The 57,671-nt window shown below is 34.4% G+C and carries 58 protein-coding genes (2 of these 58 cut by a window edge); 26 read left to right on the top strand and 32 right to left on the bottom strand.

Annotated elements, in window-relative coordinates; translation table 11 throughout:
• From ACFQ1K_RS05500 to ACFQ1K_RS05440, 13 genes are all read right to left on the bottom strand, one after another.
• Positions 1 to 2,079, bottom strand: partial view of an HsdM family class I SAM-dependent methyltransferase gene (locus tag ACFQ1K_RS05500; RefSeq protein ID WP_320556828.1) — the 5' portion only. 675 nt of this gene lie to the left of the window's left edge; 2,079 of the gene's 2,754 nt are visible here — the first part of the coding sequence; it begins with the start codon at positions 2,077 to 2,079; its stop codon lies beyond the left edge, outside the window.
• A complete protein-coding gene (locus tag ACFQ1K_RS05495) occupies positions 2,060 to 2,974 on the bottom strand; it encodes a DNA-methyltransferase (RefSeq protein ID WP_320556829.1) in 915 nt (304 codons plus the stop codon). Before ACFQ1K_RS05495 ends, ACFQ1K_RS05500 begins: the two co-directional genes overlap by 20 nt.
• A gap of 3 nt (positions 2,975 to 2,977) precedes the next feature.
• Entirely contained in the window at positions 2,978 to 3,304 is a 327-nt protein-coding gene (locus tag ACFQ1K_RS05490) for a helix-turn-helix domain-containing protein (protein WP_320556830.1), read from the bottom strand.
• A 300-nt stretch (positions 3,305 to 3,604) separates the two neighbouring features.
• Positions 3,605 to 5,563, bottom strand: a complete 1,959-nt coding sequence (locus tag ACFQ1K_RS05485; protein ID WP_320556831.1) for an ATP-binding protein — start codon at positions 5,561 to 5,563, stop codon at positions 3,605 to 3,607.
• Between the two features lie 135 nt (positions 5,564 to 5,698).
• Entirely contained in the window at positions 5,699 to 6,106 is a 408-nt protein-coding gene (locus tag ACFQ1K_RS05480; protein WP_320556832.1) for a hypothetical protein, read from the bottom strand.
• Positions 6,107 to 6,340: 234 nt separating this feature from the next.
• Positions 6,341 to 6,823, bottom strand: a complete 483-nt coding sequence (locus ACFQ1K_RS05475) for a DUF7674 family protein (RefSeq protein ID WP_320556833.1) — start codon at positions 6,821 to 6,823, stop codon at positions 6,341 to 6,343.
• A gap of 153 nt (positions 6,824 to 6,976) precedes the next feature.
• Positions 6,977 to 7,744: an abortive infection system antitoxin AbiGi family protein gene (locus ACFQ1K_RS05470; protein WP_320556834.1), complete on the bottom strand. Its 768-nt coding sequence runs from the start codon at positions 7,742 to 7,744 to the stop codon at positions 6,977 to 6,979.
• A 371-nt stretch (positions 7,745 to 8,115) separates the two neighbouring features.
• Entirely contained in the window at positions 8,116 to 8,298 is a 183-nt protein-coding gene (locus tag ACFQ1K_RS05465; protein WP_320556835.1) for a hypothetical protein, read from the bottom strand.
• A gap of 289 nt (positions 8,299 to 8,587) precedes the next feature.
• Positions 8,588 to 9,787 (bottom strand): hypothetical protein, encoded by a 1,200-nt coding sequence (locus tag ACFQ1K_RS05460; RefSeq protein WP_320556836.1) that lies wholly within the window; start codon positions 9,785 to 9,787, stop codon positions 8,588 to 8,590.
• 3 nt (positions 9,788 to 9,790) lie between these two features.
• Positions 9,791 to 10,474 carry an ABC transporter ATP-binding protein gene (locus tag ACFQ1K_RS05455; RefSeq protein WP_062055918.1) on the bottom strand — a complete coding sequence of 228 codons (684 nt, stop codon included), beginning with the start codon at positions 10,472 to 10,474 and terminating at the stop codon, positions 9,791 to 9,793.
• A gap of 16 nt (positions 10,475 to 10,490) precedes the next feature.
• Complete coding sequence (locus tag ACFQ1K_RS05450; protein ID WP_320556837.1) at positions 10,491 to 11,693, bottom strand: ABC transporter permease; 1,203 nt, start codon at positions 11,691 to 11,693, stop codon at positions 10,491 to 10,493.
• Positions 11,694 to 11,697: 4 nt separating this feature from the next.
• Positions 11,698 to 12,915, bottom strand: a complete 1,218-nt coding sequence (locus ACFQ1K_RS05445) for an ABC transporter permease (RefSeq protein ID WP_320556838.1) — start codon at positions 12,913 to 12,915, stop codon at positions 11,698 to 11,700.
• A gap of 1 nt (position 12,916) precedes the next feature.
• Positions 12,917 to 13,672 (bottom strand): outer membrane lipoprotein-sorting protein, encoded by a 756-nt coding sequence (locus tag ACFQ1K_RS05440; RefSeq protein WP_320556839.1) that lies wholly within the window; start codon positions 13,670 to 13,672, stop codon positions 12,917 to 12,919.
• A 150-nt stretch (positions 13,673 to 13,822) separates the two neighbouring features.
• Between ACFQ1K_RS05440 and ACFQ1K_RS05435 the strand changes: the two genes are divergently transcribed.
• Positions 13,823 to 14,359, top strand: coding sequence for a TetR/AcrR family transcriptional regulator (locus ACFQ1K_RS05435; RefSeq protein WP_062055926.1), 537 nt, complete (start codon positions 13,823 to 13,825; stop codon positions 14,357 to 14,359).
• 337 nt (positions 14,360 to 14,696) lie between these two features.
• Here the strand turns inward: ACFQ1K_RS05435 and ACFQ1K_RS05430 are convergent, their stop codons facing one another.
• The 3 genes from ACFQ1K_RS05430 to xerA all read right to left on the bottom strand — a co-directional run bounded on the left by ACFQ1K_RS05430 (position 14,697) and on the right by xerA (position 17,343).
• Entirely contained in the window at positions 14,697 to 15,326 is a 630-nt protein-coding gene (locus ACFQ1K_RS05430; RefSeq protein ID WP_320556840.1) for a hypothetical protein, read from the bottom strand.
• Positions 15,327 to 15,509: 183 nt separating this feature from the next.
• Positions 15,510 to 16,145 carry a hypothetical protein gene (locus ACFQ1K_RS05425; RefSeq protein WP_320556697.1) on the bottom strand — a complete coding sequence of 212 codons (636 nt, stop codon included), beginning with the start codon at positions 16,143 to 16,145 and terminating at the stop codon, positions 15,510 to 15,512.
• 67 nt (positions 16,146 to 16,212) lie between these two features.
• The gene (gene xerA / locus ACFQ1K_RS05420; protein ID WP_320556698.1) at positions 16,213 to 17,343 is read right to left on the bottom strand and encodes a site-specific tyrosine recombinase/integron integrase; all 1,131 of its coding nucleotides are present in this window, start codon (positions 17,341 to 17,343) and stop codon (positions 16,213 to 16,215) included.
• Between the two features lie 132 nt (positions 17,344 to 17,475).
• Between xerA and ACFQ1K_RS05415 the strand changes: the two genes are divergently transcribed.
• The 3 genes from ACFQ1K_RS05415 (at position 17,476) to ACFQ1K_RS05405 (ending at position 18,727) form a co-directional block, all read left to right on the top strand.
• Entirely contained in the window at positions 17,476 to 17,817 is a 342-nt protein-coding gene (locus ACFQ1K_RS05415; RefSeq protein ID WP_320556699.1) for a hypothetical protein, read from the top strand.
• A 332-nt stretch (positions 17,818 to 18,149) separates the two neighbouring features.
• On the top strand, positions 18,150 to 18,365 hold the full coding sequence (locus ACFQ1K_RS05410; protein WP_320556700.1) for a helix-turn-helix domain-containing protein: 216 nt from the start codon (positions 18,150 to 18,152) through the stop codon (positions 18,363 to 18,365).
• A gap of 5 nt (positions 18,366 to 18,370) precedes the next feature.
• Positions 18,371 to 18,727, top strand: coding sequence for a hypothetical protein (locus ACFQ1K_RS05405; protein WP_320556701.1), 357 nt, complete (start codon positions 18,371 to 18,373; stop codon positions 18,725 to 18,727).
• A 174-nt stretch (positions 18,728 to 18,901) separates the two neighbouring features.
• Here ACFQ1K_RS05405 and ACFQ1K_RS05400 read toward each other — a convergent pair whose 3' ends face one another.
• From ACFQ1K_RS05400 to ACFQ1K_RS05390, 3 genes are all read right to left on the bottom strand, one after another.
• On the bottom strand, positions 18,902 to 20,188 hold the full coding sequence (locus tag ACFQ1K_RS05400) for a tyrosine-type recombinase/integrase (protein ID WP_320556702.1): 1,287 nt from the start codon (positions 20,186 to 20,188) through the stop codon (positions 18,902 to 18,904).
• A gap of 404 nt (positions 20,189 to 20,592) precedes the next feature.
• Positions 20,593 to 21,048 (bottom strand): DUF2846 domain-containing protein, encoded by a 456-nt coding sequence (locus tag ACFQ1K_RS05395; protein ID WP_320556703.1) that lies wholly within the window; start codon positions 21,046 to 21,048, stop codon positions 20,593 to 20,595.
• A gap of 321 nt (positions 21,049 to 21,369) precedes the next feature.
• Complete coding sequence (locus tag ACFQ1K_RS05390; RefSeq protein WP_320556704.1) at positions 21,370 to 21,822, bottom strand: pyridoxamine 5'-phosphate oxidase family protein; 453 nt, start codon at positions 21,820 to 21,822, stop codon at positions 21,370 to 21,372.
• 156 nt (positions 21,823 to 21,978) lie between these two features.
• On the opposite strand from ACFQ1K_RS05390, the gene ACFQ1K_RS05385 reads away from it, so the two are divergent.
• The gene (locus ACFQ1K_RS05385; RefSeq protein ID WP_320556705.1) at positions 21,979 to 22,845 is read left to right on the top strand and encodes an anti-sigma factor; all 867 of its coding nucleotides are present in this window, start codon (positions 21,979 to 21,981) and stop codon (positions 22,843 to 22,845) included.
• A 75-nt stretch (positions 22,846 to 22,920) separates the two neighbouring features.
• On the opposite strand, the gene ACFQ1K_RS05380 is transcribed toward ACFQ1K_RS05385, so the two are convergent.
• Positions 22,921 to 23,073, bottom strand: coding sequence for an SsrA-binding protein (locus ACFQ1K_RS05380; RefSeq protein ID WP_320556706.1), 153 nt, complete (start codon positions 23,071 to 23,073; stop codon positions 22,921 to 22,923).
• Between the two features lie 594 nt (positions 23,074 to 23,667).
• Between ACFQ1K_RS05380 and ACFQ1K_RS05375 the strand changes: the two genes are divergently transcribed.
• Both ACFQ1K_RS05375 and ACFQ1K_RS05370 read left to right on the top strand, forming a co-directional pair.
• Entirely contained in the window at positions 23,668 to 25,623 is a 1,956-nt protein-coding gene (locus ACFQ1K_RS05375) for an endonuclease (RefSeq protein WP_320556707.1), read from the top strand.
• Positions 25,624 to 25,763: 140 nt separating this feature from the next.
• Positions 25,764 to 26,714 carry a calcium/sodium antiporter gene (locus tag ACFQ1K_RS05370; RefSeq protein ID WP_320556708.1) on the top strand — a complete coding sequence of 317 codons (951 nt, stop codon included), beginning with the start codon at positions 25,764 to 25,766 and terminating at the stop codon, positions 26,712 to 26,714.
• Positions 26,715 to 26,773: 59 nt separating this feature from the next.
• Here ACFQ1K_RS05370 and ACFQ1K_RS05365 read toward each other — a convergent pair whose 3' ends face one another.
• Positions 26,774 to 27,790: a glutamine synthetase beta-grasp domain-containing protein gene (locus ACFQ1K_RS05365; protein ID WP_320556709.1), complete on the bottom strand. Its 1,017-nt coding sequence runs from the start codon at positions 27,788 to 27,790 to the stop codon at positions 26,774 to 26,776.
• A 174-nt stretch (positions 27,791 to 27,964) separates the two neighbouring features.
• On the opposite strand from ACFQ1K_RS05365, the gene ACFQ1K_RS05360 reads away from it, so the two are divergent.
• From ACFQ1K_RS05360 to ACFQ1K_RS05340, 5 genes are all read left to right on the top strand, one after another.
• Entirely contained in the window at positions 27,965 to 30,151 is a 2,187-nt protein-coding gene (locus ACFQ1K_RS05360) for a glutamine synthetase III family protein (protein ID WP_320556710.1), read from the top strand.
• Positions 30,152 to 30,364: 213 nt separating this feature from the next.
• Positions 30,365 to 30,502: a hypothetical protein gene (locus ACFQ1K_RS05355; protein WP_320556711.1), complete on the top strand. Its 138-nt coding sequence runs from the start codon at positions 30,365 to 30,367 to the stop codon at positions 30,500 to 30,502.
• Between the two features lie 172 nt (positions 30,503 to 30,674).
• A complete protein-coding gene (locus ACFQ1K_RS05350) occupies positions 30,675 to 31,358 on the top strand; it encodes an outer membrane beta-barrel protein (RefSeq protein WP_320556712.1) in 684 nt (227 codons plus the stop codon).
• Between the two features lie 53 nt (positions 31,359 to 31,411).
• Positions 31,412 to 32,590 carry an AIR synthase related protein gene (locus ACFQ1K_RS05345; protein WP_320556713.1) on the top strand — a complete coding sequence of 393 codons (1,179 nt, stop codon included), beginning with the start codon at positions 31,412 to 31,414 and terminating at the stop codon, positions 32,588 to 32,590.
• 12 nt (positions 32,591 to 32,602) lie between these two features.
• Positions 32,603 to 33,610, top strand: a complete 1,008-nt coding sequence (locus ACFQ1K_RS05340; RefSeq protein WP_320556714.1) for a DUF3078 domain-containing protein — start codon at positions 32,603 to 32,605, stop codon at positions 33,608 to 33,610.
• Here the strand turns inward: ACFQ1K_RS05340 and ACFQ1K_RS05335 are convergent.
• Positions 33,607 to 34,269, bottom strand: a complete 663-nt coding sequence (locus tag ACFQ1K_RS05335; protein ID WP_320556715.1) for an ABC transporter ATP-binding protein — start codon at positions 34,267 to 34,269, stop codon at positions 33,607 to 33,609. The genes ACFQ1K_RS05340 and ACFQ1K_RS05335 overlap by 4 nt on opposite strands.
• A 718-nt stretch (positions 34,270 to 34,987) precedes the next feature.
• On the opposite strand from ACFQ1K_RS05335, the gene prfA reads away from it, so the two are divergent.
• From prfA to ACFQ1K_RS05315, 4 genes are all read left to right on the top strand, one after another.
• The gene (gene prfA / locus ACFQ1K_RS05330; RefSeq protein ID WP_320556716.1) at positions 34,988 to 36,064 is read left to right on the top strand and encodes a peptide chain release factor 1; all 1,077 of its coding nucleotides are present in this window, start codon (positions 34,988 to 34,990) and stop codon (positions 36,062 to 36,064) included.
• Positions 36,065 to 36,098: 34 nt separating this feature from the next.
• The gene (gene pyrF, locus ACFQ1K_RS05325) at positions 36,099 to 36,920 is read left to right on the top strand and encodes an orotidine-5'-phosphate decarboxylase (RefSeq protein WP_320556717.1); all 822 of its coding nucleotides are present in this window, start codon (positions 36,099 to 36,101) and stop codon (positions 36,918 to 36,920) included.
• Between the two features lies 1 nt (position 36,921).
• Positions 36,922 to 37,707, top strand: a complete 786-nt coding sequence (locus ACFQ1K_RS05320; RefSeq protein WP_320556718.1) for an ABC transporter substrate-binding protein — start codon at positions 36,922 to 36,924, stop codon at positions 37,705 to 37,707.
• A gap of 177 nt (positions 37,708 to 37,884) precedes the next feature.
• Positions 37,885 to 38,391, top strand: coding sequence for a hypothetical protein (locus ACFQ1K_RS05315; RefSeq protein WP_320556719.1), 507 nt, complete (start codon positions 37,885 to 37,887; stop codon positions 38,389 to 38,391).
• On the opposite strand, the gene ACFQ1K_RS05310 is transcribed toward ACFQ1K_RS05315, so the two are convergent.
• Together ACFQ1K_RS05310 and ACFQ1K_RS05305 are read right to left on the bottom strand one after the other, a co-directional pair.
• The gene (locus ACFQ1K_RS05310; RefSeq protein WP_320556720.1) at positions 38,388 to 38,585 is read right to left on the bottom strand and encodes a Lacal_2735 family protein; all 198 of its coding nucleotides are present in this window, start codon (positions 38,583 to 38,585) and stop codon (positions 38,388 to 38,390) included. The genes ACFQ1K_RS05315 and ACFQ1K_RS05310 overlap by 4 nt on opposite strands.
• A gap of 91 nt (positions 38,586 to 38,676) precedes the next feature.
• Positions 38,677 to 39,378 carry a DUF4197 domain-containing protein gene (locus ACFQ1K_RS05305; RefSeq protein WP_320556721.1) on the bottom strand — a complete coding sequence of 234 codons (702 nt, stop codon included), beginning with the start codon at positions 39,376 to 39,378 and terminating at the stop codon, positions 38,677 to 38,679.
• A gap of 149 nt (positions 39,379 to 39,527) precedes the next feature.
• Between ACFQ1K_RS05305 and ACFQ1K_RS05300 the strand changes: the two genes are divergently transcribed.
• Complete coding sequence (locus ACFQ1K_RS05300; RefSeq protein ID WP_320556722.1) at positions 39,528 to 42,965, top strand: methylmalonyl-CoA mutase family protein; 3,438 nt, start codon at positions 39,528 to 39,530, stop codon at positions 42,963 to 42,965.
• A 13-nt stretch (positions 42,966 to 42,978) separates the two neighbouring features.
• Here the strand turns inward: ACFQ1K_RS05300 and ACFQ1K_RS05295 are convergent, their stop codons facing one another.
• Complete coding sequence (locus ACFQ1K_RS05295; protein WP_320556723.1) at positions 42,979 to 43,374, bottom strand: hypothetical protein; 396 nt, start codon at positions 43,372 to 43,374, stop codon at positions 42,979 to 42,981.
• 114 nt (positions 43,375 to 43,488) lie between these two features.
• On the opposite strand from ACFQ1K_RS05295, the gene ACFQ1K_RS05290 reads away from it, so the two are divergent.
• Positions 43,489 to 43,932 (top strand): Lrp/AsnC family transcriptional regulator, encoded by a 444-nt coding sequence (locus ACFQ1K_RS05290; protein ID WP_320556724.1) that lies wholly within the window; start codon positions 43,489 to 43,491, stop codon positions 43,930 to 43,932.
• On the opposite strand, the gene ACFQ1K_RS05285 is transcribed toward ACFQ1K_RS05290, so the two are convergent.
• Positions 43,933 to 44,907 (bottom strand): YpdA family putative bacillithiol disulfide reductase, encoded by a 975-nt coding sequence (locus ACFQ1K_RS05285; protein ID WP_320556725.1) that lies wholly within the window; start codon positions 44,905 to 44,907, stop codon positions 43,933 to 43,935.
• 23 nt (positions 44,908 to 44,930) lie between these two features.
• Positions 44,931 to 46,151: an MDR family MFS transporter gene (locus ACFQ1K_RS05280; RefSeq protein ID WP_320556726.1), complete on the bottom strand. Its 1,221-nt coding sequence runs from the start codon at positions 46,149 to 46,151 to the stop codon at positions 44,931 to 44,933.
• Positions 46,152 to 46,384: 233 nt separating this feature from the next.
• Here ACFQ1K_RS05280 and ACFQ1K_RS05275 point away from each other — a divergent pair, with 233 nt between their 5' ends.
• Positions 46,385 to 46,987 carry a DUF1684 domain-containing protein gene (locus tag ACFQ1K_RS05275; protein WP_320556727.1) on the top strand — a complete coding sequence of 201 codons (603 nt, stop codon included), beginning with the start codon at positions 46,385 to 46,387 and terminating at the stop codon, positions 46,985 to 46,987.
• A 9-nt stretch (positions 46,988 to 46,996) separates the two neighbouring features.
• The gene (locus tag ACFQ1K_RS05270) at positions 46,997 to 47,482 is read left to right on the top strand and encodes a hypothetical protein (RefSeq protein WP_320556728.1); all 486 of its coding nucleotides are present in this window, start codon (positions 46,997 to 46,999) and stop codon (positions 47,480 to 47,482) included.
• On the opposite strand, the gene crcB is transcribed toward ACFQ1K_RS05270, so the two are convergent.
• Positions 47,462 to 47,830: a fluoride efflux transporter CrcB gene (gene crcB / locus ACFQ1K_RS05265; protein ID WP_320556729.1), complete on the bottom strand. Its 369-nt coding sequence runs from the start codon at positions 47,828 to 47,830 to the stop codon at positions 47,462 to 47,464. The two genes, ACFQ1K_RS05270 and crcB, sit on opposite strands and share 21 nt — an antisense overlap.
• A 3-nt stretch (positions 47,831 to 47,833) precedes the next feature.
• Positions 47,834 to 48,847: an SRPBCC family protein gene (locus ACFQ1K_RS05260; RefSeq protein ID WP_320556730.1), complete on the bottom strand. Its 1,014-nt coding sequence runs from the start codon at positions 48,845 to 48,847 to the stop codon at positions 47,834 to 47,836.
• An 84-nt stretch (positions 48,848 to 48,931) separates the two neighbouring features.
• On the opposite strand from ACFQ1K_RS05260, the gene ACFQ1K_RS05255 reads away from it, so the two are divergent.
• Positions 48,932 to 50,971, top strand: coding sequence for a dipeptidyl-peptidase 3 family protein (locus tag ACFQ1K_RS05255; RefSeq protein WP_320556731.1), 2,040 nt, complete (start codon positions 48,932 to 48,934; stop codon positions 50,969 to 50,971).
• Between the two features lie 90 nt (positions 50,972 to 51,061).
• Here the strand turns inward: ACFQ1K_RS05255 and ACFQ1K_RS05250 are convergent, their stop codons facing one another.
• The gene (locus ACFQ1K_RS05250; protein ID WP_320556732.1) at positions 51,062 to 52,375 is read right to left on the bottom strand and encodes a DUF5723 family protein; all 1,314 of its coding nucleotides are present in this window, start codon (positions 52,373 to 52,375) and stop codon (positions 51,062 to 51,064) included.
• 574 nt (positions 52,376 to 52,949) lie between these two features.
• Between ACFQ1K_RS05250 and ACFQ1K_RS05245 the strand changes: the two genes are divergently transcribed.
• Positions 52,950 to 53,336 (top strand): nucleoside triphosphate pyrophosphohydrolase family protein, encoded by a 387-nt coding sequence (locus ACFQ1K_RS05245; protein WP_320556733.1) that lies wholly within the window; start codon positions 52,950 to 52,952, stop codon positions 53,334 to 53,336.
• A 27-nt stretch (positions 53,337 to 53,363) separates the two neighbouring features.
• On the opposite strand, the gene ACFQ1K_RS05240 is transcribed toward ACFQ1K_RS05245, so the two are convergent.
• Positions 53,364 to 54,434, bottom strand: coding sequence for a branched-chain amino acid aminotransferase (locus tag ACFQ1K_RS05240; protein ID WP_320556734.1), 1,071 nt, complete (start codon positions 54,432 to 54,434; stop codon positions 53,364 to 53,366).
• A gap of 119 nt (positions 54,435 to 54,553) precedes the next feature.
• On the opposite strand from ACFQ1K_RS05240, the gene ACFQ1K_RS05235 reads away from it, so the two are divergent.
• The 4 genes from ACFQ1K_RS05235 to ACFQ1K_RS05220 all read left to right on the top strand — a co-directional run bounded on the left by ACFQ1K_RS05235 (position 54,554) and on the right by ACFQ1K_RS05220 (position 57,435).
• Positions 54,554 to 55,057: a DUF4920 domain-containing protein gene (locus ACFQ1K_RS05235; RefSeq protein ID WP_320556735.1), complete on the top strand. Its 504-nt coding sequence runs from the start codon at positions 54,554 to 54,556 to the stop codon at positions 55,055 to 55,057.
• 97 nt (positions 55,058 to 55,154) lie between these two features.
• The gene (locus tag ACFQ1K_RS05230) at positions 55,155 to 55,490 is read left to right on the top strand and encodes a hypothetical protein (RefSeq protein ID WP_320556736.1); all 336 of its coding nucleotides are present in this window, start codon (positions 55,155 to 55,157) and stop codon (positions 55,488 to 55,490) included.
• Entirely contained in the window at positions 55,491 to 56,231 is a 741-nt protein-coding gene (gene mnmD, locus ACFQ1K_RS05225; protein WP_320556737.1) for a tRNA (5-methylaminomethyl-2-thiouridine)(34)-methyltransferase MnmD, read from the top strand.
• A gap of 265 nt (positions 56,232 to 56,496) precedes the next feature.
• Positions 56,497 to 57,435 carry a TIGR01777 family oxidoreductase gene (locus tag ACFQ1K_RS05220; RefSeq protein ID WP_320556738.1) on the top strand — a complete coding sequence of 313 codons (939 nt, stop codon included), beginning with the start codon at positions 56,497 to 56,499 and terminating at the stop codon, positions 57,433 to 57,435.
• Positions 57,436 to 57,452: 17 nt separating this feature from the next.
• Here ACFQ1K_RS05220 and ACFQ1K_RS05215 read toward each other — a convergent pair whose 3' ends face one another.
• A protein-coding gene (locus ACFQ1K_RS05215) for an anti-sigma factor (RefSeq protein WP_320556739.1) crosses the window boundary here: on the bottom strand, positions 57,453 to 57,671 show its 3' portion. The gene runs 558 nt beyond the window's last position; only the last 219 of its 777 coding nucleotides appear in the window; its start codon lies beyond the right edge, outside the window — the gene reads right to left on this strand; the stop codon is at positions 57,453 to 57,455.

The raw sequence follows: 57,671 nt of genomic DNA, 5'->3' as shown, positions 1-57,671 counted from the left end.
ATCTCTCAAATGTTTAAGGACTGGCTTAATATATTCTTGCTCTATATTGTGACCTGATGCAGGATAAAACATAGGATTCCAACCACGCCTTTCACCTCGTGTAAAATGGAAAAAATCACTAGTATTGATAAATCTGTCTCTAACATTTGCTACCCAACTTAGATTAGAAAAATAACCTGACCAAGGAATCCCAAAATCTTCAAAAGAATTTATTTGTGCAATTGAATATCTATTAATGGTTAGATTTTCAGATTGAACATTGACAATTATATTATCACTTAAAGTCCTGATGTCATCAATTTCTTCTAGCTTTTCATTTAAAGTACAAAATGAGATTTCACTATCATTTGATGTAGGTGTTTGTGGGTCTTTTTTTGACGCAACTAATATTGTTGTTACAACATCTGCATTATCAAACCATTTCCCTTTACCAGAGATTACTACTAATTCAATTTTGAAGAATTTCTGAAAAAGCTCTAAGAATATTTCGCCATAATCAGTTCCTAGCCAAGCATTAGATAAAATAAGTCCAATTTTACCATTCTCGGATAAGAATTGATGAAGATAGAAAGGAATATATGCGAAAATATCGCTTTTACCACTTAATGTCTCTGTTGTATCAGCTTCTTCCTTTATCCGATCGTTAATGTCCACTATATGTGGATTCAAAACTTTCATTTCCTTGCTCTTAATGAATGGTAAATTAGAAACAACATAATCTACGGTTGGGAATTCTTTTTCAACTATTTCTCCATTATTTGGATTTCTAAATTCTATCGTGTCTCCCTGATTTAGTTCAATTACATCAGAGTTAAAAACATTTATTATTCTACCAATATTTGAGGGTTTAGCCATTGATAAGGTAGAAAGTTGAATAGGAAAAGAATGTTTATCGGATGCCCAAATGGTATTAAGAATTTCATTCGAATTTATTTCGTATTCTTCTTTTAATTCATAGGCTTGTTTTATAATTGTACCTGTTCCGCAACAAGGGTCGATTACTATTTTTGTTTTGTCATCAATGGTTAGGCGAGTTAATAAATCTGCTAATTTTTTAGGTGTCGAAAATTGACCCGCTACCTTTCTTTTAGCAGTTGCAATAGTATTTTGAAGTAATTGATGAAGAATTTCAATTTCTATAGCTTCAATATTTACGGTTGAAAGGAATTGATTTAATTCTGTCAATTCGCTCCAAGCTGTTTCCGAAATATATTGCTGACCAAGGTTTGGACTGAAAATATTCCAGAAATTACATTTTTGAGAAATAGATGTTAGGATTTCCATTGCATCAACAATAGAAGTTGACCTTTCAATATTCTCAATTTCTTTTGCTTCGTTAAAATGCCTTTTTAGTATATGAGCAAAAATTATTTTGAAAACCCAATCTGTCAAAACTACCATTGACAAAGTCGCTAGTTTATGCTCAGTTTGAGTTGAAGTAAAACCGTATTCATTTGAAGATGAATTCCACCATAGATTGATTTCTGCATCTAATTGCCGAGTAGTTCTAGCTTTTGCTTTTAGTGTTTCAGCAGTATTGTTGGTGTTTTCTAAGACAACATCTATTACTTCGTCAATAGACAAAATTTCTTGAGAAGTAACTTCTGGGATTTCTCCTGATTCAAAAAAGTTATTAAGGTCGGCAAGAATCTCATACAACAACTCTTTCCAGAGTTGTTCGTTAGGTTTTACTTCTGAACGAGAATTTATATTTATATCATTCCAGCTTTTATGAATTTCAAAGTTGTCCCCATTTCTTATGTAAAGCACTGCACTTTTTACATTCCATAAAAGGAAGCTATCTCTTTTTAGTATTTTTGCCTTCTTTATTGCATTTCTTATTAATTCCGCATCGTTAATTTGAGTGTCAGGCATTTTTAATTCCCAACCCTGTACAATTATATCTTTAGTAAGGTCTTTAAATAATAATACATCAGGAAATAGACTTTTCTTGTTATTACTTATTGTACTTTCTCCTCCAGCTCCTTTAAAATGCCAACTCTTATTTGCTAAGAAAACTTCGATTGAACTAATAACATCAATAGCCCAACTTCTTTCGTTATACGTAACTTTCGCCATTGAGAACTTTAGTGTTATAGTTTAACGTATGGTATTTTGCTATTGGTTCATTAAATAGACGTAAAGTAGATTTTTCTACCTCTTTTCTCTTTAATGTTTCTTGAATTCTATCCGTACAAATTTTAATATAATCGACCTCTTTAACTTTATGTAGAAGCACATCTTCATTTTTCTCTATTCCAATGAAATTTCTGTTTTCAAGAATAGCAGAAAGTAAGAAACTACCACTACCACAAGCATTATCAAGTACGACATCTCCTGGTTTCGTAAAAGTTCTAATTAGATATCGACCTAATTCTATTGGTTTTTGAGTTGGATGATAGACTGTTCCTTCAGATTCAGCTGTTTTAACATAGACAAAATCTTCAATAGATTGTTCTTCATAAGCAATCACATCTGTTGGATACCTGTTCCCATTACTTTTTACGTGATTCGATTTGAAGTCTCCATAACTACCTGTTAGTTGGTTTTTTCTGAATCCTTTATCATATGCTTCGCCCTCTGTCATTTGAGGATTATAATTGGGCTGTTTCTTATAAAAAACACAAATATCTTCGTGTTTTCTTAATGGTTGTTTTTTTGCATTTAAGAAATTTGTTGCTTTTGATTTAATCCAAACAATTTTGTATTTGAAATGCTTTTCATTACTCAATATTAGTTTTGCGGTAAAAACACCCTGAGATGTAAGTACAATTGCTCCGTTGTCTTTAATTATTCTATAATATTCAGTCCAAAGCTTATCAAGGTCTATTACTGAATCCCATTTATTTTGAGTTGTTCCATAAGGTAAATCGCATAAAATCATATCTATACTTTTACTAGGAATATTCTTCATTTCTTCTAGGCAATCTCCTTGAATTACTTTGTTTAGGTATTTGTTTAAACTGTTTGGCATATTTTAAAGTTTAAGACTTTCTTGTTTAGCATTAATCTGACGTAGGTATTTAACTTTTTTTTCCGCAACAATAAGTGCATCTGTCGAAGAACTACTTTCGTAAAGTTTTTTAGCGAATAGGTCGCCAAAAAATTCTGTTTTTAGCTCTTCTAAATCCAAATCAAAAACTTGGGCAAGCAGAGTCAAACGTTTTTCGTCAAAGTCTCTTTTTCCGTTTTCAATTTTACTCAAATTTGCAGAATCCAAATCAAGTTTTGCTCCGAGTTGGGTTAAAGTGAGTTCGTTTTTTGTCCGTAAATGTCTGATGTATTCTCCGAAAGATTGTTTCATTTGACTTGAATATTTAGACTTGTCAGTATTTGACAAATATAATGAATATTTAATGATTTCCAATTCGTGTGAGGGTGGAAAAAGGCAAGCTCTTTTTATTTTTTGAGGCACGAAAAAAATGAAATGTGCTTGACTGTGCGGTTGGCTTTTCAGAGCTTGTGTACAACGGTCTAGGCTATGAGTAGTTGCGTGGGTTAACACTTGACTTTGCAAGTACACACCAAACTGAAAATCCGCGAGGATTTTCAGAAGTAGGCGAGAATAAGCAATTACTTATAGCCATTGTTGTGCGTAGGCTTTTTATTTAAATTCTTCTGGTAAATACTCTTTGTACTTATTTTTTAAATAATCAAGCCCTTGTTCGTTGTCTTTTAAGTTTAAATTTAGTTTGTCTCTAATAAATTCGTGTCGTGTTCTTGCCTCTGAAAGTATATGTCCCCAAGGCAATACGTAAACATCAAAATTGTCACCTTCCGAAACGTGACCATATCTTCTATTTTTTTGATTCAGTAATGGTTCTATTTCGGGTTTTATATCTTTTGTAACTAACAAAAATTTCCATCTCGTTTTGTCTTTCGGAAATCTTGGGTCGTTAGAAACTTTAGTGGCATATGATTCAATCTGACTTTTTTCAGTGAAGCCAGCATCTTTATTCGGTTTTTTAAGTTCGATGATAAGATTTTCTTTTCCAGCACTTCCCATACTAAATTGTTGCCATAGGCAAACATCTGGAATAGTTCTCAATTCATCATTGTCTTCCGACTCAACAACCTCTTGAAAATCATCACGTCCAATGGCATCTTTTAAATAAGCTTTTAAAACATTTTTTAGAGTTACATCGTCAGCACCATAAGTATATTTATCTCCAAAAATCCAAGTCTCATTGACTACGATTTTATGAAGATGTTTTCTCTCCTTTACTTGCTTGTTTAAATCTGTATCATAAATTAACTGTTCAATTCCATTAAGCAAATTCAATCTATTTTTGATTTCTGTCATTGCATCGATGATATTCGATAAAGAAGTTTCATCTAAAATTTCGAATAGGTCATTTCTTTTTTCTTCTGGTAATTCGATGACTTCTGTCAAGATTCTTTGTAATGATGTTGTATCATTTTCTAAAGATTCTTTAATAAGTGATAAGGTTAACTTTTTACTTTTATCATCTTGTGTTTCAAAGTCAGGAAGATATTCGTTGACTTGAAGTGCAACTATATCAAAAACCTGCCTTTTACTTTCTTCAACTATTGTGTCTGGTTTGTCCTTGTAAGGATATAAGCCTTTTGCTTTTAGTTCATTTATGAATTTTCCAGAGTATTGATGAAGTCTTCTACGAACATAATCTCGTGCAATTTTTTTAGAATCCTTAATTACACTATTTAAGATTTCATCCAAACTGTCTAGAGCAAGTCTATTTTCTCTATGTAATTTCTCTATGTAATTCGATTGGATAAAAATTGAGATAGGTAGAGTTGACCTAATTCCTAAATTGGTTTCTTGAAAAGGAATTCCCTTTGTGTTGCACAAGTATGTTTGCTTTTTAATATCAAAACTCCATTCTATAATCTTGATTTTAAATCGATAATCAAATTCTCCATCATTTACTAGTATCTCTTGTTCTTCGCTGTGTTTTATTAAAGAAGAGAATTCTAGTTTCTGACCATTGATAATAATTGAAAAGTCTGGATAATTAATCCAATAAGAAGCAAACTTTTGTTCAAGTTCTTTTCTAGAGCTTATATCAATAGCTTGAGAAGCATTTTCTTGATTGACATTGTCAATTCTGACTTGGAAACCAGTTGAATAATCACCTTTTGGTAATGTTTTTAAATCGCTAAAATCAGAATACGATAGGTGATTTCTGTCAAGCGTTATTGTGTATTCTTTGTAAGATTCACCGTTTTTGTATCTACTCGTAAATTCTACTAAATCTCCCAGTGCTAATGATTTATACCTTCCTTTTCCCTCTTTTCCGTGATAATGTCGTCCATTTGGACTTATTCGGTTTAATTTTTTCTCTGAACCTCCAAGTTTACTGAACACATCTTGTGCTTTTTGATAATTCAATCCGTGTCCATTGTCCTTTATGAGCAAGTAATTAATGCTTCCTAGTTTGGTTTTTTCAAATTCGATATTGATTTCAGAAGCGTCAGCATCTAATGAGTTCCAAATCAGTTCTGAAATAGCTGTTTTTCCATTGGCTCTTGTCAAAGAATCAATGTGGTCAATTTCAACTCCAATATCTATTTGTTTTGGCATATGTTCTTTTTTTTCAGCTTACGCACAACGTGTTTGTGTATGGTTAGTTGCGTGTTTCAGCAACTAATTTAGTAAACAAATACGAGCCCGAGAAAATTCCGAAGGAATTTTCCAAATAAGCACTTGCCAAAGCAATTAATTATACACAGTGTTGTGTACAGTGCTTTTGTTCATTTTTATAGTTTTCCATAAAATCATAATTCCGATTAATGCTATTATCAAACCACCAATTAAAAAAGCCATTCCATAACCTTCAGCAAATATTCCGCAAAAGTAATTCAGATATCTGTTTATTATTCCGTCTGAGTAAATTCCAGTAGCAGATATTCCAAATGTCAAAATGAGAACTACTATTGAATTTATGATTCCGAATTTGTTTTTCCAGTTTATAAGTCCAACAATTAAAATTCCGATTAGTAGACTTGCAATAGTCCAGTAAGCTTGGTTAGCAAAAAATTCTCCAACTCTAACATCAGTCAGAGATTCAAATTTTTCCCAATCCTCGCTCATTAAAGCATCGAATTGATTTCCGTTATATGCCACGTACAATCGGTCAATTCCGCTTATGATAAAAATCAGTGCGAAACATTCTAATAAAATCAGTTTTAAGTTAAATTTCTGTATCATTTTCGGCATTGTACACAACGGTTTCGGCTATGAGTAGTTGCGTGGGTTAGCACTTAACTTAGCAAGTACGCACCAAACTGAAAATCCGCGAGGATTTTCAGAAGTAGGCGAGAACAAGCAATTACTTATAGCCATTGTTGTGTGTAGTTTTTATTTCTTTTTGTTTAATATTTTCTGTATTTCTTTTTCTCTTTTTTTACGCTCATCTTTTGGAATTCGCCATTCAGTTCCTTCCCAATAGTCAATTATTCCATTCCACGCTTCTTGAGTTTCTGGTTTCAACCATTGATTGAAAGATTTATAATATTCGATTTCTTCGCCACCGATATTTTGAATTCCCTCGAACAGTCCAACAACGATAAAATTCTGAACGTCCTTATCTCCATTTTTATAAATTTCCTCAACGTTTTCAAAAAATAATCCGAAATCAGATGTTTCATTCTCGATTTTCTTTTCTACAATAAATCTTGAAATCGAACCTATGTCAACATAAGGAATATTATCCTCTTGATTATAATCAGAAAGGTCAACTTCTTTCGCAAAATGTTCAGTCAGTTCTGCGTTTCCTGAAATCAGTTTTTCAAAAACCTTTTCAATTTCTTTATACTTATATTTTGGTTCAATTACGTTCATTTCTCAAATTACACACAACGGTCTCGTATAACCGTCAGTTACGGGATTAAAGTTACTAATTTTCGGTAAAGAACTGACGTTAGCAATTCCGAGTGGATTCGGACGTAGTCGAATCCGCCGTAATTGCGGTTATACATTGTTGTGCATAGTTTTTTAAAAGTCTTGTTTTATCTGTTCAGTTGTAATAATTTTTGATGTCAATATATCTATTTCTGTTGGACTAAATCTTGATTTGATACTTCTTAAATTTTCCATCATTGGATGTATTTCATTCTCGCTCTTTACAAAAATGTATTTTATATCATTTGGCGTAAATCCTAACTTATATTCTGCCAGTTTTTTGTTTTCTTTAGATAGTAATGAGGTATTCGAAAATTCTTCTCTACTTAAATTACTTTTGACATTTGAGTTAAATTCAATTTTTGGTACATAGCGCCATTCACGTTCATTATAAAATCTAACATTTTTATGTTTGTCATCACCTCTTTTAAAATCTCCATCATAAGGCTTTAGAAAATTAGTTAAATTCATAAACTCATCAGATATTTCCTTAGTTATTTGACTACAATGTTTATCTAAAGCTTGATAAACGTTTTCCGCCATTTGACTTATAGATTCTGAAATATTAGAATTCGAATTGACATAAATTATTGGATTAAGTTTATTTTTAATTCCCCATTCCTTTGTCATTCCTAAACCATAACTTCCATACATTTCGATGTGTTTGTTTATTTGGCTAAGCGATAAATCGCAAAAACATACCATTGGAATTGCAGAAGCAAATCCAGGTCTTCTTAGTTTATCGCTCAATTTTATTTCTTCAAAGCAATATCTAGGTACAAATGTTTGTTTTAGAATACTAAGTAAATATTCCTTTTTCGGTGTGAAATGAAATAGACTATTTGAGCTAATATTACTCATTTATAATGGTGGTTTAAATTATGCACAACGTTTATGTGTATGGAAAGTTGCGTGCTTGTGTGCGAGGATTTTCCGAAGGAAAATCAGATGCAGGCAAGCAAAGCAACTCACATTGGTTTAGTGTAAAACTAGCAATTTTTTATACACGGTGTTGCCATTTCGTTGTTTTATCAGAGTTCGGATTATTCGGTTCAGTACAATTTCCGTTGTCCTTTTTTCAGAGTACGAGTGAGCAATTCATTCCACGTTCTGTTATTCAATTCCGATTGAGTAAGCAATTCCGCAAGAGTGATTTTCAACGTTCAGTTCGGTTTTGAGTTTTCTATTCAGTTTCAGATTCCGCAAACGAGCTAAAAATTCCGCTGTAGTTTTTATTTATTTTTAAAAATAGATTTTATGTCATCTATAAATTTTAAAATAGACAATTCATAGGCTTCTTTCTCTTTTTCTAAATCTCCTGAAAAATCGTGTTTCGGATTTGAACTTTGTTTTAGTCCAATAACTAATATTCCAATAATAAACGCAATAATTAAAAGTCCGAAAACAGTACTCATTTTATGTTAAATATTTCAATTTGTATTGATTTTCCTCAATGAATGGCAACGGTTAGTATAAGAGCAGTAGCGGATTAAAATGCAACTACTTTTCGGCAAGCAATATACTTAATTAAACGCAAAAACGGTTCGAGTTTGCACCCGAACCGCTATTGCTTTTATACAATGTTATGTGCTGCCTTTCCTTTTCAGGTGCGTTGGCTTGGTGGCTCTTTTGGATTTTTTAGCGTTGGATTGAGGGTTCGGAAAAATACAAATGTGCCACCAAATGTGTTGGCTGTACTTGTCGTTAAAAACTCCATTTCAGCCTTGTGAAAACATAGCTTCCTACTCCATTGTAAAGACTGTTTTTGTCGCCTGTGAATATTTGTGCTGCAATCAGTAAATTAGTATTTTCTGTCAGAGAGAAGTCAATTGTTGGGTTCAAGAAAATAGAGTTGTCGTCAATGTTCCAAATGGAATTTAAGTTGGCTTTTATTAATGGTGTAATGTCATAACCGACAGAAATGAAGGTTGAAACATAGTTGTTGATTAGTCCTTTTGCAGAAACGGGTTGAGTCAAAAATTGGATATTTGTGGTCTTAATAGGATTTGTATTTCCAATGAATTCAAGTCGGAAATTTAATGTGTTTGGCAGTGTGTAATCAAATGAAATGTCGCCTATAAAAGTCGGGTTTACGCCAACATTTTTGTAAGGTTGAAAATAGGTCAATTCTCCTTTAAAACCTGCATTCTTAATTTGGCCTGCCCAACCTGCACCAAGGGCAATATCTGTTTTGTATTTACCAACCAAAAATTGAAAGTCATATTCTTTAATATTTGTTTTGTAATTAGTTGCAAATATCATTTTGTCAAAAGTGCTATCAATGTTGGATGCGAATTCAATAGATGATAATGAACTTATATTGTACTTTACCAATGCAGCATCAGTTCCTCTGCGTTCTTCATAGTCAAAATCGAAAAATGAGTAAGCATTAAACAAATCGTTCGGGTTCCAAGCATACGTTTTCCCCCAATTAATTCGCTGTTTACCAATTATCGCTTGCCATTTATCTTTATCAAGTTTTAAGTTTGCACGGTCTATTGTTGAATGAATGAGGTAAGATTGCCCTTGCGAGACAATACCTCCTAAACGTATATAATCTAACGATTGATTAACTTGCTCGTCAAAATTTGGAATTTGTTGAACGCTATTCCCAAAGTAAATTCTATTTCTTGCTCCAGCATTAAGTGTAAGCCAAGAATTAGCGTAGTATTTAAAATTAACACGGTTATGTATTTGATTATCGAAAGACCATAATCCATTGAAAGAAGGAATAGCTACTGAAACCAAATCTTTCAGATACCCATTTATTTCAAACTTACTTGGATTGTTATTTTCAATTTGTTCTACATCAATTGTGTCTGTTGGATTAATGTTTTCATTTTGGGCAAATAAACCAAGGCTTGGAAAAAGAAGAAGAATTATTATAAGATTTGAATTTCGCATTTTTCATTTTGAAGTATCGCTTATCACTTTCCCATCTTCAAATACAATTACTCGTTTTGCCCTGTCAACTACTCTTTGGTCGTGAGTGGAAAAAATGAAGGTTGTACCTTCTTTTTGATTAAGTTCTTCCATAATGTTTAGCAAATCCGCAGTTGACTTACTATCCAGATTTGCGGTTGGCTCGTCAGCAATTACAAAAGTTGGTTTGTGAGCTAAAGCTCTTGCAACTGCAACTCTTTGTTGTTGACCACCTGAAAGTTTTGCAGGTCTTTCATTTATTTTATCTGCTAAACCAATTTCGGTAAGTAGTACGGTCACTCTTTTTTCTCTCTCTTCTTTTGGTTTCTTTTGCAGTTCCATTATAAACTCAACATTTTCTTTTGCAGTTAAAACTGGTAAAAGATTATACTGCTGAAACACAAACCCAATATTGTCTCTGCGAAATTGTGTCATTTTGTTTTCGGATAATTCGCTTACATTTTTTCCATTGATAAATACATTGCCACTTGTGGGTGTGTCAATGCCACCTATCAAATTAAGTAAAGTTGTTTTTCCTGAACCCGAAGCACCTACAATAGCGGTAAATTCTTTTGCCTTAAATGAAAGGGAAACATCATTTACTGCATTTACTGGAACTGTTTTTTCGTTGTAAATCTTGCGAAGGTTTTTTATTTCTATTACGTTCATTTTATTTTTTTTGTTGTTAATCTCTTAATACTGCATTAGGCTTAATTCTCATTGCTCGGTATGCTGGTATTGAAGCAATTGCAACCGTTAAAATTTTAGCAATTACAATTACCATTATTATAATTTCAGGATTCAATTTAGGATACATCACTGGTCTAATGCCTAACATATCAAGTCCTGAACTTATAGGCACACCTACCTTGCTGGCAATGAGAGTTAAAACATAGCCAAATAATATTCCTGAAACTGCACCTATCATCATAAGCACTCCTGCTTCATTTAGTAGCATTGAAAACACCTTGAATTTACTTTGTCCAATGGCTCGTAACATTCCTATTTCGTGCGTTCTTTCTTGAACTATCATATTCATAATATTCATCAAGCTAAACCCTAAACCTAAAATGACAATGATTGTAAAAAGAACTCCAACCATATTTATAAAAGCATCAAAAGCATTGAGTTCTGGCAATAATTCTTTCCAATTATTCACTTCATATTCGGCAGATAGCGTTTCCTGAATACCACTCTGTGTTTCTATTAATTTTGTTGGGTCTTTAATTTTAATAGCGATTTCTTGCGGTTCAGAAATTGAACCCAATTCTTGTAAATCGGTGTAATTTACAATTACCGTATTTTCATCAAAAGGTGTACTTGGTGTTGCAAAAATTCCTGCTACTCTAAAACTTCCGCCAACAATTTCCTCTTGAGTGTTCTTGAGTGTGATAATGATTTTTGATTTCAATTTCAATTTTAACTTGTCGGCAGTTTTCTTACTGATTAGAATTGGCATTCTCATATCTGTACTTAAATAGCTGCCTTCAACCAAAAAATCTTGTACTACACTTATTTCACGTTCAGTTGTAGGTTCAACTCCCTTAATTTCACAACCTATGCTGTTTTCAGGTGAAGCTGCAACTGCATTTGTGGATATGCGTTTTGCAACAACATCTACATTTGCGTTTTCTTTGACTTTCTGAATTACATTTTCTGCGTTAGGAATAAAAAGTGTAATGTCCTTGTCGTCTTGAAATCCCATTTTGTGAATTTGCAAATCACTTGTTTGTAGATTCTTCGCATCATCCAAACGCTGTTGGGATATAGACTTCATTAAATTTAATGTGAATAAAGCCATTGCAAATCCAAAGAAGGCTGCCAATAAAAAAACGGTTGTCCGTGTTTTGTTTCGCCAAATATTTCTCCAAGCTAATTTTGTAGTCATATTATTATCGTTTTATGGCTTCAGCCACTTTTTGTTTATTAATGATTTGAATAGGAAGCAAACTTGCAATTAGCATTATGCAGAAAACTATAAATGACATTAAAGCCCATAGTTTCGGTTTGATTCCAAATTGCATAATGGGTTCCGCACCCATTGCCTCAAAAGATTTTGCACCATCTCCTGTCAATGGAATTGGGTGGTAGTACATAAAAATCATAAATGGAATTGCGATTGATAATCCTATAATAATTCCTGTAATGCCCAACATTAAACTTTCTAAAAATATCACAGTTTGTATTTGTGATTTCTGTAATCCGATTGCTTGAAGCATTCCAAATTCTTTTTTTCGTTCCAATGCCATCATTATGATTGTTCCGATTATTCCAAAACCCACAATTAAGAAAAGACACGAGGAAACCAAAGTAAAAATGGTGGTATCAATTTTGAGCCCGTTCAAAATTTCAGGTATCATTTCATCCCAAGTCATAATTTCATAATTGCTACCCAACTTTGATTTTAGTTCTTTGGAAATTCTGTTTGTTTGGGATTTGTCTTTAATGTTGAGCATTAAAGCGCTACACATTCCAAATGCACTATTGTATTCTTGTGCCAAAGACAAAGGCATATACACCAACATCACGTTCATTTGTGGATTAGGAATTTTTACAATTCCTGATATTGGGTATTTACCTGCTGCTACATTTGCCTGATAACCTTGTCCGATTAACACCAATGTATCGCCTACTGTAAGTTTTAAATATTTTGCTAACCCTTCTGCTATCACTACTTTTTTGCTCTTTGAAGTAAAAAAACTACCCTTTACAATTCTGTCTTTTACTTTGTTAAATTCATTTTCATTATCGCCATCAATGCCCAAAACCAAAGAAGCCTTTGAAGTTTTGTCTCCTGCGGCTAATGAGAAGTTTTGAAGTCGTGGAATAATTTGTGTAACACCTTCTATAGAGTTGATTTTGTCTATCAATTTATCATCATCCAAAAGCAAATCATTGATAGACTTATCTTTCCAATAATCCGCAGTATGTACTTGAATATATCCCACATTCTTTACACCTGCTTCTACCATTTTATCGCCATTACCAAGCATTAAAGAACGCAGGCTAATTGTAATAATGATAGCAAAAGCAATACTGACAAGGACAATTACACTTCTTTTGCGTTTTCGCCAAATGTTTCGCCAAGCTAATTTTATAAGTTGCTTCATTTTATTTTACGGTTTTCATTTTTTCTTTTGAGAAAAAGTTATTGTCCAATTTCTCACTGAAATTTGCAGCTGAAATTGTTAAGATAGTCTTTTGTCCTTTTTTATTATTGGGTGTCATTTCTAAAGTGGTGGCTATTTTTTTACCTCCTACAGTTTTGAAATCACTATTGATAAGTGTGTTTATCAATGTTCCATCTTCATCATAGTATTCAGCTTTCCGTTGTAATATATCATCTTTGCTAATCCATAAAATGACCTTGCCCCAAACTACCGCTGCATTTGGTTTAGGTGTTGCTTGAATTTTATAACAAGTAACATTTTGAAATTTTTCTTCGCCTAATAGTTTATGCGTGTAGTCGTTCACTATCGAAGCTTCTTTTAATAAATCCTCATTCGTAAAATCTGAACCCATCCAAGATTGGCTCATTTGGGACGGTGAAATTTTGGTTACTCTTTCAATGGAAGGAAGCCAAGTCCAACCTTCCGATTTAATTCTCAAAGTCGAGATTCCTTTGTCTTTTGCAGGTGCTTGGATTACCATCATTCCGTAATCCGCATCTTTTGACCAAGATTTGAAAGTGAGTTCTCTTGTCCATTTTGGACGCACTAATTTCATTGTCATATTCATTGAGTAAGCACTACTTCGAACATTGTAATGAGCCTTTTTTACGATTTCGGTTGGTGTGTCCGCTGGTGCAAACGCCATTAGAAAAATGGCGACTGAAAGAAAACCGTATTTTAGAATTGATTTTATCATATACTTCGTTTGTTTTAAAACTTGTTGTCTGTTATCGAATAACTTGTTTTATATTTGTAATGCAAAAATAGAATGTCTTAAAAAAACGTACAATAGCTAAATCGACCAAAGTGTCTGTTATGGAACAGATTCGGATAAAAGTTCAGTAAAATGAAGAAGAAAACTCAAAAGCCTGTTGATAGGCGAATTCAAAAATCAAAGAAGTATTTGTCAGATGCTTTTATAGCATTGATTTTAGAGAAAGGGTATGAAGCGGTAACAGTTCAAGAAATAATTGATAGAGCAAATGTAGGTCGTTCCACTTTCTACGCTCATTTTGAAAGTAAAGAACAATTACTCTTTAGTTTGCTTGGAACGATGAACGAGAAAAGTAAAGATGGGATAGATTTTGAAATGCTTTTCAATCACTGCGCAGACAATTTTCAAATTGCAAAAGCAATGTTGGGGAAGAAAGGTGGGGATTTAATTATCGGTCATATTCGAGATGTGATGAGTTTGAAAATTGCCAAAGATTTAAAACGTGATTCATCAAAATCAAAGTCAGAACAACTCAAAATATATTTTACAAGTGAAGCGTTGTCCGCTGCATTGGTCAGTTATCTAACAAATTGGTTGGATGAGGATATGCCTTACAGTTCAGAAGAAATGTCTGCAAAGTGTAATGAACTGGTCGAAAAGTTTACTTGATTGTTGTCAATCCATTCATCTTTTGGGGTGGTGGGTGGGCTTGGGTGCGGTTGGGCAAAATTAAATGTGGTGTTTTAGTGTGGGCTTGTGTGTTGGCAAAAACACCTCTTTTAATTTTGTGAAGGGTTGGCGTTTTGCATTCCTTCCATTTCAATGTTGCACTGTCGTTCGTTTTTTTAGGTTGCACATAACGTGTTTGGCTATGGTTTCGTTGCGGAATGGTTCGGCAGAACTATTCCGCCGTAAACCAAAGTTAGCAAATACGCAGGAATTTCCGAGAGGAAATTCCGCAGCAATGAACTATAGCCGGTGTTGGCAGTAGTTATTTTATTCGTAATCATTTTAGTTTCGTTTCGGCAATTTTATCATTTCCGTAATACAATGTTCCGCTTTTTATAAAGTCAGATGAAATATAAAAATATATCAAGATTTTGCTGTCATTTATAACTTTTGGCCTAAAGTGAAAAACGTGTTTGTCTGGAAACTCTGGACTACCTAAATTAATCGGAATTTTTATGCCACTCACACCTTCAACTTTATAGTCCAAATAAGTGTCCTTGATATTCGGGTCATATGTTTCTTTCATATTACTCGTTTCCTTAGGTTTTTTTTTAGTCACTAATTCAAATCGAGAATAATCATTTTTATCATCTGCTATAAAAATATCTAAAGGGCGATATTGAAGCTTTGGCTTTTCACTAATGAGATAAAATTTATTAGGGTCAAATTTTCCTTTTTTAAGGTCAAGATTTTTAATGTTCACTTCTAAAACTGTTATTCTGAAACCATTGAATAAGGTTCCGATGTAGGTTTTTGGATATTTACTTTTCAATTTATCGTTCTTAACAAATTCAATCTCTACAGAATCCTGTTCGATTGTAGTCTTTTGCGCATAAGATTTGAAAGATGATAATGCTATAAAAATTCCAATTATGATTAGAGATTTGTTCGTTTTAAATAGGCTCATATTTTGTTCTTGATCAATATGTGGGATTCGCTTTGCTAATTACTGCCAACGTGTTTGTATATGGTTTGTTGCGTGGTTTAGCACGTAATTTAGCAAATAAAAACCGAATAGAAAATCCGCGAGGATTTTCGTAAGTAGGCTAGAACTAGCAATAAATTATATACGGTGTTGTGCGTTCGTTTTTTATTTCCATTGTTTGTTTTTCAAGTGGGTTTTCTTTAATGAATATCCATCGTTAAAAAATAATTTTCCGTTATTTAAAACCATTATTTTATCAGTCAAAAATCTCGGAACAGCGTTTAAGTCCAAATCTCTAACAATAATTTCTATTTCATTGTAATTCGGATTGTCGATTTCTATTGTTTCTTTCTGTCCTAAATAATGATATGTAATTGTTTTTATTTCTTGAGTTTCCAATTCCGCAATTCCATTTACGTCTGCTGCTTTTCCAGCGTTTTGGTCATTTACTACAATGAACGCAGCTGCAAGAGGTAATTCCAAATCTCGGATTGTAATTTTGATATTATCAATTCGGTCAGGATTTATTTTTCCGCTATAAGTCGTACTTGGATTTTTTGGTTGTTCAAATGTGTTCAGTTTTATACTGTCAGTAGATATTTGTTCCCAATTTCCTTTGACTACAGTTCTGCCACCGACATCCATAAAAATAAAATACTCAAATGTTTTGTCCGATTTCAGTTCAATTTGAGTGCAAGCAAAGTAACTTTTTCCGCATTTTCCATATAATCCAACTACTGATTTATTCGTTGAACACGAATTAAAAAAAAGTAAAATTAAAATCAGTTTAATGTATTTCACGGGTTTTTCTTAAATGACGCACAACAATTGGCTAAACGTATTACGTTTAGCTCCATTATGTTTATACTTACAAATCTAAAGGATTTTTAATGTAATCAAAGCTTGTGGAAGCAATATGAGTGTAAATTTCGGTGGTTTTTGTTGAATTATGACCCAGTAACGCCTGGATATGCCTTAAATCTGTTCCGTTTTCTAATAAATGGGTTGCAAAGCTGTGTCTCAAGGTATGTGCCGTAACCTTTTTTTTAAGTCCAATCTTCATGGCAGCAGAATCTATGATCTTGGTAATGCTACTCCCACTATATTGCGGTTTTCTCTGTCCTTCGAACAAGTATTCTTTTGGGCGGTATTCCCTGTAGTACATTCTAAGTTCTTTGAGCATTTTATCACCTAGCAAGGTGTAACGGTCTTTATTGCCTTTAGAGTTTTCAACTTTAATGAGCATCCTTTGACTGTCAATGTCCTTAAGTTTGAGGTTCAGCAATTCACTTCTTCTCAACCCAGATGAGTAGAGCAATGACAGTATGCACCTGTGCTTTAAGTTGTTGGTAGCCTCAATAAGTTCAATCACTTCATTTTTTGAAAGGACCGTTGGTAATTTTTTGTCTTTTCTAGGCCTTTCAATCTCGTAGAACCTGTTTGGCATGCCAAGAACGACCTCATAATAAAATTTTATACTGTTGATACTTTGGTTGATGTAAGATTTTGACCAATTCTTTTTGGCTAGGAATTTTATGTATTCTCTAACATCAGTTTCATTGATTTCTTCAATAGGCTTGTCAAAATAATGGTTTATAAATCTCTCAAAACAGGATACATAGGTCTTTACGGTATTGTTAGAGTATTGTTTTATTTCTAATTTTTCAAGATATGAATCTGGACAGGTCCTGTAATAATCAGGAACCTTCCGTTTCAAAAACCAAGCTTTATCAAATTCTTCATCTAATCCCTTTGCTCTGGTATTCTGAAAGAAGTAACCGGTGTTTATCCATGCGATTCCACGGAAGGTATTGAAGATTGAATTGAGATTATCTTTGCTGTTGGGGATGTAGTACATATTGAATTCACTGCTCCAACATGCATTTTTTAAGCTTTTTACCAGTTTTTCAATAACCGTATCGGAATAAAACTTAAGACCGATATACTTCTTGTTATCGATTAGTAAATGTTTTAAGGTGATGTTTTTGCGTAGTTCCATCTGTTTTTTTGTTCAAATTATAAAACTAAAAAAACAAAAGCCGTATCTTATACGCATAACTTGCGTATAAGATTCACTTAAGTTAAAAATATGAGGAGATTACAGAAAAATTGCCTCAACTGCGGCAAGCCATTGAAGGGAAGAATTGACAAAAAGTACTGCGACCCGAGGTGCAAGAGTGCGCATCAGTATAAAATAGAACGCGAACGACCAGAACGTTTCTTTAATAAGGTAGATAACCAATTGCGCTTGAATCGAAGAATCCTAAAAGAATACAATAAGGCAGGTAAGGCAGTGGTAAGGCAATCCGTACTAAGAGGTGAGGGGTTTGACCCTAAGTTTTTTACACATTACTGGAAGAACCAAAAAGGCGATGTTTATCTTTTTGTTTACGAATATGGATTTTTGGGCAAGAAGGAGAATGGCAACTATAAATATGTACTTATAAAGTGGCAAGAGTATATGGCTAAATAGAACTTTAATTGGAGTGGATTATCCCTTGAACAGAAAGTTCTACGCGAATTAACCGTATAAACTCGGATAAGCACGATTTAAACGTATATACTCGAGTAGTTTCGAATATCCAACATATTGGTATTTAGGTTCTACTGTTGGTTCTTTTCCATTTGTTTTAGTCAATTCTTGAGATCTGATTAGTGTGAAAAAACCTACATTTAGCAGTGCAAATGGAAAAAAATCAAATTTAATTGCAATTTTCACTGATTATTGCCAATAGACTTGTTGAATTGCTTTGAAGAAAAACTATTATGTACTTGCTTTACATTAATATATAAATAGCACATCACATGTATAAGTTTTTATCCAAGAAAGAAGCCGCAAAGCAGTTAAGTGTCAGTGTACGGCAACTCGATAGATATATAAAGGATGGAAGGGTTAAGGCTTTTAAGCCCTATAACGGTATGCGAGTTTTGATTCATTCCGATTCATTAACCGAAGAAAATCTAAAATCACCTGTTCCTGTATTCAATAATTTTCAGGAAAATAAACAACCTAATTCATAGTGGTTATGGAAATTTCTAATTGTCAATGTTGTAACTCCGAATACGAGATGAGGCGAAGTGACCAAAAGTTCTGTTCTAACAAATGTAGGTCTCGCTTCAATAACAAGAATAGATTAAGAAATAAACCAGTCATCAAACAGACCACTGAAACACTGTTGAATGATTACAGAATATTACTTGATATTTTAGGTGTTAATATACAAACCTTCGTTGAAAAGCAAAAGCTTAGAACTCTTGGTTTCTCAGGAACAAGATTTACCCGAATGGAGTATTTAAATGATATAAAAAGACAAGCATTGGTGATTTATGATGTTGCTTTTTATGATTACGATGAAAATAACTTTAAATTAATAAAACTATGAGTGTAGTTAATTTCTATGACGACTATCCAAGGATTTTGTCATCAAAGGACATAAGAATTAATCAATTGGAACAAGTCGAACAGCTTCAAAAAACAAATAATTTTTGGATTGGGTCAACCATAGTTCTAGGGTCAATAGTTGTATTTATGTGCCTTTATTATACTAATGACGCTATCAAGAGAAGAAAGGATGATTAGCAACGCGTCTTACTTTTTCTTTTGCTGAGGCCTTAATGTACAATAAAACCATTTTCTCTGAACTATGTCCGGAAAACACCATAATGTCCTGTAGTGGCACACCACTGTTATAGGCGTTGGTGCAAAAACTTCTCCGGGCACTATGGCAACTAATAAATTGATATTTGGGCTTGGTGAGCAGTTCTGTTTTTCCACCAATGGTTTTTTCAACAGTTACCAATTCTGTAACCCCACAACGTCTCAATAATCCTTTAATTTCGCGATTAATAACCGTTTTGTGAACGTAGTTCGGAAATTTACCGTTTCTTTTTTCAAGAATTGTACTTATTGAAGAGTTTATAGGTATGTAAACGGGTTTGTTGGTCTTGTTCTGCTTAATAAAAATATGCTTTTTATTATTGATTTTTTCAGTGGTTGGATTCTTAAGGAACTTCATCAAATCCCCGATTCTAAGTCCTGTATTGCAGGCTATTAAAAATACATCTCTGATATTATCGAGTTTGTGGCATCCTATTTCTAGTTGACTTAGTCTAGAGAGCTCTTTTTCCGTAAGATAAGGGTGATTTACTTCTTCCCTGAATTTTTTGAAATAACGTTTCATGAATTCTCTATTGTCATGTATATCTTCATCATATGCGGCCTGAATAATTGTTTTCAGTTTTTGAAGATGGGAACCAATATAGTTTTTTGAGTAACCCATCCTTTGCCCGTAACTGATAAAGTCATAGTAAAAGGATTTATTAATCGCTTCGAATTTGAAGTCCTTAATTTTTTTCGACACTAGATAACGTTTAAGATAGACACGTGTATTGTTATAGGTTTTCAGGGTTTGGGAAGATAACTTACTTCCGGTATGTGGAGATATATTGGAGCTGTAAAATTGTATATAATAGCTGAAGTAGTTTAAGACGTAACTCTTGTCCAGACTTTTTTCTGAAACATCTTTTATGGCAGGTTTCGGGTTGATAATTTCTTGAATACTACGCTTAATTTCAAAAGTGTTTATATGTTTATTCCCTCCAATTTTAGATAGCTCCGAATAAACTAGTGTTCTGATTTTGTTAAGTTGAATATTTATATGATCACTATCGAGGATATCGTTTGGTACTTTTATGAGCTGAACTTTAGAATCCCAATATTTTACAGAGGTTATTGGAATTGAGAACGGGGTTGATTGTCTAATCCTTAATTTTGAACCTAATCGTAGTTCGGCAATTATAGTTGCACTTTTTTTCCCCTGTCTTAATTTAAATGTAAAAACCATCTTTAATTTTGTTCGTTGAACTTTATTTTAAGATAAATGATGGTTTCTGTTGCCCCTAAATTTGTGACCATTTTTGTGACCATGTATGTCATTAAATGTCGAACTAATTGCAATTTTGATTGAAAATTGCAATTAAAAGGGCTTAAAAACAGCAAATTTTACATAAAAATGTCAAAATTTTTATGCTGCCGAGGTCACTTATAAAAACCCTGTCTTACAACATATGGCAGGGTTTTCTATTTTAAAACCAATATTTTATTCCAAATTAAGTTTAGAGTGTTTTGTCAAAATTTACACCAATTAGTTCTTTACTAAGATTAGATTAGCAAAATAGTATTAAGTTCTAGCATCTTTTACCTATATACGTAAAGTTAATACTTTGCAATAATGGAGGCTGTTTCTAATTATGGTTTTAAATACTGGATTTCAGGTGCTTTAAGTTTTTTTAATATTTCTAAAGCTTCCTTCTCTGTAAGCCACTCTAGTCCGGTGCGAGCCATGACCCATCCCATTTTGACTTTTTGCTTGATGTAATATGTCTTACCCGCTTCAGGAGTTACTGTAAGTATGGCATAGTTTTCCATCTTACTAATTATTTCTATGGGTCCTTCTGCCGGATCTACTTGCCAGACTAAATAACTTTTAGGTCCTAATTCACCAATAAATTTTTCTCCTTGATATATCTTATAGGTTACAGCCGAACCAAAGGAACTTGGTCTTAGAACATATATCTGAGCCAAGGAATCATTGGTGTAATTAACACCATCTTTATTACTGTCTGGTTGTTGAACATATTGTTTAGTTGTAGCACATCCAGAGAATAATAAAATCAAACCGATTATAGACATAAATTTTTTCATGGTTCTTGATTTTTAAAATGAGTACTCTCTTAAATCCTAATTTCAAGTTATATTCTATAACAGTATTATACAATGATCATTCTCAGTCTTGAGAATAAAAAGGTGGATACAGACTTATATATGTTTTATCGTGTAATTCGGTTTTGCTGGTTTTAGTTGAGTTAGTCATTTTCCATTTAAGTTAAGAGTAAGAGTCTATGACCAGTTTCACAATTGATTATTAATTGTTTGAACATTAGTTATAGGTCGTAACAACTAAAAGCAAGTATTCGACTACTTGCTTTTTTTACTCAATGATTATTTTATTCTACTAATGAATCGCTAGGATTTCATTTTGCCAGTTATCTCATCTATTCTAATAAGGAAGACTATCGGAATTTCCATATTATATATTTTGCTTGAAAATTGGCTAATATAATCTAGGTCTTTATGCTCTTTTTTTAAAACGAGGTTTTTAATGCCTAATGAAAATTCGTGTAGATAGAGCTTGGCAGTGCCTCCGTCAATTTCTTGATATTGGCCATGAGCCAAAACAGATTGCCACTTATTATTGCTAAAAATTTCTGCAACAGCTAATGATATAGCATTTTGCTTTCGCATAGCTTTAATCTTGTGGCCATTTCCGGAATAACAAATTATGTAGTTTTCTTCACTGTTATAAAAATAAGTTATAGGAACGGTATATGGCTTGTTATTGCTTATATAAGATAAATAGCCTATATAATTATTTTTTAAAATTTCAGTACACTTTTTTGGTTCTAAGCTTTTAATCATTGTTGTAGAATTTGACCAATAAGTTACTAACTAAGATGTTGTTTTTTAATGACTTTGGTCAGTTTTGTAAATAAAAAGTAGCATGTGTTAGCTAGCTAACATTTTATACTAAATCGCTAAATTAGATTTGTTGCATATTAATTAAAATAATAAGCAATGATTAAAAAAACATTTTTAGGAATACTAGCATTAAGTTTTTTTGCGGTTTCCTGCAGTAGCGACGACGATAACAATTCGGAAACAACGTCAGACTTAACTTTAAATCTGCAAGGTCTGGAAGCTTTAGGAAGCGACTACGTTTACGAGGGTTGGATAATTGTAAATGGTCAGCCTGTAAGTACAGGCACCTTTACAAGTGTTGTTTTTCCTCAGACATTTTCTGTGGACAGAGTCCAATTGGAAAGCGCGACAACATTTGTGTTGTCCATTGAACCAGCGATTGATCCAGACCCTTCACCAGCAGATACCAAAATATTAGTTGGTGATTTTAATGGAACTATCGCAACAGTAAGTACAGCAATTGTGGGTGATTTTTCTAATGCTTCTGGTGCCTTCTTTCTAAGAACACCTACTGATGAAATGGGAACAAACAATGGAAATGATCAATATGGAGTTTGGTTTGGTACACCAGGCATGCCGCCGTTGCCAAATTTTCAATTACCAACATTGCCAGTGGGATGGGTTTATGAAGGTTGGGTAGTTGGAGATTCTGGGCCTTTGAGCACGGGCACATTTACAGCCTTTAATTCGGCCGATTTGTCGGCGCCATTTAGTGGACCTGCTGGTGGACCACCAGTTCCTGGTGAAGATTTTTTTGAGAATGCCCCAGTTGGTGAAACGTTTCCATTGGACGTTAGAGGTCGTATAGTTGTCATATCGGTAGAGCCCATGCCAGATGATTCTCCTGCTCCATTTGTGTTAAAACCATTAGTGGGCACAGCAGGGAATGCTACTGCACCTGCAACACATGAATTCGGACCTAACTTAGCATCCTTGCCAGTAGGTTCCGTAACAAGAAACTAATATTGAAAAAGTGCATTTACCGCTAAAGCGATAGACTATTTTAGTTTTTAGAAGGCTACCCTTTGGTAGTCTTTTTTAGTCTAAAGCATTTTTAGTAACGTATGCACGCCATCCAATAATAGCAAGCTGAAATTTGCTTGCTTTACTTAGGTCTAGTTGTTTTTTAGAGTAACTTGGAAGTATCGCTTTGTTGATTTTTGCAATAATCTTAAAAATAAATGTCTTCATTTTTGATGATTGGCAAAAGGATAGTAATCTCTTTTGCATATGGTCTCGGCGATAAAAATAGTAAAACTTATTCTAGAACTAAGTTTTACTCGTTTTTTGATTGGTTGATTTGATGGGTTAAATTTAGAATATCGAAAAAATAATATCGACAATCAGCTTTGCTAAAGTCATCATAATTTTATGGGTTTAGAGGTTAATTATTTGTTTTAAATTCTTGATTGAGTTTTCAATATATATCGGCAACAAATAGTCTTCCAAATGTTTTTATAAAAATCGACGATTTTGCATTTACATTTATAACTAAAAAAATAAAAAACATTACTAAAAATTGTGACTTATCTAGGATTAAGTTATAAAATGAAATAATAAATGTATATTATGATTTCATAATTATATGTTTGTAGAGGGTTTTTGAGAGAGATTTTCAAATCGTAGAGGCATTTCATCTCAAAAAGTAACAATTTTTAATTTTTCATCTTTTTGGACTTTAATCGTACTCAGAATTTTGATGGATTTTTTGACTTTGTTATTGTTAATAATTTTTAATTAACACCTATAGTCTTTTTTACTATTATCTTTGGAAAAAAATAAAAGATGCGACGTTTCTTAATTGTCTTAGTATTATTTCTTTTTCATAATGCTTGGAGTCAGGTTTTAATTATTAATGAGCTTGATCCCGACACACCAAGTACAGATACTGCTGAGTTTATTGAATTAAAATCTCAAGTACCAAACTTTTCCACAGATGGTTATATTTTGGTGTTCTTTAATGGGTCTTCAAGTGGTGCGGATTCCAGCTATATGGTTATAGACCTAAATGGTTATCAAACAGATAATAATGGGTTACTGGTTATTGGTAGTACAGGTGTTTATCCTTCTCCACAATTATTAATATCAGAAAATGTTATTCAAAATGGTGCAGATGCAGTTGGTATTTATCAGGCTTCGGTTAACGATTTTCCAGAAGGTACTTTGGCAACGCAAACAGACCTTATTGATGCCATGGTCTATGGTACCAATGATTCTGACGATACTGTGTTGTTAGGTTTGCTTGGTGAAACAATACAGTATAATGATAATGGTACAAATTCGAACCTTAAATCCATTCAACGTTTTGTTGATGGTATGGGAGTGGAATCGTATTCAACAGCAGTACCAACACCAAGACGTGAAAATGATGGCTCCGGCATTCCCATTAATCCAATAGAAATTACGGTTGTAGCGTCTCAGTATGATGAAGGCACTTCCTTTGATATCACGTTTACTTCTGAGACCAATGTGACTTCAGATTTAAATTTCAATATTAGCCTAAGTAATTTTGGGTTTAATACTTCAGATTTTTCTGGTAACACTAATCTTACAATTTCAAACGGTACCAATTCAACTTCTACGACAATAACTTTAATCGATGATTCTGACGACGAAGGAGATGAGGTCATGCAAATTAGATTTTTGGATTTAGTTGAGCCGTTTGTTCCTGGCAACAATAATCTCGAAGTTAGGATAGTAGATAATGATTTTACAGTTGCAGCTTGGGGAACTCCGGTGAATCCTACAACTGGCATTGTACAAAGCACCCAACCTGATGGGTATTATGATAGTTTAGATGGATTGTCAGATCTAGCATTAAGACAAGCTTTGCAAGATATTATTGCAGATCCTAATGTGGTAAGAGCACAAACATACGCGGATGTGATAGATATTTTGCTTGAAGCAGATCAAAATCCTGAAAATAGTAATCAGGTTTGGTTGCTTTATACGGAGGAAGGTAGAGCAAAGCTAGATTTACAAACCGGAAGCAGTAATGAAGGTAAATGGAATAGAGAACATACATTTCCACGTTCTAGAGGTGGTTTTTTCGATATTGAAGAAGATGAAATTGCAGATGGTATTGATGTGTTTTGGACCACTAAAGCAGATTCCTTACGTCATGGAAACTCCGATGCGCATGCATTACGTGCTGCAGATGCTGCTGAGAATAGCTCAAGGGGTAATCAACATTATGGGGAATATATTGGTCCAAGCGGAACATTAGGAAGTTTTAGAGGTGACGTGGCTAGAAGTGTATTATATATGGAAATTCGTTATAACGGACTACAGGTTGTAAATGGTTTTCCAGATATAACTGGGCAATTAGGTGATTTGGCGACCTTGTTGGATTGGCATAGAACCGATCCGCCAGATGATTTTGAAATGAATAGAAACAATGTAGTTTATACTTGGCAGTTTAACAGAAATCCCTTTATAGATCAACCTGATTTAGTGGAGTATATTTGGGGAAATAATGTAGGTGAGGTTTGGAATCAGCAATTGAGTGTAGATGACAATGAAATGAATGAAGTTTCATTATATCCAAATCCAACAACTGGTAGATTGTTTATAAATGGAATTGATATTGAAAGTATTGAGGTCTATTCTGTCGAAGGGAAACAATTAGGACAGTATAAACCTATAAATAATCAAGTGGATTTAGACCTAGCTTCAGGTTTGTATTTAATAAAATTGAATAATACCAAAGGTGCTTTGCTTAGAAAAATTATTATAGAATAACAGCTTTTTATATTATCAAAAGTCTTAAAGACTATTAACATTAAGAATAACTTGTCACAGACCAAGAGATTAAATTGGATTGAAAATGAAATACTATCTTCGCATTCTATAAAAAATGGGATTAAACAATTGGTTCGTAGATGAGTGTATTTTATGTATTGGCTGGCCTAGCATTATTGGTTGTAGGTGGTGATTTTTTGGTGAGAGCATCTGTGGGATTATCCTTTAAACTAAAGATTTCTAAGTTAGTTATTGGAATGACGGTAGTGTCTTTTGCGACGTCTGCGCCAGAACTTTTGGTGAGTTTGCAGGCCGCTTTGGACGGTGTTTCAGATATAGCACTTGGCAACGTTATAGGCTCAAATATTGCCAATATTGGGCTGGTTTTAGGGATTACGGCAATAATTTCTCCTTTAGCTGTTGATCGTGATTTTTACAGACTCAATTGGCCTATGATGATGTTGGTGTCTTTTGCACTCTATTATTTTTTAAAAAATGATGAAATACTTTCTGCTTTAGAGGGAGTAATCCTATTCATTGCTCTCTTGATATTTTTAGTAATTCTTATAAGAAGTTCTAGAAAGTCTATCAAGGCTAACTTGGACGAGGTGGATGATACCTTAGCTGAAGTTTCCAATTTTAAAATAGTGGCCTGGTTAATCATAGGTGCATGCGGACTGTATTTTGGTTCAGAATGGTTAGTAGATGGAGCAAAGCAACTGGCTTCTGCCATAGGTATAAGTGATTATGCCATTTCGGTAACCGTTATTGCTATTGGTACCAGTGTGCCAGAATTGGCCGCTTCGGTAATTGCAGCCTTAAAAAGAGAAAAAGCTATTTCTTTGGGTAACCTTATAGGTTCAAATATTTTTAATATTGCTTCCGTTTTGGGGCTCACAGCGATTATAAAACCTATTGCTGTAAATCCTGAAACACCAGAAATTCTATCAACTAACATATTCTGGATGATAACTTTTGCAGCTATTTTAGTTCCTTTGATTTTTATACCCAAGCGTTTTGAGATTGGTCGTTTAAAGGGAATGTTGCTATTTGGTGGCTATATGGTATTTGTCTTTTTAGCGCTTAAATAGAAAGACAAAAAAAAGCTCATAAATAAATATGAGCTTTTTCTTTAGTTATTTAGTGCGCTTTAAATATTTGCACTTTTTACAGTTTTTACAATTCTTCCTGCAACCTTATATGGATCTGCATTAGAAGCTGGACGACGATCTTCTAGCCAGCCCTTCCAGCCTTTCTCAACTGTAATAATAGGAATACGGATAGAAGCTCCTCTGTCGGAAATACCATAACTGAAATCATCTATAGATGCGGTTTCATGATCACCGGTTAAACGCTGGTCGTTAAATTCACCATAAACTTCTATATGCTCTTTAACTACAGGTCTAAAGGCTTCACAAATTTTTTCATAAGTAGCTTTATCACCGCAAGTTCTTAATGTAGTGTTAGAGAAGTTGGCGTGCATACCAGAACCGTTCCAGTCCATTTCTTTTCCTAGTGGTTTTGGATGATACTCTATGTAGTAGCCATATTTTTCGGTTAATCTGTCTAATAAATAACGTGCTACCCAAATTTCATCGCCTGCTTTTTTAGCGCCCTTCGCAAACAATTGGAATTCCCATTGTCCTGAAGCCACCTCTTGGTTAATACCTTCAAAATTTAAACCAGCTGCAATACATTGGTCGGCATGCTCTTCAACCAAAGCTCTACCGTGGGTGTTTCTGCCACCAACGGAGCAGTAATACAAACCTTGAGGTGCAGGATATCCACCAACAGGGAAACCTAAAGGCAGCTGTGTTTTCTTATCCATTATAAAGTATTCTTGCTCAAAACCAAACCAGAAATCATTGTCGTCATCATCAATAGTGGCTCTACCATTAGATACGTGAGGTGTTCCGTCAGGATTTAATACTTCTGTCATCACTAAGTAACCGTCCTTTCGTGCGGGATCTGGATAAATAGCAACAGGTTTTAATAAGCAGTCAGAAGAATCACCAGTAGCTTGTCTCGTAGAACTACCATCAAAAGACCAAATAGGACAGTCTTCTAATTTTCCACTAAAATCGTCTTCAATTTTAGTTTTGCTTCTCATGTTTTGAGTAGGCTTGTAACCGTCTAGCCATATATACTCTAATTTAGATTTACTCATCAGTATTGGATTTATAATTTGACACTGCAAAGATTATCTTTTTTTTTAAATGCTCAAAAAATATAGGGTGTTTTAGATAAAATGTTATTAATAGTTGTTGATAAACCCTAATTTTTAAGGGGTATATACTTTCCATTTTCATTATTTCGTATTTTTGGGGCAAAATTTAATAATATGTCAACATTGAGATTTTTTGCAGTAAAAGAGTCATTAAAAAGGAAACCCTTAAGCGTGGAAGAGCCAAAAAGGCGTTCAGAAATGTTTGGTGCCAATGTATTTAATGAGGCAGCTATGCGTCAATACTTAACAAAGGATGCTATGCAAAGTATCATGGAAGCCATAAACAAAGGTTCTAAGATTGATAGAGTTTTAGCTGATCATATTTCTACAGCAATGAAAGAATGGGCTATTTCTAAAGGAGCTACCCATTATACACACTGGTTTCAGCCGCTCACCGGTGCCACAGCTGAAAAGCACGATGCTTTTTTTGAAACTATAGGCGATGGTAATGCAATAGAAAAGTTTGGTGGTAGTCAGTTGGTACAACAAGAGCCTGATGCCTCAAGCTTTCCGCATGGAGGTATAAGAAATACTTTTGAGGCAAGAGGTTATACGGCTTGGGATCCTACTTCACCAGCTTTTGTTTACGGAACGACGCTTTGTATACCAACTGTTTTTGTATCCTACACCGGGGAAGCGCTGGATTATAAAACCCCATTATTAAGAGCACTATACGCTGTTGATAAAGCGGCAGTGGCTGTTTGTAAATATTTTGACAAAAATGTGAAAAAGGTAACAGCATCTTTAGGTTGGGAGCAAGAGTACTTTTTGATAGACAATGCTTTAGCGACTTCTAGACCAGATATTGTGCTTACGGGAAGAACATTATTGGGGCATTCCCCTGCAAAAGGCCAACAATTGGATGATCATTATTTTGGGACCATTCCATCCAGAGCCATGGCGTATATGAGAGATTTGGAGAACGAATGTATGCTTCTGGGAATCCCTGTAAAAACCAGACATAATGAAGTTGCACCTAACCAATTTGAGTTGGCTCCAATATATGAAGAAGCAAATTTGGCAGTTGATCATAATTCTTTATTAATGGATGTCATGCAAAAGGTTGCCAAACGGCACGATTTTAAAGTGCTAATGCACGAAAAACCGTTTGCTGGAGTCAACGGTTCAGGTAAACATAATAACTGGAGTTTAAGTACCGATACAGGAATAAATCTTTTATCTCCAGGTAAAACACCAATGAGTAATTTACAGTTTTTAACCTTCTTTATTAATACAATTAAAGCTGTGGAAACTCATGAAGAATTATTGAGAGCTGCTATAGCGTCGGCAAGTAATGACCATCGTTTAGGTGCTAACGAAGCACCACCTGCTATAATCTCAGTTTTTATTGGGGCGCAATTAACAAAAGTTTTGGAGGAGTTAGAAACCGTAACTAAAGGGAAGTTGTCGCCCAAAGAAAAAACGGACTTGAAACTCAATGTTGTTGGTAAGATTCCTGAAATATTATTGGATAATACAGATAGAAATAGAACATCGCCATTTGCCTTTACTGGAAATAAATTTGAGTTTAGAGCAGTAGGTTCTAAAGCGAATTGTGCCAATCCAATGACGGTTTTAAACACAATTGTAGCAAAACAGTTAATGGATTTTAAAGTAGAAGTTGATGTTTTGATCGATAAAAAGTCGATGAAGAAAGACGATGCTATTTTTAATGTATTAAGGGAATATATTAAAACATCCAAGGCGATTCTTTTTGAAGGAAATGGTTACAGTGAGGCCTGGGAAAAGGAAGCTAAAAAACGTGGTTTGAGTAATAACAAAACAACTCCAGAAGCACTTAAAGTTAAAGTTGCTAAATCTTCAGTTGAATTGTTTAAAAGTCTGGGGGTTATGAATGAGGTAGAAACTAAAGCGCGGTATGAAATTGAAATGGAGGAATATATCCTTCATATTCAAATAGAAAGTAGAGTCATAGGTGATATTGCCAGAAATCATGTCGTACCAACAGCTGTTAGATACCAGAATATTCTTATAGAAAATGTGAAAGGATTAAAAGCTATCTATGGCGAAGATTTTAGAGGTTTTGCTAAAGAACAGTTGAATATTATTGAGCAGATTTCTAGGCACATCGAAGCAATTAACTCTTTAGTGACCAAAATGATAGATGAACGTAAAATTTTAAATTCTGAAGCTAATATTGAAAAGAAGGCCAATGGGTATTGCAATAAAGTGAAACCATTTTTTGATGATATAAGATACCATTGTGACAAATTAGAATTAATGATAGACGATGAGTTATGGCCACTTACAAAATACAGAGAGCTTTTATTTACTAAATAGGCCTTTTTAACCAACTATATTCGTCTGTAGGCTATTATCTACGTAAGATTACGTAGATAATTAAGTGTCATATTTTGTTTTTTGTGTCGTTTGTCGATAACAAATACATATTATCGAAAACCCTTTAAAATCCCATAAAAAAAACTGGATATGCCGATTTTGATAGAGGTTTATTTAGTATTTTTGAAGTGCTATTAATCAATATTTGTTAAAATGAAGAAGTTACTATTAAGCGTAGCTATTCTTGTGGGTGCGACTTTAATTCTTGCTCAAGATAATTCTGAGGACATCAAGAACGTTATAAATGACGAGGTTGTTAATGTACAGCCTAAGCTACAGACAGAATCTTAAAATTAAGTTATAAACAAGGCTATTAGCCAAAAAAAATTAATAAAAGGGTAAAATCAAATTAAGGTTTTATCCTTTTTTCATTGAGGGTAATCTTTGGTTTGAGAAATATTTTTCTATATTAGGCCGCCCTATTTTCTTAAATGATCTAAGCTTATTTGCTAATTGAGAATAAATGATTGTTCAAAATAAAGTTAGATTATTAATATTAATTCTTACGTTGTTAAGTGCTATTTCCATTAAAGCACAAGTTGAAAAGGTACAAGAGCTGGACACTACAAGAACTAATACAGCCCTTTACAATGAACTTGATTTTCTTAGGTTTAGAGGAACCCACGTCATCGATGCCGCATTTGGTACGTCCTTACTTCTTGGAGATTATCCGGAAGCTAGTCCAGATATTTTTTTTAGAATAGGCTATAAGTATCATATAAACCGTAATCTTAATATCAATTTATCATTTAATAAGTATAATTTAACCGTTAGTGAAGATTTTAATCAAGGATACATGTCTTTTGATCTCAATCTTGAGTATTTAGTAATGCCGAATAAAGGGCTTACTCCTTTTTTATTTGGCGGTTATGGTTATAACGCCTCTAATTATTTTGAGGAAACGCAAACTAAGGTCCAATTTGGTTTAGGATTAGAATACATGGTAATGGATGGGTTGGGTCTTAAGTTATTTGGTGATTATAATTATGTGCTTTCCAATGAGATGGAAGGCTTAATCTTGCCTGAGAATGATGAATCCTTTCTACGCATTGGTCTTGGTGTAAATCTTTATTTAGGAGGTAATAAAAGAAAAGAGCAAATACTAAATCAAATTGATACGGTAATAAATTCCAATTTAATCAATTAATTAATTTCTATTCTTACTTTTGCATTATCAAACAAGATCCATATTAAGTTTCTATGAGCAATTCTATAAGCAAAAGATATGCACAACGTGGTGTTTCTGCCTCCAAGGAAGACGTGCATAATGCCATAAAGAATATAGATAAAGGCTTATTTGCTAAAGCTTTCTGTAAAATTGTACCAGATTATTTAACCAATGATGATGAGTACTGTCTAATTATGCATGCCGATGGTGCAGGTACAAAATCATCTTTAGCTTATATGTATTGGAAAGAAACTGGTGATCTCTCAGTCTGGAAAGGTATAGCTCAGGATGCATTAATAATGAATATTGATGACCTACTTTGTGTTGGTGCAACAGATAACATTATGTTGTCTTCAACTATCGGGCGAAACAAAAACCTTATACCTGGAGAAGTAATTTCAGCTATAATTAATGGAACCGAAGAGTTGATTGAAGATTTAAAACGTTTTGGTGTTACCGTACATTCTACAGGTGGAGAAACAGCAGATGTGGGTGATTTGGTTAGAACCATTATTGTAGATTCTACAGTTGTTGCCCGAATGAAGCGTTCAGACGTTATAGATAATGCCAACATTTCAGAGGGAGACCTTATAGTAGGTTTAGAATCCTTTGGTCAAGCCAGTTATGAGACGGAATATAATGGTGGTATGGGAAGTAATGGATTAACATCCGCAAGACATGATGTGTTTTCACAATATTTAGCTAGCAAATACCCTGAAAGTTTTGATGCTGCTGTTCCTAAAGAACTGGTTTATTCAGGAAATATAAAGTTAACGGATACTATAGAAAACGCACCACTGGATGCTGGTAAATTAGTATTGTCACCAACTAGAACCTATGCACCTATTATAAAATCAATTCTCAGTAAATATAATGGTGATGTTATTCATGGTATGGTACATTGTAGTGGTGGTGCCCAGACCAAAATACTTCATTTTATAGATGAGCTCCATGTTATAAAGGATAATTTATTTAAAATCCCGCCGTTATTTAAACTTATACAAGAGCAGTCCAAAACAGACTGGAAAGAAATGTACCAGGTCTTTAATTGTGGACATCGCATGGAATTGTATGTAAAACCTGAGGTTGCTGAGGATGTTATTGCGATTTCAAAATCATTCAATGTAGATGCCAAGATTATAGGTAGGGTAGAAGCCTCAAAAGCTAAAAAACTAACTATTAAAAGTGAGTTTGGTACGTTTACGTATTAAAATCTGGTAAATATGCATTATTTCAAAAGGTGTATTCTAGGGATTGCATTTTTGTATGGTTTATTGATTTCCGCGCAACCCGATTCTCTTTTTTTAGTGGAATCAACTACTAAATTGAATCTTGGGTGGAATACAAAAAATGAAGTGGGTCTTTATCTTAATCAGGTCTCCTTTACCAATTGGAATGCAGGTGGTACGAACTCAATCACAGCAATACTAACAGGTAAAGCTTCTTTAAAGTATAAAGCAGAAACTTATTTTTGGAATTCCTCACTTAATTTAAGATATGGTCTTAACAAGCAACAAGGACAAGCTTTGTTTAAAACCGAAGACGTTATTGAAGTAGTGTCTAATTTCGGTTTAGAAAAAAGTCCTGAAAGTAATTGGTTTTATTCTGCGAGATTTAGTTTTAATACTCAATTTGCAAATGGCTTTAGTAGCCCTGACGCAAATACACCGATATCAAAATTTATGGCGCCAGGCTATGTGTTTTTAGGTGTCGGTATGGAATATGGTAGACACATTGAAAGGTTTTCACTATATGCCTCGCCATTTACTCTGAAGACTACCTTTGTTTTGGATGAAGCCTTGGCCAATCAAGGTGCATTCGGGGTAAGGCCTGCTATTTATGATTTGACGGGCAATATCCTGAGAAAGGGTGAGCGTGTAAGGCAAGAATTAGGGATGCTATTCACTGGTCAATTTGAGGATGAGGTTCTTGAAAATATAAAATTGATTTCGCGTCTAAGGCTTTATACCGACTATTTGGTGAATTTTGGTAATATAGATGTTGATTGGGAAATTAATGTAGATATGAAGGTCAATAAATATGTGCAAGCAACTTTTGGATCTCATCTCAGATATGACCATGACATCAACACGGAAGTAGAGAAAAATGAAATTACCAATGAGGAAATTGTATTAAAAGGACCAAGAATACAATGGAAACAACTGCTCGGTGTAGGAGTTGTTGTGGATTTGGATAGTTTGGTAATTGGTAGTTCAGAACCTTTAAACTAATCTAACTGACCATCATTTAAATATTTGTAATCTTCCAAGTTCCTTAAATTATTTATCTCTTTTGTGGTTCCATTTTTCAGCAAGTAAATTTGGTCTGCACTATCAATAATGTGCTTGTATAGGTGGTCAGAAATAAGTATGATTTTTCTTTCTTTTTCCTCACAAATTAGATTTATTATAGTTTCTACATATAAAGGGGCAATATGCGAAAAAGGCTCGTCTAAAATCGTAATAGTACTTTTGGATTTTAAAATAATATAGGTCTCTACCACTCTTCGTTCACCACTTGATAGTTTATTGATTTTTTGGTTTTTATATTTTTCAAATGTTTCAAAAGACTGAACAAAATCACTCCAACAAACATTAAATAATTTAAAAATATTTCGGATTTTAATTCCAATTGGAACGAAATGGTACTGAGGTAAATATTTTACTAATCCTGTTTTGTAAAGTGGTTTAAGAATTGGTTCCCCATTTATTCTAACGAGTTTGTATTTTGGCTTTAGATTGCCAAAAATTATATTGAACAAGCTACTTTTTCCACTACCATTGCCGCCTAAAATTCCAGTGACACTACCCATTTCAGCTTTTACGTATATGCCGCTTAAAATTCGTTTGTGTTTAAAGTTTAATTCTATATTATCTACTTCAAGTACCATTGATTAAAGCTTAAAAAGTTTTGAATAAAAAAATAATGAATATCGTAAAGACACTGTCTACAAATAGCAATGATATAAATAGATAAATTGGTGATATTCCCATGTTTTTATAAAAAGTAAGTTTACGTTTAGCTGAGGTTTCATTCGTCACATACCAAGCAAATAGGATAAGAAAGAACTTGGTCACAATTGCAGGAATATATTGTGGATTCAACAACCCAATAAGTATGGAAATTATAATGGACCAGGCAATAAAAGTTTTGTAAAAGTGAAAGAAGAATAAGAGGTACTTCATATGAGTAAAGATATTATTCTTTAAATAAAACCTTTTATCAGTATTAGAAAAACGCAGGTAATAAAGCCATCTAGTAAAAAAATAATACTAAAGAATTTAAAGTAAGACACACCGCTTATTTTATAAAATTTTAGACGTTGTCTAAGCTTTCTGTCACTTAACATGATCCATAAAAGAAATACCAGAAAAAGTTTAGTACATAGCGCTAAAATTAATTCTGGATTAATTACCGTAATAGCAATAGTCACTAAAAAGGACCATAGAGCAAGCGGCTTATAATAGTTTAGTATAGCAATAATCTGCTTTCGCATACTTCATAAAACGCTAAAACAGTGAGAAATATTTTTTAAAACTGATGAAAAAGATGTATTCATTAAAATCCATAAAAAATCGTACTTTTGACTTCCAATTTTTTGAAGAGCGATGTTAGAGAAAATACAGATTGTAAAACAACGATTCGACGAGGTCAATGACCTTATCATACAGCCAGACATAATAGCAGATCAAAAGCGTTATATTCAATTAAATAAGGAATATAAAGATTTAAAAAAGATAGTTGATAAAGGAGCTATTTATAAAGAGTTGTTAGACAACATTTCCGAAGCCGAAGAAATTATAGCTGATGGTTCTGATGCCGAAATGGTTGAAATGGCAAAAATACAACTGGAAGAAGCAAAGGAGCAGTTACCAAAGATTGAAGAAGAAATCAGATTTTTATTGATTCCTAAAGATCCCGATGATGCTAAAAATGTGGTCGTTGAGGTACGTGCTGGCACAGGTGGTGATGAGGCAAGTATTTTTGCAGGTGACTTGTACCGAATGTACTCAAAATACTGTAGCAATAAAGGTTGGAAGGTAGATGTCGTAAGTACCAGTGAAGGAACCTCAGGAGGGTTTAAGGAAATCATTTTTGAAGTATCGGGTGAAGACATATATGGAACCCTGAAGTTTGAGGCAGGTGTACATCGTGTTCAGCGTGTGCCACAAACTGAGACACAAGGTCGTGTACATACTAGTGCAGCAACTGTGGTGGTAATGCCTGAGGCAGAAGAGTTTGATTATGAACTAGACATGACAGAGGTACGTATAGAGCGTACGACTTCTACAGGTCCTGGTGGTCAGTCGGTAAACACTACATATTCTGCTATTAAATTACATCACGAGCCAACGGGTATGATAGTAAGTTGTCAAGATCAGAAATCCTCACACAAAAACTTAGAAAAAGCCTTGAAGGTTTTACGTTCGCGTTTATATGAAGAGGAATTGAGAAAGCGCCAGGCCGAAGCTTCCGAGAAGCGTAAAAGTATGGTGAGTTCTGGAGATAGAAGTGCTAAGATTAGAACGTACAACTATCCACAAGGTCGTGTCACGGATCATAGAATCGGCCTAACACTCTACGATTTATCGAATATCATAGATGGAGATATTCAAAAAATAATTGACGAATTAATGCTTGCTGAAAACACTGAGTTGTTAAAAGCAAGTGACGATGTAATATAAATTGAAGGCCTCGTTTAGAGGCTTTTTTTGTGGTATGACAACAAACCAATTAATCACTCAAATCAAAAAAAAGCAATCTTTCCTATGTATAGGGTTAGATGTGGATTTAAATAAAATTCCCCAACATCTTTTAGAGGAAGAAGACCCCATATTTGCTTTTAATAAAGCTATAATTGATGCAACACATAACCTCTGTGTGGCGTACAAACCCAATACAGCATTCTACGAAGCTTATGGTATTAAAGGTTGGCAAGCCCTAGAAAAAACCATACACTACCTTAACGAAAACCACCCTGAAATTTATACGATAGCAGATGCCAAGCGTGGAGATATTGGTAATACCAGTAGCATGTACGCCAAAGCGTTTTTTGAGGATTTAGGTTTTGATAGCGTAACTGTTGCACCTTATATGGGCAAGGATTCGATAGAACCGTTTCTGGCGTTTAAGGATAAACATACCATTCTTTTGGCTTTGACATCCAATCAGGGAGCTTTCGATTTTCAGACGAAGCGTGTTGATGGCATCGAATTATATAAACAGGTTTTAGAAACCTCAAAAAATTGGAAGAATTCTGAGAATTTAATGTATGTAGTCGGTGCTACAAAAGCCGAATACTTAGCGGATATTAGAAAGATAATTCCAGAGCGTTTCCTTTTGGTTCCTGGAGTAGGTGCACAAGGCGGTAATCTTCAAGAGGTATGTAAATATGGAATGAGTCCTGATGTAGGCTTATTAATAAACTCATCTAGAGGCATTATCTATGCTTCACAAGATAAAGATTTTGCTCAAGCTGCTGCAACAAAAGCGGAGGTATTGCAAAAGCAGATGCATGAAGAGTTGAAGCAACTGCATTGAAATGATTTATCACGACCAGTTAAATCGAATAATCGAACTAAAGCAATCACCAAACCGAATAGTTTCGTTAGTGCCATCACAAACAGAATTGTTAGTAGATTTAGGTTTGATAGATCAAATCGTTGGTGTCACTAAGTTTTGCATTCATCCTTCTTCGCTTCGAAAAACTAAATCTGTAGTCGGTGGAACCAAGCAAATTGGCTTTGAAAAAATTAAAGCGCTTCAACCCGATATTATCCTTTGTAATAAGGAAGAAAACACAAAGGAAATGATTGATAAACTCAAGTCTATCGCACCAATACATATAAGCGATATTTATACCGTAGAGGACTGTTTAGAGCTAATTAAAACGTATGGTCAAATCTTTAATAAGTCCAACGAGGCATCAAGGTTGGTGAATGCTATAAAAACGGAAAAAGAGGCATTTCACTCTCAGCGATCAAGATCAAATAAAATGAAAGTAGCCTATTTTATTTGGAAGAATCCGTTTATGGTTGCAGCGTCAAACACCTTCATTCACAGCATGCTCAATGAAGCACATCTTTTTAATGTTTTTGAAGATGAAGAGCGTTACCCTGAAATACAATTAGACCATCCGAAAATAAAAGAAGCGGATTGTATTTTTCTTTCGAGCGAACCTTATCCATTCAAAGAAAAGGACATTGAAGAGTTTAAAAAACAGTTTCCAAGCAAAAAAATAATGATAGTGGATGGGGAAATGTTTTCTTGGTACGGAAGCCGAATTTGCAAATCCTATCGGTATTTCAAAAGTTATTTTTTAGCATAAAAAAAATCGGTATGTAACTAGCATACCGACCTTAATCTAACTAACTGTTCTAAACTCTTTTAAGACTTAATCTCTTTTGCAATACAAAGATGCTGACTTTCTTTGGTTTAAATGTTATGTTAACATTAGCTTATAATTAAATGTACTTTAATAACTTAGGAGTAAATTATGCGAGTTATGATAAATAGAACATTAACCTTAATCTTAACTCTATTCTGCTCATTTTTAACGGCTCAAAACCCTTCATGTAACTGTTGTAATGAGAAATATTCAGAATTTGATTTTTGGATGGGAAGCTGGGAGGTTTTCAAATCAGATGGAACTATAGCTGGTGAAAATACAATTGAAAAAATACAAGAAGGTTGTGTATTACAAGAAAATTGGATCAGTGCTACACCAGGCTATACAGGAACTAGCAATAACTTTTACAATAATGAAACTAATCAATGGGAGCAAATCTGGATTGACAACCAAGGACAGAGTTTGCATTTAACAGGAAATAAAGTTGGCGATCAAATGATTTTGCAAACGGCTAAGAAAACCAATACTGAGGGACAAACATTTTATCATCGAATCACATGGACTGATAATGGAGATGGTACAGTTCGGCAATTGTGGGAAACCATAACAGAAGGCAAAGATGTTACCGTGGCTTTTGATGGTTTGTATAAGCCTAAAAGCTAATTGGCTTGTATTTTTGTATCACCGATAATAAACTTAAGCTTATTCAATTGATTCAAAACTTTAGTTGCTTTAAATTCTGAAAAATCACTCAATGCATGGTCGGTCTGCCTCAGATTGTAAGCATCTTCCATAAGTTGTAGGTATTCTTGGTATAGTCTAAACCTTTTTCGGAGCAAACGTTCTGAATTATACACGGCAAAATATTTTTATTAAGACTCTAATTTACTAAATATTAAATAATAGGAGCTGTATTGTTAACAAAATTTTCTTAAGAAAATAATCTTATTAATCTTGCAGTGCAAACACCTTTTTTAATAAATCTGTTGTTCTTGATGAAACTTTAGTTCTAATTTCTTTCTCTTCAACTGCAATCATGGTATATACTCCATCTAAGGCTTCTATGGTAACATAATCCGTTAAATCAGGATTAACATCGCTAGTTAAGGGAAGGCTGTTGTATTTGGTTATAAGATTAGTCCAAATTTGATCTGCACCAACTTTGCCAAAAGAATTACTAATCACAGGCTTAAACTTGTTGTAAAGTTGTGCTTGTGTTTTAGAGATCAAGTAGGTTGTTGCGGCATTGTCATCACCTAACAAAATTGCCTTAGTATCATCAAAGGTAATGTCCTTTACTGCACTAACAAAAATTGGTGTGGCTTCCTTTACGGCATCTTCTGCCGCTCTATTTAATGCCTTAATACCTTCGTCTGCTAAACTACTTAGCCCAATTTTTCGTAGCGCCTCATCAACTTTTTGGAGTTCTTCGGGTAATAGAATTTTTACTAAATCATTTTTGTAAAATCCATCAGTTTGCGTCAGTTTGGTGACCTGTTTATCAATTCCCATATCCAATGCCTGTCGTAAACCAGCAGCAATATCCACATTTCCAATGCCACCAGATTGTGGTAATTGATTGACCACTTCTTGCAATTCTGCGCATGCAGTTAGATTAAAAACAATAAGTAAGGCAAAAATTTTTTTCATGATAAATTTAGGATTTGTAGTTCCTACAAAGATAATTTAATAGAGTAAGTATTTGCTTGTGATGAATTCAATTAAACATTCCTTAACTAAAGGTTGAAATTTTTATAAATTCCCTAAATTTGCACCTCAATTAAGCAAGATTTTTACGAATGGAACAAGTCGCACCCTATAAACCAAAGCATAAAGTACGAATTGTAACGGCAGCCTCTCTTTTTGATGGGCACGATGCAGCCATAAATATTATGCGCCGTATCATTCAAGCTACAGGAGTAGAGGTGATTCATCTAGGCCACGATAGAAGTGTGGAAGAAGTGGTTAATACTGCTATACAAGAAGACGCCAATGCTATAGCAATGACATCCTATCAAGGAGGACATAATGAGTATTTCAAGTATATGTATGATTTGCTACAAGAAAAAGGAGCAGGACATATCAAAATCTTTGGTGGTGGAGGTGGAGTCATCCTTCCTGAAGAGATCAAAGAGCTTATGGATTATGGTATTACTAGAATCTATTCGCCAGATGATGGTCGCGAAATGGGTTTACAGGGTATGATAAATGATTTGGTTGAAAAATCAGACTTTGCTATTGGTGACCATTTAAATGGCGAAGTTAAAGAACTAAATGAAAAAAATCCAAAATCTATTGCAAGAGTTATTTCTGCAGCCGAGAATTTTCCGGAAGTTGCAAAAGAGGCTTTAGAAACTATTCACAATAAAAATAAAACCTCAAAGACACCAGTTCTTGGAATTACTGGTACAGGTGGTGCAGGTAAATCATCTTTGGTAGACGAATTAGTACGTCGTTTCTTAATCGACTTTCCTGAGAAAACAGTTGGGTTGATTTCTGTAGATCCTTCAAAACGTAAAACTGGCGGTGCACTATTGGGTGATAGAATTCGAATGAATGCCATCAATTCACCTCGTGTGTATATGCGAAGTCTGGCAACACGTCAATCTAACTTGGCGCTTTCAAAATATGTCAATGAAGCTGTTGAGGTTTTAAAGGCAGCTGAATACGATTTAATCATATTAGAAACCTCTGGTATAGGCCAGTCAGATACGGAAATATTAGAACATAGCGATGTGTCGCTTTATGTTATGACACCTGAGTTTGGTGCTGCAACACAGCTTGAGAAAATCGATATGTTAGATTTTGCTGATCTGGTAGCCATTAACAAATTTGATAAACGTGGTGCTCTGGATGCTTTGCGCGATGTGAAGAAGCAGTATATGCGTAACCATAATCTATGGCATGAGGATCCAGATACAATGCCAGTTTTTGGAACTATTGCTTCTCAGTTTAACGATCCAGGAATGAATACGCTCTATAAGGCAATAATGGATAAAATTGCTGAAAAAACGGATTCCGATTTAAAATCTACTTTCGAGATTTCTAAAGAAATGAGTGAGAAGATTTTTGTCATTCCGCCATCACGCACACGTTACCTTTCTGAGATTGCTGAAAATAACAGGGCTTACGATAATACTGCTAATGCTCAGGTAGACGTAGCCCAAAAGTTATATGGAATTTTTAAAACGATTTGTACTGTTGGCAATGTTAACAATAGCGAAGTGGAACGGTCCTTTTTAGGGAAGCAAGGTTTAGATCAAGATGAGATCTTAAAACAAGTCCAAGATGACAAAAAGGATTTTATTAAAATGCTTATTGCGGAATTTGATCGTGCAAAATTAAACTTAGATCCTTACAATTGGGAAATCATAACAGGTTGGGAGGATAAGGTTAATCGTTATAAAGATCCTGTTTATACCTTTAAAGTAAGAGACAAGGAAATTAAGATCGAAACGCATACCAAATCCCTATCGCATTCGGATATTCCTAAAGTAGCGCTGCCAAAATACCAGGCTTGGGGCGATATTTTAAGATGGTGTTTACAAGAAAATGTACCAGGGGAATTTCCCTATACCTCAGGATTATACCCTTTTAAACGTACAGGTGAGGACCCAACACGAATGTTTGCTGGAGAAGGTGGGCCAGAGCGTACTAACAGACGTTTTCATTACGTAAGTTTAGGTATGCCTGCTAAGCGTTTATCCACAGCATTCGATTCGGTAACGTTGTACGGAAACGATCCAGATTACAGACCTGACATTTATGGTAAAATTGGTAATGCAGGTGTTAGTATTTGCTGTTTGGATGATGCTAAAAAACTATATTCAGGGTTTAATTTGGCAGATGCGATGACTTCGGTTAGTATGACCATTAATGGTCCTGCACCAATGTTACTTGGCTTCTTTATGAATGCAGCTATAGATCAACAATGCGAAATTTATATCAAGGAAAATGGTTTGCAAGATGAAGTTGAGAAAAAGATAAAAGCCATCTATAAAGATAAAGAGCGTCCTAAATACAACGGTGAAATCCCTGAAGGTAACGATGGTTTAGGATTGATGCTTTTGGGTGTCACTGGTGACCAAGTTTTACCAAAAGATATTTATGAAGATATAAAGGCGAAGACTATTGCTCAGGTGAGAGGAACCGTTCAGGCAGATATTTTAAAGGAAGATCAGGCACAGAATACCTGTATTTTCTCAACAGAATTTGCCTTGCGTTTGATGGGTGATGTGCAAGAATACTTCATTGAGAATAACGTACGTAATTTCTATTCAGTATCCATTTCTGGCTACCATATTGCCGAAGCTGGCGCCAATCCAATTTCGCAGTTGGCATTTACCTTAGCCAATGGATTTACCTATGTAGAATACTACCTAAGTAGAGGAATGGATATTAACAAGTTTGGCCCGAATTTATCCTTCTTCTTTTCAAACGGGATCGATCCAGAATATGCGGTTATCGGTAGAGTAGCCCGTAAAATTTGGGCAAAAGCCTTAAAGCATAAGTACGGCGCTAATCCAAGAGCTCAAATGTTGAAATATCACATTCAGACTTCTGGTCGCAGTTTACACGCTCAGGAAATTGATTTTAATGATATTCGTACCACCTTGCAAGCACTTTATGCGATTTACGATAATTGTAACTCATTGCATACCAATGCTTACGATGAAGCCATTACAACACCTACGGAAGAATCGGTACGTCGTGCTATGGCCATTCAGTTAATCATTAATAAGGAATTGGGATTGGCCAAAAATGAAAACCCAATTCAAGGGTCTTTCATAATTGAAGAATTAACCGATTTGGTTGAAGAAGCTGTACTAGCAGAGTTTGATAGAATCACTGAACGTGGGGGCGTGCTTGGTGCTATGGAAACCATGTATCAGCGTTCGAAAATACAGGAAGAAAGCTTGTATTATGAAACATTGAAGCATAATGGTGAATTCCCTATTATTGGTGTAAATACCTTCTTAAGTAGTAAAGGCTCACCAACAGTGCAGCCAGCAGAAGTTATAAGAGCAACCGAAGAGGAAAAAGAGAATCAGATAAAGACACTAAAGAATTTGCATAAAGCAAACGATACTTCAGAATTGTTAAAGGATTTACAGATGAAAGCAATCAATAATCAAAACATTTTTGAAGCTTTAATGGACGTTTGTAAGGTGTGTTCTTTAGGGCAGATTACCAATGCACTTTTTGAAGTAGGTGGCCAGTATCGTAGAAATATGTAAGAAGTTAATTGTATTAAAGCGTCAACATCCAATGGCGCTTTAGTTTTCTAAAGGTTCTAATTTCACCACGTAGAAGTGGCAAATAATCTTTTCCATTACTTTTAGAACGCTCTAGACGTCTGCAATTACTATAAAGTTTTGTTGTAAGACGCTCTAAACTTTCTAAGTGTTTATGCTTTTTAATTTTGCAATTCTCACGTTCTACATTGATGATTTCTGGAGCAAGATTAGACGACTGTTGTACAATGTCACCAGAAAAGTAAATATCGTTATCTTCAGTACCATCCTCATTCAGATAAGATAAATCGTGATTTAAATAGGTAGAAATGCTTCTTGAAAGCATAATAATATCCATTGCCTTTTGATATACAGGCAGTTCCGAAAGGTGTGAAGGTAGGTTATAATTCATTTTAATAGCAATTGTTACGAAGTTACTTAAGAGTAAGCAATTTTAGCTTTAATAATTAAAGTTAAATCGTATATTAGCTTTAATAATTATGTTATTAGTATTACTTTTCTTTAAATGAGTATCGATAAATTAAACTGGAAGATTTTAAAATGTCTGCAACAAAATGCGCGTATGTCTAATGCAGAGATAGGTAGGCAGGTTGGTATTAGTTCACCAGCGGTTAGCGAGCGTATAAAAAAAATGGAAGATGCCGAAATTATTCAAGGCTATACCACATTTGTATCACCGTTTGAGGCTGGTTATCAACTCAAAGCGCTAATTACTATTAGAGCGTTTATGGGTATGTTAAAACCATTTTTAGAAAAGGTGAAAACTTATGATGAAGTGGTCAACTGCTACAGAATCACGGGAAACGAAAATATCGTTATGGAAGTGGTCTTGAAAAACCAAAGACATCTAGAGTCGTTCATTGACCAATTGATTACCTATGGTGAGACCAAGACGCAAATTGTATTATCTCACGTAGTGAAGCACAGTGAGATAAAGCCCTTAAAATAGTTAGGGTAAAGTTTTTTCCATATGCTTTGCTATAATTTTGGCATGAATTCGAGAGTTTTCAATAAACCATTTATGCGTTTCCATTCCACCACAGATGACTCCGGCCAGATAAAGCCCCTCAACATTAGACTCCATGCTCTCATCGTTATAATTGGGAATATGGCGCTCATCTTTAGAAAATTCAATACCAGCTGCTTTTAAAAATTCAAAATTAGGTTGGTAGCCCGTAAGTGCAATCACATAATCGTTGGGTAGAGTGATTTCACCTTCAGGTGTTTCAACAATTATATGGCTTTCTTCAATTTTCTTGATTTCAGAGTTAAAATAGGCTTTTATACTGCCTTCTTTTATTCGGTTTAATATATCTGGTCTTACCCAATATTTTACGCGTTCGCCAATAGAATCACCTCGCACAATTATCGTAACGCTACCACCTTTACGGTAGATTTCTAATGCAGCATCTACAGCTGAGTTACTTGCCCCAACAACAGCGATATCTTGTAAGGTAAAGGGATGGGCTTCCTTATAATAATGAAACACTTTTGGTAAATCCTCACCAGACACATTCAACAAATTCGGAATGTCATAAAAACCTGTGGCGATAATTACTTTTTTTGCTTTGTAATGGCCTTTGCTCGTTTTGACTTCAAAATAGTTTTCAACCTTTTTAATAGCAGCTACTTCTTCATACAAATTAATATTCAATTTATTCGACGTGGTTACTCTACGGTAGTATTCCAGTGCTTCGTTTCGGGTGGGTTTTGGGTTGTTGCTAATAAAAGGAATATCGTCGATTTCTAACTTCTCCGAGGTTGAGAAAAAGGTCATGTTCAATGGGTAATTAAATAATGAATTAGTTAATGCACCTTTTTCAATTACCACATAATTCCAATCTCGTTTCTCACATTCCAGGGCACAGGCAATTCCAATAGGTCCTGCACCAATTATCAAGACATCTAAATATTTGTTTTCCATAGCATTTATAAAAATAGAATAATTTAATAGCTCTTATTCAATTTATCTTCGTTTATTAACATTCGCTTTAAAACATATAGTAATATAACTCCCAATCCACCTAATACACACATCACGTACCAAGTGTTATTATAACCTATTTTATCAATAAGTTGTAAGCCACCGTTATGACCAAACACATTGGCCAAAGAAAATGCCATTAAATACATGGCTAAATATTGGCCTTTTTTTCCTTTTTTAGAGCGGTCCATGGCAAAAGCATTTGAATATGGAAACCCTATCATTTCACCAATAGTCATAAATAAGATGCTTACAATTAGGATTGAGCTGTAAGCAGTAAGATTTAATACAAAAAAACTTAATACCGTTAAAAACAACCCGATAGCAGTCAATCCTATTTTATTGTATTTAGCGCTGTCTAACCAATGTATTAAAGGCATTTCCAATAAAAATATCATAAACCCATTAAGTCCGAGCAGTACTCCAATTTCAACTTCAGATAAAGCATGTATATTTCTGTAAAATAACGGCATGGTTGAAAAATACTGCATGAAAATAACAGCAAACAAAAACATAGCAATAAAAAATATCCAATAAGGCTTGTCTTTGTATGCAGATTCTGGTTGTTCATTTTTCTCATCATCTATGGCCTTTGCAACCCTTGGGTTTAAGACTTTAATTAGAAGGATGGTTGCTAAAATACACGTTATACCATCCACCCAAAATAATCCACTATATCCTAAATTAGCTATAATCAAACCACCAATAGCAGGGCCAGCGGAGAAACCAAGATTTATGGCTAAACGTATTAATGTTACAGACCGTGTTTTGTTTTCAGGTTTACTGTAAACACTCATAGCCACGAACATTGCAGGCCTAAATGTGTCTGCAACAACCATAACTAAAAAAATACCTAAACAAACTTGAGTGAAGGTTGTTAGGAATTGTAGTGCAATAAATAAAATGCCCGTACTTAATAAACTGCGAACCATAACTTTATAATAACCAATCTCATCAGTCAATTTTCCACCTAGCCATGTACCTATGACTGATCCCAAACCAAAACAACTCATGATCCATCCAATTTGAGGAAATGAAAATGATAAATCCTCATTGAGATAAATGGTTAGAAATGGTATAACCATAGTACCTGACCTATTTATAAAGGTTATTAAGGCAAGCCACCAAACTTCATTGGACAACCCTCTGAAGGTTTTAAAGTAATTAGTAAAAAGTGCTTTCATTTTGATTGATCATTATAAAAGTAAAAAGTCCGACGGTATCGTCGGACTTTTAAATATTGTTTAATAGTATATATGTATAGTTACAATAGATAAAGTATCCGAATGTTTTCCGAAGAATTCGTACAGATTTGCTTGGTATATCTATTGACTAGTAACATTTATTTTTTAATAACTCCATTCAAATCTACAATAAAATCTGATATGTTGTATTTTTGGGTTGTAAATAGTTACTGATGAAAAACCTCTACGTATTATTTTTAATGTTTTGTACAGTTGCTTGCGCTCAGGATAAACAATATTTAACTGGTGAAACTGAGTGGCAAAAACAAATGAATGCTGATTTTAAGGATGCTTCTAAATCTCCGCTAAAGAAGAAGGACTTGAAAACATTTGAGGGATTGGATTTTTTTAAATTTGACTCTACTTATGTGGTTGAAGCGCGATTAACTCGAACACCAGATTCCAAACCATTTAAAATGAAAACAACAACGGAGCGAAGACCTGATTATGTGCAATATGGTATAGTGACCTTTACATTAAAAGGGAAGGAATATCAACTGAACATTTATCAAAATCTTGGGCTTTTGGAAGAGGAAGGCTATGAAGATTATTTGTTTTTACCATTTTTAGACGACACTAATGGGGAGGAAAGTTATTCAGGTGGTCGTTATACTGAAGCTCGTATCCCACGAGGAGATAGTATTATTTTAGATTTTAATACGGCCTATAATCCTTACTGTGCTTATAACGAAAGGTATTCGTGTCCAATCGTCCCTAGGGAGAATTATATTCCATTAAAAATTGAGGCTGGAGTTAAGGTGTTTAAGAAGCATTAGTAGGTTTAAATGAAAAAAGAGATTTTTTTAAAGCAATTTGATTCAATTGATATTGGTGATTTTTTCTTAGCAGAAAATATTGAAGAATTGGATATAGAAATTTCTCGAAATACTCATTGGATTAGTCTAAATGAAAAACTATCAAAAAATATAAAATCTGTCGATATTATTGACAAGTTAAGATTGTTAAGACATGATTTAATTGCACGTCTAGATAAAATTAAATCAAAATCCAGTTATAATTATTATTCTTGGTTTGATGAGCAAGCTTGTCAGTTTAGATTTAGTATTATAAATTCAAAGCACAAAAATCTTCCTTTTAGCGGTGATATTAATATTATAAATAATGAATTAGAAATAATTAAATCTTTTTTAGAATCAAATTACCATGACGGAATTCCATTTAATGAGATTATTGCTGTTGAAAGCATAGATGAAAGCAAAAAAAATGAATTAGATGTGTACTTGGAAGAGTTAAGCCTTCACCAAAAATAGCCCTAAAAACACAGCCAAAAATCCAACAACAAAACTGGCAATCGTATAAAAGGCAAAACTCATAAAATCACCAGATTTTAAAAACACATGATTTTCATAGGCAAAGGTCGAAAAGGTGGTAAAGCCACCACAGAATCCAGTTGCTAATAATAAGGTTTGATTTTGTGTTAAGCTATCATTCTTGGCGGCAAATCCTAGAATAATACCAATTAATAAACTCCCCAAAATATTAGCGGCAAAAGTACCATAAGGAATTCCATCGGTGGTGCTATTGAGCCATTTTCCTAATAAAAAGCGTAAAATACTTCCAAAACCACCACCAATAAATACGAGGAAAAGTTGCTTCATTTGCTATTGTATTGGAATATAGATTTCAGTAATCCAGTCTGCAGGATTTGGATAATTACCAGGGTCAGTCGTGTAAATCTCAAAAGGGTGTTCACTGGACTGTTCTAAGTTGTTTTGTGCTAAATAGGCCATTGCTTTTTCCCAAGCCTTGTTAAGGTTGGTATAGTTGCCTTTTAATGTCGTTTTTAAAACTTTAATTTTGGGTATGTAATTTAAAGATACATCTGCATCCATTGGAAGAATTATCTTTTCCTTTACCGGAATACCATTACTCATTATAACACTGCTGCTACTAATATCATTGTAAACAGTTAGTGGCATACCAGACTGTTTTATATTGTGCTCTCCCATAAATTGCATAATCTTACCAAAACTCTCACCCATTTTGGCACTCATATTTTGGGAATTAGCATTGGTCGTTTTGTATAGGTAATATCCCCCACCATATTCTGTAATGCCATTAACGGTAATCTCAAAATGTTTCATATCAACTTGTACAAGGCTGTCCAGTTTCTCCAAGCTTCTTTCATAATGTGGTCCAATTTGTTTTTCCATACCACCCATTAGGGTCGAAAAAAGTTTAAACATAAAAGGTAAGTCTTGTCCTGCAATCTTCCAGGTTACCTCTGTAGAGCCATCTTCCTTAGTTACTAAAAGCCAAGAAACATCAGATTTTGGGTAGTCTGCAAATTGCATTTCTTGAGTAATAGAAGTATATGGATTGGCAGAAACAGTCGTCATTGTTCCCATTCCATCCTGATCTTCCCAAGAGTAGGATCCACCGACTCCTCTATGCTTTTCTGGAATGTTTAGGGTCATAGCTGGATCAGCTTCAACCCAAGAGGACCAGTGCTCCCAAGTTTCAAAATCAATTATTTTATCATAAAGTACTTCTTTAGGAGCCTCTATATTTCGAGATCTAGTCACTTCGAAGGAATTTGGTTGTACTGCGATGTAGATAGAGAATCCAATAATCAGGACAAGTAGTAGCAACAAAATATATTTAAAAGCCTTCATTAGATGTTGATTTAGTAGTTGTTCAAATATAGTAATTTGTCTTTTAAGTGTTACCTTTGTAGGAATTCAAAAAAACTAACTTATATGAAACTAAAATCAATATTAGTAATCTGCCTTTTCATGCTTTTTGCTTGGTCTTGTAAAGACGTAAGCAAAGAAGTGGTAATGGAAGAAGCTGCTCACAAAATTGCAGAAAAGTTTGACTATAATGTTGAACAATTTGCCGACATTAAGATTCTACGTTATCAAATTCCAGGATGGGATAATTTGAGTTTGAACGAACAAAAATTAGTCTATTATCTTACCGAAGCTGGACTCGCTGGACGTGATATCATGTGGGATCAAAACTACAGACATAATCTTAAAATAAGAAAGGCTTTAGAAAACGTTTATACTAACTATTCCGGAGATAAAACGACGGATGATTGGAAAGCCTTTGAAGTGTACTTAAAGCGTGTGTGGTTTAGTAATGGTATTCATCATCACTATTCTAACGACAAGTTAAAGCCTGAGTTTTCTTCAGATTATCTAAAGGGATTGTTAGAAGCCACAAACACTACATTAGCGGGTGAAGCTTTTGATGTTATTTTTAATGATAAAGATTCTAAGAAGGTAAATCAAGCTAAAGGTGTAGATAATGTGGCGTTGTCTGCAGTAAATTTTTACGGTCCCAACGTTACTAATGCTGATGTAGAACAATTCTATGCAGCTAAAACATCACCAAATCCAGATAAGCCATTATCCTATGGATTAAACTCTCAATTAGTTAAAGACGATGGTGTTTTAAAAGAGCGCGTCTACAAGTCTGGTGGTCTATATGGTTCTGCTATCGATGAAATTGTAAAATGGCTAGAAAAAGCACAGACTGTTGCGGAAAATAAGGCGCAAGGTGATGCCATTGGCTTATTGATTAAGTACTACAAAACTGGTGATTTGCAAACTTGGGATGATTATAATGTGGCTTGGACAGCTGCAACAGAAGGTAATGTAGATTACATAAATAGCTTTATTGAAGTGTATAATGATCCATTAGGTTACAGAGGATCTTACGAAACTATAGTGCAAATCAATGATTTTGATATGTCACAAAAAATGAAAGTGTTATCGGATAATGCACAATGGTTTGAGGACAATTCACCTCTAATGGACGAGCATAAAAAGAAAAATGTGGTAGGGGTGACCTATAAAGTCGTTACAGTTGCAGGTGAAGCTGGTGATGCCTCACCAAGTACTCCAATTGGTGTCAACTTACCAAACGCCAACTGGATTAGAAAGGAAGTAGGAAGTAAATCCGTATCGCTTGGTAATATTATTGATGCTTATAATAATGCAGGTAGTACAGGTCGTTTAAAAGAGTTTGTGCATGATGAAGAAGAGTTGCAACTTGAAGAAAAATATGGACAATTAGCAGACAAACTTCACACTGCATTACACGAAGTTATTGGCCATGCTTCAGGGCAATTGAATCCAGGAGTAGGCGAGACCAAAGAAACCTTGAAAAACTATGCATCGACGTTGGAAGAGGGTCGTGCAGATTTAGTAGGGTTATACTATTTGTATGACTCTAAACTTCAAGAACTAGGATTGGTTGATGATTGGAAATCTGTAGGTAAAGCAGCATACGATGGTTATATCAGAAATGGACTGATGACACAGTTGATTCGTTTAAACTTAGGTGACGACGTAGAAGAAGCGCACATGAGAAATCGCCAATGGGTATCTGCTTGGGCTTATGAACAAGGAAAGGCAGATAACGTTATTGAAAAAGTAACCAGAGATGGTAAAACCTACTTTAATATTAATGACTACGACAAGTTACACGAATTGTTTGGTCAATTGTTAAGAGAAACACAACGAATTAAATCTGAAGGGGATTATGCAGCTGTAGAAGCGTTAGTAGAAGGTTATGGTGTAAAGGTAGATCAAGATATCCACGCGGAGGTTTTAGAGCGTAATAAACAGTTTACTTCTGCGCCTTACAGCGGATTTGTAAACCCTGTATTAGTGCCTGAAATGGACGAAAATGGTGAAATAACTGCTATTAAAGTCACCCAGCCAGCAGGTTTCCCTGAGCAAATGTTAGAGTATAGTAAGAAGTACAGTCATTTGCCTGAGGTAAATTAACCTATGGAATCATTACAATAAAAAAAGCAACCATAATGGTTGCTTTTTTTATTCCATAAAATGGAAGTCTTATAATTATAGAATTGAAATTTATTTTCTATACAATGGAATTTTAAGACCAAAAAATACGTCAGCGGATTGGGTGGAGTCCGACAAAAGATTGCTCAGGATTGAACCAGACCCCACACTCAAGGGTCCAAATCGCAGCCCAGCACCAGCCGTAAAGCCACCGTATTGTCTCAGGCTCATGGGAGCAAAAACGCTTAACCATTTACTCTCATACCTTGGCATAAGTAAAACCGTATTAGAAATGGCATTGTTTAATTGCTCATCTGCAGCGACCATAGATAAGTCGGCTTGGGCACTGATGAGCCACTTTTTAGCAAGCCTGTAATCCACCAAAATATGCAGTGCAGTTGGCAATTGCATTTTTATATTTTGATTTATAGCCGTCGCATTGTAGTTGTTGTCTAAAAATTCCTTAACATCATCTTCAAAAGTTGCGGTATTGACAGTTGCCGTCATATCGTAGGTCGTAATTTCACCTTCATCGTATTTTATAGAGCCAATGTCTGTAACCGAAACACCAATTTTAAGCTTGTAAGGATCCTGATAAAATCTAATCGTATCATTTTCTCGATCAGGATGCCATTCATAAACAAAACCAATATCAAAACCAAAACCAGCTGTTAAATCGTTAAAGTCTATATCGTCGTTGTCAAAATCATTAGAAGTTCCATATACTAGTTCCCCACTCGTTGTAAGGGTTTCAGTAGAATCAACATAATTTCCCTCGAGATTAGTAGAGTTTGTAAATGCACTACCAGCACCTTGTAGGTATTTTAAAGTCACTGCGCCTGTGAGTAAATGGTTTTGTTTATTCCATAATATACGACCATAAGTAAGGCCAATTTCTGCCCAAGCATGTGCTGTTCCAGTAAAATTTTGTTGGTCAAAATCAAAATCATCATTGTCATCAAAACCATCTTCAATGGTTTCAAAAAGCGTACCGTCAATTTCGTTTAGATTTGACATCACCCTAACACGAGACGATATGCCAATACTACTTTTTTTGTTGAGGTTAAACATAAAAGAAGGCCCTAATACATCAACGTTAATATTAAAGTTGTTTGAAGAGCTAGGAAAACGTTCTAAACTGTTGTCAATATCCTCATTGGAATTAAAAAGTTCATTGAAGCCTATGCCAATGTAATCGTTATCTATGAAGACGCTACCAGATATTAAATTAATATCTGCTCTAAGATTAGATTCAACAATATTAGCAGGGTTGTAAATGATACCATGCACACCAGCATAATTATCTACAGTATGTCCAAAATAACTTTGGGCGGATATTAATGAAATAAAAAAAATAAAAATTAAGGTAATAAAAGGAGTTTTCATGATTAGTTGAGTTATAATAGCATCGCTAAAATAGTAAACTTTATTAAAAGAGGGTTTTCAGAAACCAGCGCGTAAAAATTGGACGGATTCAATTAAAAACAGGTAATTAGTATTACCTAAACAAACTAGGTTGTCTTAATGTCTATCTTAGATGGAAATGAATTTGCATAAGTAAGGCAGAGCTACATAAAAACATACCCAGCCCTAAGGATATTTCTGTCTATAAATTGTAAAAAGTGAATAACAAAAAATAAGATGAAGGACCTAAAAAGAATAGGTTACATCAAAAGAAACTTAACCGCGGCAATCAAGCCAATAAAACCAATAAATGCAATGAGAATCCATACCGTGCCTTTATAATAGGTTTTATGAATTTTTAAATCTTTACGATATTGGTAAGTTACAGCTATAACAAAAGCTATAAAAAATAATATCCCGAAAATCCATTGACCAGTTGTAAACATTAGCGTATTTTTATGCAAAAATAATTAAAATTAGAGCATTAATCATCATAGAAATGATTCTTGTTACTTAATATACGAAGAAATAACAACCTTAGTTTTTAATTTAGATTATGCAAGATAAAATCAATGCTGTTAAAGCATTTCACACCGCTTTTAAAATAGGACACAGAGAAACACCAAAGGCCAATTTAGGATTAGAAAAGAATATGTTGCGCTACAAACTCATGCGTGAGGAAAATGAAGAATATTTGGAAGCGGCTAATGATAATGATTTGGTCGAAGTAGCTGATGCGTTGGGAGATATGCTTTATATACTTTGTGGCACCATTATAGAGCATGGATTACAATATAAAATTGAAGAAGTTTTTGAGGAAATTCAACGTAGTAATATGAGCAAACTTGGGGAAGATGGAGAGCCAATTTACCGTGAAGACGGTAAAGTCCTCAAAGGACCAAATTATTTTAAACCAAATATTAAAGACATTCTAGAATCATAAAAAAAAGCAGCCTATTGGCTGCTTTTTTTATTTTACTTCGTATCTCCAACCATGTTGATCTTCGGATAAGTTATGCTGAATGTGCGTCAGTTTTTCTTTGAATAATGAGGCATATGAATTTTCTATTTGTGGAATTTCAAATACATCATCTGCATGCTCAAATGCAGAAACTGGACTAATCACGGCGGCAGTACCTGCACCAAAAATTTCTTTAAGGCTTCCGTCTTTTGCGGCCTGTTTAATTTCTTTTACACTTACAGGTCTCACTTCACATTCAATACCTAAATCCTCGGCAAGTTGTATCACACTTTTACGGGTTACACCATCTAGAATTCTGTCGCTTGTTGGTGCGGTAATCAATTTGTCGCCAACTCTAAAGAAAATATTCATGGTACCTGCTTCTTCCAGATATTCATGTGTAGAAGCATCGGTCCATATAATTTGGTCAAATCCTTTTTTCTGAGCTAAACCAGTAGGGTAGAATTGTGCAGCATAATTACCTGCTGCTTTAGCAAATCCAACACCACCGTCTGCAGAACGACTAAACTTTTCAGCAAACAATACACGCACAGGTTTATTGTAGTATGCTTTTGCCGGTGAGCAGATAATCATAAAGCGATAGCTAGCTGCAGGTGAGGCTGAAATAGCAGGCTCAGTAGCAATGACAAAAGGACGTATATATAATGAGTTACCTAATCCTGGCTTTATCCAGTCACTTTCCATTTTAAGTAAGGTTTCTAAACCTTCAAAAAAGTAATTTTCAGGAAATTCAGGTATAGCCAATCTGGCAGATGACTTATTAATTCGTTTAAAATTTTGGTCTGGTCTGAACAAAAAGATTTTACCATTCTTGTCCTTATAGGCTTTCATACCTTCAAAAACCGCTTGTCCATAATGAAAAACACGAGCAGAAGGCTCTATCGTCATAGGTTGGTAAGGCATAATTTTTGGAGTTTGCCATTTACCATCTTCAAAATCGCAAACAAACATGTGATCTGTAAAAACACGACCAAATACTAAATTGTCAAAATCAACGGAATTTATTTTTGAATGTTCTGATGTTACGATAACGATTTCGTTAGGGTTACTTTCTACCATTAAATAGGTGTTTTAATTTTGTGCAAAACTACAAAATCAATACCGTTAATAAAAGGTAATATTATCTTAAAATTCGTAATTTTGCAGTTCTATTATAAACTACACTAAACAAATCAACAATGAAAAAATTAGTTTTGATTTTAGCAATGAGCTTAGCCATAGTGTCTTGCAAAAATGAAAAGGAAGTTAAGGAAATCGATGTACAAGAGGTTAACGACGAGATAGCCTATGCGTCTTTCGGAATGGAAATAAATGATGCAGATGCCTTATCTGCTGACCGTATGATGGAGCATTACAAAGGCCTAAAAGCTGGTGATACCATCAATGCTAAAATGACGGGAAAAATCAATGAGGTCTGTTCTAAAAAAGGCTGTTGGATGACTTTAGACATGGGAAATGACAATCAAGTTATGGTCCGTTTTAAAGATTATGGTTTCTTTATGCCTTTAAATGCTGAAGGTGAAGTGGTTGTAAATGGAAAAGCGTTTGTAGAGGAAACTTCTGTAGATGAATTAAGACACTATGCAGAAGATGCAGGTAAATCTGCAGAAGAAATTGCTGCAATCACAGAACCAAAATTTGAATACAAGTTCTTAGCTGATGGAGTACTCCTTAAGCAATAAGGCTCTTGCGCTCTTAGTATTGTTGCTGTTATGTTTTAATTGCAAGAATGAAACTGAGTCAAAACCTACTGAGAAAAAGGAAAAGCCTGAGTTAATAATGCATCAGCCATCAGAGATGGCAAATCTTATGAATGGAATGTATGCTTATAATTTGCAAATAAAACAGCAGATTATGAATGGTGAAATTCCTGCATCTATGCCATTGGATTTGATGAAACTGCATTCTGCAGAAATGAGCAATAGCCATGCTAGAACACCAGTATGGAACAGTTTTGTGAATGTTTTTATTGAGTCTCAACAAGCAGTTACAGATACTTTGTCTAATGTTGAATTAAAGGAGCGTTATAATGCTACAATCAACAATTGTTTGGCTTGTCATAAAACAGAATGTACTGGGCCAATCCCAAAGATTAGAAAACTTTTAATTCAGTAATTGAAGCGAAAAATAATCACCACGTCCGATGGTTCTAAAACCATTCAGATAGAAGATTGGAATGAACAATACCATTCCATTCATGGTGCCATACAAGAAGCAAACCATGTATTTATAAAACATGGTTTGCTTTTTTATTATCAATCCTATCATCCTAATTTAATTTCAGAATCTCAACCAATTAACATTCTTGAAATAGGTTTTGGTACAGGACTTAATGCCTTTCTTACCCTTATAAAAGCTGAAGAACTTAAAACACCCATAAATTACGTCGGAGTAGAAGCCTATCCCGTGAAGACCGAAGAGATTCAACAACTGAATTATATCGAATTAATCTCCGAAAAGCACAAAGCGCAATTTGAGAAGATGCATGGTATTCCTTGGGAGGAAAAGCACCAAATTGAAACAACCTTCAACCTCGAAAAACAAGAAAAATTCTTTAAAGAGATAACTGATGAAAACAGCTTTGACATCATTTACTTTGACGCCTTTGGTGCACGTGTTCAACCCGAACTTTGGACAAAGGATATTTTTTCGATTATGTACAAATCCTTAAAAGACAAAGGTGTTTTAGTTACCTATTCGGCAAAAGGCAGTGTTCGTCGTGCTATGCAGTCCGTTGGTTTTACGGTTGAACGTCTTCCGGGTCCACCTGGTAAACGTGAAATGCTTCGTGCAAGGAAGCATTCGGTGAAGTGCAACGAGCCAAATGTTGATTTACGTAACATTCAGCGAACCTAGTGAGCTAAATGTTTTTTAAAAATGCGCTCGTAACATAAAGTGAACCTAGTGAGCCGGATGGAATTTTACGTCATTTCGAGTGATTCCTAAGCTTGAGGAATTGTATATAGAAGTTTTGTGATTTAGAAGGTTAAGGATACAAGTTTTATCTGTTGATGCATCCAAAATTAACTCGAACTGACAGTTAAAGTGCCAAACGTTAAATCCAAATTAAAGTCTCGTTGAAGGCCTTAGGCATATCGTATCTTTGTATAAAAGAAAAGTAATGACAGTTTTAATAACAGGCGCAACAGGATTAATAGGGCAGGAGATTGTAAAACAATGTCACGCACAGGATATAAATGTGCACTACTTAACCACTTCAAAATCTAAATTAAGTACCGAAGCTAATTACAAAGGCTTCTACTGGAATCCAAACAACAACGAAATAGACCACAACTGCTTTAAGGATGTTTCTGCAATCATCAATTTGGTGGGTGCCAGTATCTCAAAACGTTGGACCAAAAGCTACAAAAAGGAAATTCTAGAAAGCCGTACTAAAACAGCACAGCTTCTACAAGAGACTCTAAAAGCACATAATTACCAAATAGAGCATGTCGTGTCTGCAAGTGCGATTGGTATTTATCCCTCAAGTTTAACCAACTATTATGAAGAAGATACTAATGAAATTTCCGACTCTTTTTTAGGTAAAGTGGTATTGGAATGGGAGGCTGCGGTAGATGGTTTCAAAAACTTGGGTTGTAAAGTATCCAAGGTGCGTATCGGTTTAGTGCTAGCCAAAGATGGTGGTGCTTTACCCGAAATTGTAAAACCTATTAAGTTTGGTGCAGGAGCCGCATTTGGTGATGGTAAACAATGGCAAAGCTGGATACACATCCAAGATCTAGCTGCGATCTTTATGCACGTGTTACAGTATCAATTAGAAGGGATTTATAACGGTGTGGCACCAAATGCAGTAACCAATAATGAACTTACTAAAATGGCAGCAAGTGTCTTGCAACGGCCTTTAATTTTACCTAATATCCCAAAATTTATGATGAAATTGGTACTTGGTGAAATGTATATCCTCTTATTTGAAAGCCAACGTGTTAGTTCGCAAAAAATTGAAAACAAGGGATTTGAGTTTACTTATGCTAATCTAAGACCTGCTTTGGAGGGTTTGTTGATTGAAGCAAAAAAATTGACTATATCAAAAGACAAGTAACTCTTTTATTCATTGCACTATTTTAGATAGACATTAGTTACCAATTGTGATACGGTTGGATGTTCATTGCCACCAGCTGGTTCAATGGTAATATTTAGGGATTCGGCATAGTCTATATAGTTCATAGCCATCAAGTTTTGGTCCTTGGCAATGACTCCCATATTGATCATTTCGCCTTCAACGTCTGCCCACATTTGGTAGTCGTGTTCTTTATCTAATTTTGGTAAGCGCTCTGT

Origin of the sequence: Winogradskyella aquimaris (assembly GCF_042676105.1) — a bacterium.
Lineage (GTDB): Bacteria > Bacteroidota > Bacteroidia > Flavobacteriales > Flavobacteriaceae > Winogradskyella > Winogradskyella aquimaris.
The sequence above is the reverse complement of the archived record's forward strand: the minus strand, read 5'-3'. Positions and strand labels throughout refer to the sequence as shown.

Coding starts and splice junctions, on each gene's coding strand:
- ACFQ1K_RS05360 (WP_320556710.1), top strand. CDS start 27,965: ATGTCAACATTGAGATTTTTTGCAGTAAAAGAGTCATTAAAAAGGAAA.
- ACFQ1K_RS05395 (WP_320556703.1), bottom strand. CDS start 21,048: ATGAAAAAATTTATGTCTATAATCGGTTTGATTTTATTATTCTCTGGA.
- ACFQ1K_RS05275 (WP_320556727.1), top strand. CDS start 46,385: ATGAAAAACCTCTACGTATTATTTTTAATGTTTTGTACAGTTGCTTGC.
- ACFQ1K_RS05445 (WP_320556838.1), bottom strand. CDS start 12,915: ATGAAGCAACTTATAAAATTAGCTTGGCGAAACATTTGGCGAAAACGC.
- ACFQ1K_RS05430 (WP_320556840.1), bottom strand. CDS start 15,326: ATGAGCCTATTTAAAACGAACAAATCTCTAATCATAATTGGAATTTTT.
- ACFQ1K_RS05230 (WP_320556736.1), top strand. CDS start 55,155: ATGCATCAGCCATCAGAGATGGCAAATCTTATGAATGGAATGTATGCT.
- ACFQ1K_RS05370 (WP_320556708.1), top strand. CDS start 25,764: ATGAGTGTATTTTATGTATTGGCTGGCCTAGCATTATTGGTTGTAGGT.
- ACFQ1K_RS05255 (WP_320556731.1), top strand. CDS start 48,932: ATGAAACTAAAATCAATATTAGTAATCTGCCTTTTCATGCTTTTTGCT.
- ACFQ1K_RS05350 (WP_320556712.1), top strand. CDS start 30,675: ATGATTGTTCAAAATAAAGTTAGATTATTAATATTAATTCTTACGTTG.
- ACFQ1K_RS05400 (WP_320556702.1), bottom strand. CDS start 20,188: ATGGTTTTTACATTTAAATTAAGACAGGGGAAAAAAAGTGCAACTATA.
- ACFQ1K_RS05470 (WP_320556834.1), bottom strand. CDS start 7,744: ATGAGTAATATTAGCTCAAATAGTCTATTTCATTTCACACCGAAAAAG.
- ACFQ1K_RS05475 (WP_320556833.1), bottom strand. CDS start 6,823: ATGAACGTAATTGAACCAAAATATAAGTATAAAGAAATTGAAAAGGTT.
- ACFQ1K_RS05245 (WP_320556733.1), top strand. CDS start 52,950: ATGCAAGATAAAATCAATGCTGTTAAAGCATTTCACACCGCTTTTAAA.
- ACFQ1K_RS05385 (WP_320556705.1), top strand. CDS start 21,979: ATGATTAAAAAAACATTTTTAGGAATACTAGCATTAAGTTTTTTTGCG.
- ACFQ1K_RS05380 (WP_320556706.1), bottom strand. CDS start 23,073: ATGAAGACATTTATTTTTAAGATTATTGCAAAAATCAACAAAGCGATA.
- ACFQ1K_RS05355 (WP_320556711.1), top strand. CDS start 30,365: ATGAAGAAGTTACTATTAAGCGTAGCTATTCTTGTGGGTGCGACTTTA.
- ACFQ1K_RS05300 (WP_320556722.1), top strand. CDS start 39,528: ATGGAACAAGTCGCACCCTATAAACCAAAGCATAAAGTACGAATTGTA.
- ACFQ1K_RS05335 (WP_320556715.1), bottom strand. CDS start 34,269: ATGGTACTTGAAGTAGATAATATAGAATTAAACTTTAAACACAAACGA.
- prfA (WP_320556716.1), top strand. CDS start 34,988: ATGTTAGAGAAAATACAGATTGTAAAACAACGATTCGACGAGGTCAAT.
- ACFQ1K_RS05495 (WP_320556829.1), bottom strand. CDS start 2,974: ATGCCAAACAGTTTAAACAAATACCTAAACAAAGTAATTCAAGGAGAT.
- ACFQ1K_RS05390 (WP_320556704.1), bottom strand. CDS start 21,822: ATGATTAAAAGCTTAGAACCAAAAAAGTGTACTGAAATTTTAAAAAAT.
- ACFQ1K_RS05295 (WP_320556723.1), bottom strand. CDS start 43,374: ATGAATTATAACCTACCTTCACACCTTTCGGAACTGCCTGTATATCAA.
- ACFQ1K_RS05435 (WP_062055926.1), top strand. CDS start 13,823: ATGAAGAAGAAAACTCAAAAGCCTGTTGATAGGCGAATTCAAAAATCA.
- ACFQ1K_RS05240 (WP_320556734.1), bottom strand. CDS start 54,434: ATGGTAGAAAGTAACCCTAACGAAATCGTTATCGTAACATCAGAACAT.
- ACFQ1K_RS05285 (WP_320556725.1), bottom strand. CDS start 44,907: ATGGAAAACAAATATTTAGATGTCTTGATAATTGGTGCAGGACCTATT.
- ACFQ1K_RS05270 (WP_320556728.1), top strand. CDS start 46,997: ATGAAAAAAGAGATTTTTTTAAAGCAATTTGATTCAATTGATATTGGT.
- ACFQ1K_RS05450 (WP_320556837.1), bottom strand. CDS start 11,693: ATGACTACAAAATTAGCTTGGAGAAATATTTGGCGAAACAAAACACGG.
- ACFQ1K_RS05455 (WP_062055918.1), bottom strand. CDS start 10,474: ATGAACGTAATAGAAATAAAAAACCTTCGCAAGATTTACAACGAAAAA.
- ACFQ1K_RS05280 (WP_320556726.1), bottom strand. CDS start 46,151: ATGAAAGCACTTTTTACTAATTACTTTAAAACCTTCAGAGGGTTGTCC.
- ACFQ1K_RS05220 (WP_320556738.1), top strand. CDS start 56,497: ATGACAGTTTTAATAACAGGCGCAACAGGATTAATAGGGCAGGAGATT.
- ACFQ1K_RS05365 (WP_320556709.1), bottom strand. CDS start 27,790: ATGAGTAAATCTAAATTAGAGTATATATGGCTAGACGGTTACAAGCCT.
- ACFQ1K_RS05410 (WP_320556700.1), top strand. CDS start 18,150: ATGTATAAGTTTTTATCCAAGAAAGAAGCCGCAAAGCAGTTAAGTGTC.
- xerA (WP_320556698.1), bottom strand. CDS start 17,343: ATGGAACTACGCAAAAACATCACCTTAAAACATTTACTAATCGATAAC.
- ACFQ1K_RS05375 (WP_320556707.1), top strand. CDS start 23,668: ATGCGACGTTTCTTAATTGTCTTAGTATTATTTCTTTTTCATAATGCT.
- ACFQ1K_RS05305 (WP_320556721.1), bottom strand. CDS start 39,378: ATGAAAAAAATTTTTGCCTTACTTATTGTTTTTAATCTAACTGCATGC.
- ACFQ1K_RS05250 (WP_320556732.1), bottom strand. CDS start 52,375: ATGAAAACTCCTTTTATTACCTTAATTTTTATTTTTTTTATTTCATTA.
- ACFQ1K_RS05235 (WP_320556735.1), top strand. CDS start 54,554: ATGAAAAAATTAGTTTTGATTTTAGCAATGAGCTTAGCCATAGTGTCT.
- ACFQ1K_RS05440 (WP_320556839.1), bottom strand. CDS start 13,672: ATGATAAAATCAATTCTAAAATACGGTTTTCTTTCAGTCGCCATTTTT.
- ACFQ1K_RS05260 (WP_320556730.1), bottom strand. CDS start 48,847: ATGAAGGCTTTTAAATATATTTTGTTGCTACTACTTGTCCTGATTATT.
- ACFQ1K_RS05490 (WP_320556830.1), bottom strand. CDS start 3,304: ATGAAACAATCTTTCGGAGAATACATCAGACATTTACGGACAAAAAAC.
- ACFQ1K_RS05320 (WP_320556718.1), top strand. CDS start 36,922: ATGATTTATCACGACCAGTTAAATCGAATAATCGAACTAAAGCAATCA.
- ACFQ1K_RS05405 (WP_320556701.1), top strand. CDS start 18,371: ATGGAAATTTCTAATTGTCAATGTTGTAACTCCGAATACGAGATGAGG.
- ACFQ1K_RS05290 (WP_320556724.1), top strand. CDS start 43,489: ATGAGTATCGATAAATTAAACTGGAAGATTTTAAAATGTCTGCAACAA.
- pyrF (WP_320556717.1), top strand. CDS start 36,099: ATGACAACAAACCAATTAATCACTCAAATCAAAAAAAAGCAATCTTTC.
- crcB (WP_320556729.1), bottom strand. CDS start 47,830: ATGAAGCAACTTTTCCTCGTATTTATTGGTGGTGGTTTTGGAAGTATT.
- ACFQ1K_RS05340 (WP_320556714.1), top strand. CDS start 32,603: ATGCATTATTTCAAAAGGTGTATTCTAGGGATTGCATTTTTGTATGGT.
- ACFQ1K_RS05465 (WP_320556835.1), bottom strand. CDS start 8,298: ATGAGTACTGTTTTCGGACTTTTAATTATTGCGTTTATTATTGGAATA.
- ACFQ1K_RS05345 (WP_320556713.1), top strand. CDS start 31,412: ATGAGCAATTCTATAAGCAAAAGATATGCACAACGTGGTGTTTCTGCC.
- ACFQ1K_RS05460 (WP_320556836.1), bottom strand. CDS start 9,787: ATGCGAAATTCAAATCTTATAATAATTCTTCTTCTTTTTCCAAGCCTT.
- ACFQ1K_RS05485 (WP_320556831.1), bottom strand. CDS start 5,563: ATGCCAAAACAAATAGATATTGGAGTTGAAATTGACCACATTGATTCT.
- ACFQ1K_RS05315 (WP_320556719.1), top strand. CDS start 37,885: ATGATAAATAGAACATTAACCTTAATCTTAACTCTATTCTGCTCATTT.